This is a genomic window from Variovorax sp. WDL1 (assembly GCF_001541225.1).
Lineage (GTDB): Bacteria > Pseudomonadota > Gammaproteobacteria > Burkholderiales > Burkholderiaceae_C > Variovorax.
Genome location: NZ_LMTS01000110.1, coordinates 32,895 through 74,538, shown reverse-complemented (window position 1 = coordinate 74,538; position 41,644 = coordinate 32,895). Strand labels below are relative to the sequence as shown.

Sequence of the window (41,644 nt, the reverse complement as noted above, 5' to 3'; positions counted from 1 at the left end):
AGAAAGTGACTCGCCCGCCGGGGCGAAATCCCGGCTCCGGCCTCAGACAAGCCGCAACGTACCAACAGACCCCAAGTCACCCCCACCCTCCCCCGAAGGGCGAGGGAGCCAGAACCAGACAAGAGGCTTCCTCATGACCGCCTCCGCCCCAGGCTCCATCGCCAGCCACCACTACTTCGACCGCGACTTCGACCGCATGGCCGTCAAGCTGCTGCCCTCCGAGTACTACGTCACCGCCGCCGACACCGTGATGACCACCGTGCTGGGTTCCTGCGTGGCCGCCTGCCTGGTCGACTGCGACGCCGGCGTCGCGGGCATGAACCACTTCATGCTGCCGGAGGACGCCGAGCCGGGCACCCGGGGCCAGGCCGAGTCGATGCGCTACGGCGCCTACGCGATGGACGTGCTGATCCGCGAGCTGCTGCGCGCCGGTGCGCGGCGCGACCGCCTGCAGGCCAAGGTTTTCGGCGGCGCAGCGGTGCTCGCCAACATGACCACGCTGAACATCGGCGACCGCAACGCCGACTTCGTGCTGCGCTACCTGGAGGCGGAGCGCATCACCGTCGCGGCGCAGGACCTGCGCGGCCCGCACGCGCGCCGCGTTTGCCTGCTGCCGCACAGCGGCAAGGCGGTGGTGCGAAAGCTGCGCGCGCAGGTCGACGTGCAGTCCGTGCAGCGCGAAGAAGGCGAGTTGCTGCGCAAGCTCGCCGCCGCCAACAAACGCCATGGGAGCTGCCTGTCGTGAAGAAGATCAAGGTGCTGTGCGTCGACGATTCGGCGCTGATCCGCAGCGTGATGACGGAGCTCATCAACAGCCAGAGCGACATGACGGTGGTCGGCACCGCCGCCGATCCGCTGGTGGCGCGCGACCTCATCAAGCAGACCAACCCGGACGTGCTGACGCTGGATGTCGAGATGCCGCGCATGGACGGCCTCGAGTTCCTCGAGAAGCTGATGCGCCTGCGGCCGATGCCGGTGGTGATGGTGTCGTCGCTGACCGAGCGCGGGTCCGAGATCGCGCTGCGGGCCCTGGAGCTGGGCGCGATCGACTTCGTCACCAAGCCGCGGCTGGGCGTGCGCGACGGGCTGATCCAGTACACCGAGCACATCGCCGGCAAGATCCGCGCCGCCGCGCAGGCGCGGCTGCTGCCGAGCCGCCAGGCGGCGGCGCGGCCGGCCGCCGAGAGCGCCCAGGAGCCGCTGCTGCAGAGGCCGCTGCTGTCGACCGAGAAGCTGATCATCATCGGTGCCTCCACCGGCGGCACCGAAGCCATCCGCGAGGTGCTGCAGCCGCTGCCGCCCGACGCGCCGGCGGTGCTGATCGCACAGCACATGCCGCCCGGTTTCACCCGCTCCTTCGCGCAGCGCCTCGACGGGCTGTGCCGCATCCATGTGAAGGAGGCCGAGCAGGGCGAACGCGTGCTGCCGGGCTACGCCTACATCGCACCCGGCGGCTGGCACCTCGCCCTGGGCCGCAGCGGCGCCAACTACGTGGCCCAGCTCGACCAGGAGCCGCCGGTGAACAGGCACCGGCCATCGATCGACGTGTTGTTCGATTCGGCGGCCCGGCATGCGGGCAAGAACGCGATCGGGATGATCCTCACCGGCATGGGCCGCGACGGCGCCGAGGGCCTGCTGCGCATGCGGCAGGCGGGCGCCCACACCCTGGCGCAGGACGAGGCGAGCTGCGTCGTCTACGGCATGCCGCGCGAGGCCGTGCTGATCGGCGCGGCGGACGAGGTATCGCCCCTGAACGAGATGACCCGCCGCGTGCTCGCGCACCTGCGCACCTTCGGCGAACGCACCAACCGCGTGTGACGCCTGGCTTGTATCTGAACCATTGAAGCTGGAGAAATCGTGATCGACAAGAGCATCAAGATCCTGGTCGTGGATGACTTCCCGACCATGCGCCGCATCGTGCGCAACCTGTTGAAGGAACTCGACTTCCTCAACGTCGACGAGGCCGAGGACGGTGCCGCCGGCATCGAGAAGCTGCGCGGGGGCGACTTCGGCTTCGTGGTGTCGGACTGGAACATGCCCAACATGGACGGGCTGGCCATGCTGAAGGCCATCCGCGCCGACCCGGAGCTGGCCAAGCTGCCGGTGCTGATGGTTACGGCCGAGGCGAAGAAGGAGAACATCATCGCCGCGGCGCAGGCTGGCGCCAACGGCTATGTGGTCAAGCCCTTCACCGCTGCCACGCTCGAGGAAAAGCTGAACAAGATCTTCGAGAAGCTGCAAAAAGAGGCGGCCTGAGATGAGCTCCAACACACAAGGCAACACGCATGACGAACTGCTGGGCCGCATCGGCCACCTGACGCGCCAGCTGCGCGAGGGCATGCGGGAGCTGGGCCTGGACAAGCAGGTCGAGCGCGCGGCACAGGCCATTCCCGATGCGCGCGACCGCCTCAACTACGTGGCCGCCATGACGGAGCGGGCGGCGCACCGCGCGCTCAACGCCATCGACGTCGCGCAGCCGATGCAGGAGGCGCTGTCCAGCGGCGCCAAGGACCTGAGCGGGCGCTGGGACCAGTGGTTCGCCAACCCGATCGAGCCGGACCAGGCGCGCGGGCTGGTGATGGACACGCGCGGCTACCTGCAGCAGGTGCCGGAGCGCGCCAGCGCCATCAACTCCCAGCTGATGGAGATCATGATGGCGCAGGACTTCCAGGATCTCACGGGCCAGGTCATCAAGAAGATGATGGAAGTGGTCAATGAGGTCGAGACGCAGCTGCTGCAGGTGCTGATCGACAACTCGCCGATGGAGAAGCGGCCCGAGATCGCGATCGGCCAGGCCAACAGCCTGCTCAACGGTCCGCAGATCAATGCCGCGAATCCGGAAGCCGTCACGGACCAGGCACAAGTGGATGATCTGCTGGAGAGCCTGGGGTTCTAGCCGGGCTGATGGTTCCAGGCGTCGCGAGGTGAAGCAGGGGGAACCAGCAACTCGGGATCGTCACTGAAGAGGGGATCAAACACGGCATCTGGTCGAATACAACGAGCGGTTCATCGCATGTCGCATGCCTCGACCTTCGATCGCGGGGGCGCGGCAATCTCGGAGATGATGATCAAGGCCTTCGCCCTTCATCGGCGCTATGCGCTCGCGTTCTCGCCGGCCTGGATGCCGCCGGATCATCCCCAGCCCGATCAACAGGCGCTGTCGGAGCCCGATCGTGACAAGTTCATCCTCGCCGCACGAGGCAACATCATCCTGAGCGCGATCGACGAGGGCAGGCTCTGAGGCCCGGCGCGGCGCCTCGGTCGCCCAGGCCTCAATGTGCAGGGAACCGGGCCAGATCCAGCCTGAGTGCGGCCTGGAGAAGGCGTCGATCGCGCGTCCAAAGCTTCGTACCTGCAGCGAGGCGAGTCGCGGCGAGCAGGTGAAGATCGACATAGCCGATCCCGATGCCGAACAGCCGCTCGTTGCCAAGAAACGCCATCACCTCGACGTGGCGCGCTACCGTGACCTCGGGCAAGGCTTGCAACGCGCCGACCGTCTCGTCCCGCCTGGTCAGGCTGCCCAGAGCAATTTCCGCGACGATGTACGGGTGCATGAGGACTTCACCTTCCTCCAGCAGCGATTGCAGTCCTGAATCGCCTCGGGCGAGGTGGTCTATCCACACCGACGTGTCAACGAGGATCATCTGCGACTTTCCCACGGCGTCGTGGCGCTGGGCGAAGGCCCGGCGCACTGCCTCCCAAGCGCGCCAGCCGACGCGCGGCTTCCCTCTGGACGAGCGCCTTGAGCGCTTGTTGAAGCAGCGCGGAGTTCTCCTGGATGCCCGTGAATGCTCGAGCTTGAGAGAGCAACTCGTCGTCCAGGGTCACGGTGGTGCGCATTGCATTCTCCTTGGGGGCATCGTGTCGGCATCAAATGATGCAGCATTTGATGCAAAGTATCGCACGGTGAGCGCGGCCTAACGCCCGAGTTGGAGGGCATTCCTGCCCCTCATCGAGGGATTGTCCAGCGCCCCCGAATCCAATAATCAGCCACGACTCGGCGATGTTCGCCGATGCTCTCCCGGAGCATGAATGGCTGAAGAAAGCGATCTCGAAAAAACAGAACCGGCCTCGCCGCGGCGCCTCGAGAAGGCGCGCGAAGAAGGCAACGTGGCCCGCTCTCGCGAGCTGGTCACCTTCGTTCTGCTGGCCACTGCGGTCGCCGGCCTGTGGGCACTGTCCGGGCCGCTGGGCCGGCACTTCCAGGCATCGTTCAGCCACGGCCTGCGCTTCGAGCGTGCGGCGGCCTTCGACACCTCCTTCATGCTGACGCAGGCGGGGCTGCTCACGATGCAGGCGTTGCTCGCGACGGCGCCGTTGATGGGCATGCTCGTGCTGGCCGCACTGGTGGCGCCGCTGATGCTCGGCGGCTGGCTGTTCTCGACGCAGGCGCTGGGCCCCAAGTTCGACAAGCTCGATCCCATCGCGGGCATCAAGCGCCTGTTCTCTTCCCAGTCGCTGGCCGAGCTGTTCAAGGCACTGGCCAAGTCGCTGCTGATCGGCGGCGTGGCCTGGCTGGTGATCATGGACGGCATGGACGAGGTCAACGCGCTGATGGCCCAGTCCGAGCGCGCCGCGCTGCCGCAGATGGTGCTGCTGGTGGCACGCAACTGCGCGCTCATCACCGCCGCGCTGCTGCTGATCGCGCTGGTGGACGTGCCCTGGCAGCTGTGGAGCTACTACCGCAAGCTGCGCATGTCGCGCGAGGACCTGCGCCAGGAGCACAAGGAGAGCGAGGGCGACCCGCACATCAAGGCGCAGATCCGCCGCCAGCAGCAGCAGATGGCCAGGCGCCGCATGATGTCCGAGGTGCCCAAGGCCGACATCGTGGTCACCAATCCGACGCACTTCGCGGTCGCCCTCAGGTACGTCGACGGCGACATGCGCGCGCCGCGCGTGGTGGCCAAGGGCACGGACCGCGTGGCCGAGCGCATCCGCGAGATCGCCCGGGAGAACAAGGTCGCGATCCTCGAGGCGCCGCCGCTCACGCGCGCGCTCTACAAGAACACCCGCCTGGGCGACGAGATCCCCGCCGGCCTCTACACCGCGGTGGCCGAGGTGCTGGCCTGGGTGTACCGGCTCAAGCGCTGGCAGGCCGAGGGCGGCGAGGCGCCGCGCACGCCGGGCGATCTGCCCATTCCCCAGGACCTTGAATACAACGTGCAGGCTGCATGAACGCGTTAGCCACTTTCCTGCGGCTGCCGCCGCAGAGCCTCTCCGGCGCGCACATGAAGGGCCTGGCCGGGCCCATCCTCATCATCATGATCCTGAGCATGATGGTGCTGCCGCTGCCGCCCTTCCTGCTGGACCTGCTGTTCACCTTCAACATCGCGATGTCGGTGATGGTGCTGCTGGTGAGCATGTACACCATGAAGGCGCTGGACTTCGCAGCCTTCCCGGCGGTGCTGCTGTTCTCCACGCTGCTGCGCCTGTCGCTCAACGTGGCCTCCACCCGCGTGGTGCTGATGCACGGCCACACCGGCCCCGACGCGGCGGGCAAGGTGATCGAGGCCTTCGGCCACTTCCTGGTAGGCGGCAACTTCGCTGTCGGCGTGATGGTCTTCATCATCCTGGTGCTGATCAACTTCATGGTCATCACCAAGGGCGCGGGTCGCATCGCCGAGGTCGGCGCGCGCTTCATGCTCGACGCCATGCCCGGCAAGCAGATGGCGATCGACGCCGACCTCAATGCGGGGTTGATCGGCGAGGACGTGGCGCGCAAGCGGCGCACCGAGGTCGCGCAGGAAGCCGACTTCTACGGTTCCATGGACGGTGCCAGCAAGTTCGTGCGCGGCGACGCCATCGCGGGCCTGCTGATCATGGTCATCAGCATCATCGGCGGGCTGGTGGTGGGCGTGGTACAGCACGGGTTGGACTTCTCGACCGCCGGCAAGACCTATACGCTGCTGGCCATCGGCGACGGCCTGGTGGCGCAGATCCCGGCTCTGGTGATCTCGACCGCGGCCGGCGTGATCGTCTCGCGCGTGACCACCGACGAGGACGTGGGGCGCCAGCTCACCGGGCAGCTCTTCTCCAACCCGCAGGTGCTGTTCCTCACCGCCGCGATCATCGGGGTGATGGGCATGATCCCGGGCATGCCGAACCTGGCCTTCCTGCTGATCGCGGGGGGGCTGGCCTGGTTCGGGCGCCGCCTGCTGCTGCGCGCGCCGCAGAAGGCGGCCGAGCAGGCGGCTGCCGCCAAGGCCGCAGCCACCGCGCCGGCGACCGAGGCGGCCGAGGCCACCTGGGACGACGTGGCCCTGGTCGACCCGCTGGGCATGGAGGTCGGTTACCGGCTGATCCCGCTGGTGGACCAGTCGCAGCAGGGCGAGCTGCTGGGCCGCATCAAGAGCATCCGCAAGAAGATCGCGCAGGAGCTGGGCTTCCTGGTGCCGGTGGTGCATATCCGCGACAACCTCGAGATCCAGCCCAACAGCTACATCATCCGCCTCAAGGGCGTGGAGATCGGGCGCGGCGAGGCGTATCCGAACCAGTGGATGGCGATCAATCCCGGCCAGGTCACGGGCACGCTGCCCGGCACGCCGACGCAGGACCCGGCCTTCGGCCTGCCCGCGGTGTGGATCGACGCCGGCCAGCGCCAGCAGGCGCAGGTCTTCGGCTACACGGTGGTCGATGCCTGCACGGTGATGGCGACGCATCTCAACCACCTGATCCAGACCCACGCCGCCGAGCTGCTGGGCCGCCAGGAGGTGCAGCAGCTGCTGGACCAGGTCGGCAAGACCGCGCCCAAGCTGACCGAGGACCTGGTGCCCAAGGTGCTTTCGCTGAGCACGCTGCACAAGGTGCTGCAGAACCTGCTCGAGGAGGAGGTGCCGATCCGCGACATGCGCACCATCCTCGACGTGATGGCCGAGCACGCGCCGACCGTCAAGGATGCCACCGAGCTGACCTCGCTCACGCGCCTGGCGCTGGGCCGCGCCATCGTGCAGCAGCTGTTCCCGGGCGATTCGGAGCTGCAGGTGCTCGGCCTCGACGCCGCCCTCGACGGCGTGCTGCAGCAGGCCATGACCAACAACAGCGGCATCGAGCCGGGCCTTGCCGACAACCTGCTCGCGCAGACCCAGGCGGCAATTGCGCGCCAGGAGCAGATGGGGCTGGTGCCGGTCCTGGTCGTGCAGCACTCGCTGCGCGTGCTGCTCTCCCGCTTCCTGCGGCGCAGCCTGCCGCAGCTCAAGGTGCTCTCGCATGCCGAGATCCCTGATTCGCGTCACATCAAGATCACCGCCACCATCGGAGGAAGAGTTTGAACATCATCACCGACGTGCGCAGCGCCGCACGCAAGTTCGTCGCCGCCACCAGCCGCGAGGCCCTGCGGCTGGCCCGCGAAGCCCTCGGCTCGGAGGCGATGGTGCTGACCAACCGCGTCGTCGCCGAGGGCGTCGAGATCGTCGCCATGGCACCGGAGGAAATGGAACAGGTGGCGGAGCACGCGACGACCGTGTCGACCGCTGCAGTGCCGGCACCGGCGCCGGCGCCTGCTGCCGTGCCCGTTGCCGCGGCCGCAGCCGCGGCCCCGTTGCCTGCGCCCATGGCAACCGCCGCAATGCCCGCGCCGATGCCGGTGCCCTCGATGCCGCAGATGCCCTTCGTGCCCTTCGCGCCTGCTCGGCCGGTGGTGCCCGTCACGCCCTTGCTGCAGCAGGCCCTGCCGGCTGCGCACGCCGTGCCCAGCGGGTCCGCCACCGAAGCACCGGCCACTGCCACGCCCCACGCCGACCCGGTGCTCAGCGAGCTGCACTCCATGCGCGGCATGATCGAGGAACAGCTCGCCACCGTCGTCTGGAACGACCGCCAGCGCCGCGACCCGATGCGCGGGCGCCTGCTGCGCACGCTGCTGGGCGCCGGCTTCAGTGCCCGCCTGGCCAAGGCCATGCTGGAGCACCTGCCGGCCAACCAGAGCTATGCCCAGGGCATGGCCTTCGTGCGCTCGGAGCTGGTCCGCACCGTGCCGGTGATGGAGAACGAGGATGCGCTGCTGGCCCAGGGCGGCGTCTACGCGCTGATGGGCCCCACCGGCGTCGGCAAGACCACCACCACCGCCAAGCTCGCGGCGCGCTGCGTGATGCGCTTCGGCGCCGACAAGCTGGCGCTGGTCACCACCGACAGCTACCGCATCGGCGCCTACGAGCAGCTGCGCATCTACGGCCAGATCCTCAACGTGCCGGTCTACGCGGTGAAGGATGCGACCGACCTGCAGCTGGTGCTCAACGACCTGCGCAACAAGCACATGGTCTTGATCGACACCGTGGGCATGAGCCAGCGCGACCGCGCCGTCTCGGAGCAGATCGCCATGCTCGGCAGCAGCCCGCGGCCGGTGAAGCGGCTCCTGCTGCTCAACGCCGCCAGCCACGGCGACACGCTCAACGAGGTCGTGCACGCCTACCGCCACGGCGCGAGCGGCAACGAACTCGCCGGCTGCATCTTCACCAAGGTGGACGAGGCCACGCACCCCGGTGCGCTGATCGACACCGTGATCCGCCACCGGCTGCCGGTGCACTACGTCTCCAGCGGCCAGAAGGTGCCGGAGAACCTGGCGCCGGCCGATCGTGCCGCGCTGGTCGACAGCGTGTTCCAGGCCAAGGCGCCGAGCGCGCTCTTCGTGCCCGGCGAGAGCGACCTGCAGGACAGGCCGGCCGCCGCCGAGGACGCCTCGGAAGTGGCGCAGGCGCAGGCCGAGACCGAGCGCCTGCGGCTGAAGTACCAGCAGCTGATCCATGCCATGGCCCATGACGCGCAGGAGGTGGCCTGGGCCGCCCAGGCGCTGGCCAGTGCCGACCTGGGCTTCGACGCGGCGCGCGAGCTGTGGCGCATGGCGGCCGACGAGAACGTGCTGCACAAGACCGTGCTGCAGTCGCTCAAGGCGCATGCATGGAGCGAGATCGCCACCGGCTGCGACCGCCACGTGCTGGCGCTCGGCGGGCAGCTCGGCCTCAAGTCGAACGAAGGCGGCGATGCCTACGGATGCGAAGGCAGCCTGCTGCTGTCGGACCGCGACGGCCGGCCGTTGGCCGCGCCCAACCAGTGGCTCTCCACCGCCGGTGCGGGCACGGCTGCCGCGGCGGCGCGCAGGGCCGGGCTGCGCCCGCTGCAGTGGGTGGCCCAGCAGGACTTCGGCAAGCCGGTGGTGCATGCGCTGCCGCGCCTGCCCGCCGTCGAATTCATGGGCGAGCTCCAGGCCCGCGGGCTGGCCTGGCTGGCGCGAGCGCCGGGCTCGACTGCCATCGTCGACGAGGTCGGCGGCCGCGGCACGCTGGCGCGGCTGGCACTTGCGTTCGGCGAGGCGCACCCGGTGCGTTTCAAGGGCGCGCCGGCGCTGCAGGCCGAGGCCCACGCCGAGGTGCTGCTGCGCGGCGAGCATGGGCTGCCTGCCCTGCGCTGCGTGGTGACGCGCGTGATGGAGCCCAGGAGCCGCAAGATCCTGGCGCAGGGCTACCTGCTGTCGAACATCGGCAGCGAGGTGGGTACGGCGCAGCTCGCCCAATGGCAGGCCTGGGCCGCGGAGGCCGAGCCCTGCTTCCGGCTGATCCGCCAGGGCCTGCAGCTGGTGGGCGGCATGGGCGAGCTGGGCGACCCGCACATGATGAAGCGCGTGCTGATCGCCGGCCAGGCCAGCACCACTGTGTGGCGCCTGCTGCACGCCGAAGGGGAATGGGCGGGCCGCACCCGGTCACTGTTGAGCCAGCTGACCGGCCGCCGCCTGCGGCCCGACCGCGCGCCCTCGGGCAATGTGCTCTACGAGGGCGTGGCCAAGATGTTCCTGCTGCTGGAGGCGCTGGGTTCGTGAGCAGATTGGTCATGGACCAGGCCGACGGGCTGCGCCGCCTGCTGGCGCAGACGCGCACCCGTGTGTTCGCCTTCGCGAGCATGGGGCGCGGGCTGGGCGTCACCACCGTCGCGATGAACCTGGGCGCTGCCCTGGCGTACCAGGGCAGGGAGGTGCTGCTGCTGGACGAGCATGGCACGCAGGCGGGCACCGTCGCGGCGGCCTGGTCCGTCGATCCGCTGGGCACGCTGGCCGATGTGGCCAACCGCCGCCTCACCCTGCAGGGTGCGGCTGCGCGCGCGCCCTGCGGCGTCTACGTGCTGCCGGCCGTGCCGCGCACGCCGGCGGGAAGTCCTGACCCACGCACGCTGTGGGACGGCGACGTGATCCTGGTCGACGCCGCGCTGGACGGCGAGGGCCGTCTCTCCGCGCTCGCGCAGGCCGCCGATGAGCTGGTGCTGGTGATGCAGCCGCACGCGGCATCCATCACCGCCACCTACGCGGGCATCAAGCGGCTGCACTACGCGCATGCGCTGCGCCAGCTGCGCTTCCTGGTCAACGGCGTGGCCCAGCCCGGGGCGGCGCAGCAGGTGGCGCACAACCTGGCCCAGGCCGGCAGCCGCTACCTCGCGGTCTCGCTGCAGCCGGCCGGGTGGGTGCGTGCCGAGACGCACGCGGCAGATGCCGGGCGGCTGGGTCGCACCGTGGTCGAGGCCTATCCCGCCAGCCCGGCGGCGGAGGACTTCCGCCGCATCGCCGACGAGATGGGGCAATGGCCCTGGCGCCCGGGCGCAAGCCTCGCACCGCAACCTGTGCCCAGGGCGCAGGGCACGAACACCGCCGAGGCCTGCTGAGGCCGCGGCACCCGGAGAAGGAGAAGAACGACCGTGTACACCGCACAGGGAACCATTGAAAAGTCCCATCTGCTCAAGCAGCACCAGCCGATGGTGCGGCGCATGGCGCTGCAGATGCTGGCCAAGCTGCCTGCCAGCGTGGAGCTCGACGACCTCATCCAGGCCGGCATGATCGGCCTGCTCGATGCGTCGACGCGCTACCAGGACAACCGCGGCGCCCAGTTCGAGACCTTCGCCAGCCAGCGCATCCGCGGCGCCATGCTCGACGAGCTGCGCGCCAACGACTGGGGCTCGCGCGGCCTGCGCCAGTCGGCGCGCAAGGTCGAGGCCGCCATCCAGGCGCTGGAGCACCTGCTGGGCCGCGCGCCCACCGAGGGTGAGATCGCCAAGGAACTGAAGATGACCCTGGAGGCCTACCAGGGGCTGCTGCAGGAGATCCAGGGCTGCCAGCTGCTCTATGTCGAGGATTTCGCGCAGGACGGCGAGGGCGACAGTCCCTTCCTGGATCGCCATGCGAGCCAGGCGCGCGGCGAGCGTGGCGGCGCGGGCGACGACCCGCTGGCGCAGTTGATGGAGAGCGGCTTCCGCCACCAGCTGGTGGCCGCCATCGCCGAGCTCCCCGAGCGCGACCGGCTGCTGCTCAACCTCTACTACGAGGAGGAGCTCAACCTGCGCGAGATCGGCGCCATCCTCGAGGTCAGCCAGTCGCGCGTGTGCCAGCTGCACAGCCAGGCCATCGGCCGGCTGAGGGCGAAGCTCAAGGACCTGCTGTAGCGCTCGCCCGGCGCGCGGTCACATGCTGTGACCGATCTTGCTATTTGCCAGTGTGGCCTCCGCCCGCGGACCCTCGGCGCGCCTGCGACTGGTTGCTCGAGCCGACCTGGCTCTCCCGGTCGTTGCGGCTCTCGGGCGTGCGCTTGGGCTCGTTGCGCTGCGTGGCGGCCTGTTGACCGGCCTTGTTGTGCTCGGTCTGGCCCTTGCGGTCATTCTGCGAGTTCGACATGGAGACTCCTTGCCAGTGGGTGGACATGCGTCCATCTAGCGCCGGCCGCTGCGTGCTTTCACCCTGCCGTTGCCGGGTGGGCGTGTAGGAAAACGCCGCCAGCAGTGCGGCAATGGTTGATCTCCGCCGTTCAATCGCACAGCATGGTCCCATGGACACACCCATCTTCAGCGCGCTGCCCGGCGGAGGCCAGACACTCGCCGGTGAAGGGGCCGAGCTCGCCGAGCTCGGCCTCGAAGGGACCGTGGTCGCGCTGACGGCGGACCACCATGCATACGCCAGCGAGCACGAGCGCGCGACCCGCGCGCAGATCGCCTGGCGGCTGGCCCGGCTCAAGAAGTCTCGCTTCGAGGGCGAGTACGACAGCGCGCGCACCTATCCAGCGCCGGTGTACTTCGTGCCCAGCGATACGCTGGTGGGTGATGCGCTGCCCAGTGCGCTCGGCATCGAGGGCCATCACGCCCTGTTCGGCGGCGTGGTGCCTCATCCCTTCGTGCTTACCAAGGCGCTCGTGCACCCGCTGATCGATCCGGCCGCCGCGGCCCCGCCGGGATGGAGCCATGGCTTCTCCGGCCAAGTCGCGCATGCGGTGCTGCGGGGCTTCTCGGTGTTTGCCCGCGAGGACGCGAGCCGAGCCGGCATGCGCCTGCTGGAACAGGGCGCCGTGCGCGTCAAGCCCGTGCGCGCGACCGGCGGCCGTGGGCAGCAGGTGGTGCGCGACCGGCAGGCACTGGAGGCATGCATCGAGGCCATGGATGCACCGGAAATCGCCGAGCACGGGCTGGTGCTCGAAGAGAACCTGGAGCAGCCCGTGACCTACAGCGTCGGCCAGGTGCACGTGGGCCGGGCCATTGCGAGCTACTACGGCTGGCAGCGCATGACGACGGACAACCACGGCCAGAAGGTCTACGGCGGCTCGGACCTCACGGTGGCGCGGGGCGACTTCGATGCACTGCTGGCGCTGAGCTTTCCCGAGGAGATCCGCCTCGCCGTGGAGCAGGCGCGCAGCCTGCACCGCGCGGTCGTCGCGGCATTCCCGGGCTTCTTCGCCTCGCGCATCAACTACGACGTGGCGCAGGGCGAGAGCAGCGCAGGGCGCTGGTGCTCCGGCGTGCTGGAGCAGTCCTGGCGCGTGGGCGGTGCAAGCGGCGCTGAAATAGCGGCGCTCGAGGTGTTCGAGGAGCAGCCGGAGCGCCGTGCGGTCAACGCCTCCTGCTTCGAGATCTACGGCGACGGCGTCGTGCCGCCGCCCAATGCGTGCGTGTACTTCAGCGGCGTGGATGCCAGTGTCGGCCCGATCACGAAGTACACCGTGGTCGAACCCTGACAAGCTGTGAACGAACCCGCCATGCCCGCTCCTCCTGCCCAGGCACGCCCACTCTTCGTTGCAAATGCTCGCCGTAGCGTGAGCTACGGCTGCGCTTTGCGCCTCGATTGGCCGCAGCTGGGCAGGCTGCTCGGGCACGCCGCATTCATTCACAGCTTGTGATGCCCACCCGACATGCACTGATCGACATCCCCGTAGACGGCGTGCACATCGCCGGCACGCTGGTTGCGCCGTCGACCATGGTGCCCGGCGTGCTGCTGGTGCACGGCTGGGACGGCAGTCAGCAGCAGGACATCGCATTGGCCCACGAACTCGCGGCCCTGGGTTGCATCTGCCTGACCTTCGACCTGCGCGGCCACGCCCGCCACGTCTCGCAGCGCGAGGCCGTCACCCGCGAGGACAACCTGCGCGACGTGCTTGCCGCCTATGACACGCTGGTCGGCCATCCCGCGGTGGACCCCCAGGCCGTCGCCGTTATCGGGAGCAGCTACGGCGGCTACCTCGCGGCCGTGCTGACCTCGCTGCGCCCGGTGCGCTGGCTGGGCCTGCGCGTGCCCGCCATCTACCGCGACGAGAACTGGGAACAGCCGAAGCGGCGGCTCAACGGCGACGACCTGACCCTGTACCGCCAGACCACCATCGAACCCGAGAAGAACCGCGCGCTGGCCGCCTGCGAAGACTTCTTCGGCGACGTGCTCATCGTCGAGTCGGAGAACGACACCATCGTGCCGCACCCGGTCATCGAGAACTACCTGGCCGCCTTCAGGTACGCGAGGTCCGTGACCCACCGCCTGATGGCCGGCGTCGACCACGCGATGTCGAAGAAGACCTGGCGGCAGGCCTACGTCCAGATCGTGGTCGCCTGGATGACCGAGAGGCGCTTGGCGGCCAAGGCCGAAGACAAGGAACGCCCGCCCCAGCAGGCGCAGCGCTACGAGACCTGGCCGAGCGCGAGCGCTTGAAAGCGTCGCGCGCAAGTCGCCGACAGGAGTGAGTATTTTTTAATACGCCTGTTTGCTGAACGCCCTTCAAGAAGCGCAGGACTGAGCCGAAAAGCACTCAGTTCCAATCAATCAGCGAGCATCAAAACCATGTCCAGACTCATCATCCTCGCCCGGCACGGCAGCGTGAGGCAAGTCAATATCGAGGGCCGGGTCACCACCATCGGACGGGACCCCGAGTGCGGCGTGCAGATCGACAGCCTGGGCGTGAGCCGGCGCCACGCCACCATCCACTGGAGCGGCGACCGCTTCGTGCTGACCGACCTGGAGAGCTTCAACGGCACCTTCGTCAACAGCGAGCGCATCTGGGAGCATGCGCTGCAAAACGGCGATGCGATCGCCATGGGCGAGTGCCAGCTGCGCTTTCTCTACAGCTCGAAGGCGCTGCCCAGCGCCGATGCGTTGCGGCTGGTGACGCGGGCGGACGACCTGCATGACTGGCAAGTTGCGCGGGAGCGCAGCGACTGGGCGGCATTCTTCCGGCGCAGCAGGACGAGCACCCGCGGCGCGGCAGTGGCGCACCGTCGTTGATTCGAGGGGAGGGCGGGAGCGAGCAGCTTCCGCTGGCGGGGGGGCTGGAACCGCGAAGCGTCGAGCGTTACCCAGGGGAACAACAACCTCAGAGATCGCAGGATGGCTGCATCGAGGCTCCAGCTTCTTCCTGGCCGATCGAGACCCCATGAGCATTCCAAAGAGTAAAGCCGACATCCGCCAGCAGCTATTGGTCTCTGGTCACGACCGCATTCAACCCCTTGAGCAAGGGGAGGTCCGGATCTTCCATCAGAGCCAGAGCCACCATGGCATTGAGGCGCCTGTTGTCAGTCAGGGGCATCTCCGCCCGACCCCTATGCCCAACGTCCGGCAGGTCGTGTCGGTGGGCATCGGATTCCAGCCTGCTCTGCCCGCAGGCAATACCGTTCTTCCGTCGCAGTTGCATGGGGTGCACACCCATGCGGCCGAACCATTCCAGCGAGGCCCACACCACTGGAATACGGCGGGCAGCCATCTTGCAGCAATGCAGCGCGGGCCTGGGCAATGGGTCATGCCGGACCCTTATGGCACCCCGCTTGTCCCTGCCGATTCCGATTCTTCATCAGATGAAGAGGATCGTGTCGATTTCGGTGGATCCAGGACTTTGCGCGCGAACGAAGGCGAGGTCGAGCTGCAGCAACTTCCGCCTCCCAAGCGGGTTCGATTGCCGTACTCCGGAAGTGAAGGGGCGGGAATTCCATTCGCGGGCACCATGTCGCTGGAGGACCTGGCCAACCTGTATCGCTCCACAATGACGCCCCCACTGCCTCTCCCTTGTCCCGAACGCCCATTGCCGCGCCCGCTGCAAGTCCAGACCTTCGATGAGGACCTCATCCGGAAGCGCCTGAGGCGGCAAGTCAACCGCGATGCTGAACACCCGACAAAGGCGACGCCTGCAGGCCTTCCGAGCGCCGTGATCGCGTTGTGGACGAAGACGTCGTTCGAGCACATGGTGGAGTACGTCAAGACCTTGGAGCCCGAGCAAAGTTGCGGTCTGCTGGTGGCATCACGTGCGTGGAAGACAACGAACCCGGTCGCTTCACACCTGATGGCCCTGCTGTATCTGTTCACCTGCCACAGCCCTCCCTGGGAATTCGTCATCGAGCTTTCAGACCTTCTCCCTCGCACCTGGCCGCCGGCGCTGGAACACTTGCGGCAGGGCTGCCTATTGGACTGGAGCCAGGTCGTGCCAACCAGCAGGACCGGTATCGCGATGAGAAAAGAGATGCTTTCAAAGCTGAACGACCGCTATTCGAGACCTGCAGCGCAGCATGGGCGGTTCGCGGGCATGCCCCCGGCCGACCTGGTCGCCGCGATTCGCTCCGCGATGACGCAGTCGTAACCCCGGGGCGCTTCGGCTTCATAACCCAGAGGACGGCAACCGGCCTTGCCGCGTCGTTTCACTGCTTCATGTGTGCTATCGAATCCTTGCTGGGTCGCATTCCCGATGGACACGCCGGCCCGTCGGCCCACTCGCCTCGCACGCTGCTGGTCGGCAGCGATGTCCTGATCCATCTTCAGGAGGACGAGAGCCGCGAGGAGGTCACTCTCTACAGCGTGCCCGGATCGATGCAGGAAGTCGCCTGGCTGTCCGGGCGCATCGAGGCGTGGTCGCATGTGCTGCCCCATCCCGCGCACGAGCAGGCCGTGTGCGCTCTCACCGTCGATCCGCGGACACGCGAAGTCTTTCTATCGGAGACCTGGCCCCGTGCAGCGCTTGATCAGGTCACGTTGGGCCAGGAGCTGAACTCCCATGCCGACCGGCATCGCCTGTGGCGGCGCATGCTCCGGTTGCCACAGGATGGCGGTACCGGGCCCGGGACTTCGGACAGAGTCTCTGCGACTACGCAGCCCTCCTGGGAAGGTAGACCTTGAACGTCGTGCCCTGTCCGGGCGCGGAGTCGACCTCGATTCGTCCGCCGTGCCTGTCGACCACCTTCTTGCAGATCGTCAAGCCGATCCCGGTGCCTTCGTAGAGATCCTGCGCGTGGAGCCTCTGGAAGATGACGAAGATCCGCTCGAAGTGCTCGGGGGCAATGCCGATTCCGTTGTCGCGCACGGAGACGATCCAGTTCGCCTCGTCCTCGGATGCAGACACTCGAATGCGGGGGGCCACGCCTGCGGCGGTGAACTTGATGGCGTTGCCGATGAGGTTCTGGAGCACCTGCGTCAGGCCGGAAGGCTCGCCCGTCACCTCCGGCAGCGGTCCGCGTTCGACCACGGCACCCGAGCGCTCGATCGCGTTGGCGAGATTGGCCAGCGCATCATCAAGGGCGTGATCCAGGCGAACCTGCTCCATCGGAATGGCGGAGCGATCCACCCGCGAGTACAGCAACAGGTCGTCGATCAAGCGCTTCATGCGGTCGGCGCCACCGGCGATGTACCTGATGAAATCCTGCGCGTCGCTGTCGAGCTGGTCGCCATAGCGGCGCCGCAGCAGTTCCGAATAGCTGCTCATCATGCGCAACGGCTCGAAGAGGTCGTGCGAGGTCACGTACGCAAATTGCCTGAGTTCATCGTTGGACCGCGTGAGCTCGGCGACCTTGCGCTCGACGGCATCTTCGCGGATCTCACGGGTGGTGATGACCAGCATCCACCGGCCGTCTACCTGGATGGCCTGCTGCTGTTCCTCCATCACGCCCTGGCTGCCCGCGCGCGACCTGGCGGTGGGTGAGATGCGGCGCCGCGGAAGCGGTGAAACGGCGATCGCATCGTCATACTCGCGCTCAAGGTCATTGCGCGTCCGGCCGTCGGACCAGAGCGTCCATGGCGGAACCTGCAGGAGGTCATGGCGCGTCATGCCGTGATAGCGGCAGACTGCATCGTTGCATTCGACATGGCGCATGTTCTCGCGGTCGACGACGAGCATGCAATCGTGGCTCGCATCGAAAGCCCGGGACAGCAGTGTCGAGCGGGCTTGCTGCATCTTCTGGCTGGTGATGTCGCGCGTTGCCACGACCATCAGCCACCTGTCTCGGATTCGCAAGGCGGTGTGCGTCACTTCCGCATCCATGAAAGAACCATCGGACAGCCGGTAGCGCTGCTCGCTGGACAGCGAACGCGGGAACGCCTTGATGACCTCGTCGAAGAGGGCTTCGTAGGAGGCTCGCGTGCCGCCTTCCATGTGCGACCATGGCGACGTTCCAAGCAGTGCGTCCCGCGAGCGACCGATGCGCTTCGCGGCAGCGGCGTTGAGATCGACCAGGCGCAGCGAGAGGCGATCCACGACCTCGATGCCTTCGCTGCATTGTTCCAGCGAAGCCCTTGCCCAATCGAGCGGTTCGGCTTTGGAGCCTGGAGGCGTTTCTGCGATCTCGGTAGGGTCGTCCATGGGTTGGCGGCCGGGTGCGTGCCGTGGCAGAGGACACGGCCATCATACAGGCGCAGACTGCTGGCGCACTCCGACTTCGGGACTAGGCCGGAGTCGAGCGCTATGCTTGGGCTCTGCCATGAATCCCGACTCCCATCAGCGTTCCAAGCCAGTCGCCGGCCTCGACGCTTCGCACGACCTTGCCGCGCGGCAGCAGGAGCAGGCGCGCATGGAGCGCCTGGCTTCCGCGCTCGACTTGAGCGACGATGCCGTCTTCCTGATCGATCGAGCCTCGATGACGTACCTCGAAGTCAACCAGGGTGCATGCACGCTGCTCGGGGTGACGCGGGAGGCGCTCCTGAAGCAGCGACCCAACCAGACGAGCCAATCGCTCGGAAGCCTGGACGAACTCGGCAAGCTGTACGACCAGGTCATCGCCCAGGCTCCGCTGACGCAGAGGTCGGAGCTGCTCGTGCAGCAGTCGGGCGGCCGCACCTGCATCTGCGAAGTCAGGCGCAAGGCGATCCAGCAGGCGGGCCAATGGGTCATCGTGGCAACGCTGCGCGACATCAGCGAACAGAAGAAGGCGATGGCCAGGATGCTCGAGGCCGAGGCGGAAACCCGGTCGAAGGTCGAGGAGCTGACGCGGTCCAACCAGGAGCTGGAGCAGTTCGCCTACATCACGTCCCACGATCTTTCCGAGCCCTTGCGGACGGTGGCGAGCTACACCCAGCTGCTCGAGCGGCGCTTTGCGCATCAGTTCGACGGCGACGCCCGCGACTTCATGGCGTACATCGTGGGAGGGGTGCAGCGCATGAAGGCGCTGATGGACGCCCTGCTGCTCTATTCGAGGATAGGCCGACGCGAGCTTGCGAAGCAGCCTGTCGCGCTGGACCGCGCGCTGGACGATGCGCTCGCCAATCTGGCGCCGGCCATTCGGGCCTCGAACGCCACGCTGCACCGCGAGCCGCTTCCCACCCTCTTGGTAGACAGGGCGGAAATGACGCAGGTGTTCCAGAACCTGGTCGGCAATGCCTTGAGGTACCGGACGGAAGGCGTGGCGCCGCTTGTGAGCGTGTCGGCAAGAGACGAAGACGCGGAGTGGGTCGTCGAGGTCCGGGACAACGGGATCGGGATCGAGCCGCAGTACTTCCAGAGGATCTTCATGATCTTCCAGAAGCTTCATCCGCGGGACCATTCGGAGGGAACGGGGATCGGCCTGGCGATCTGCAAGAAGGTGGTGGAGCGCCACGGGGGGCGCATCTCCGTGGCCTCGGAGCTCGGGAAAGGCACGACGTTTGCCATTCATTTGCCGAAGCTTCGGGCGGGTCGCGGCGAAAAGGCAACGGCGGCTTGAGCGCGTCGCGCCGTTGAATCGCGCAGGGGAAGGCTGGCCGCGACACAGGCCGCGGCCAGAGCGCCCAGGCCACTCAGTCTTCTGCCATGAGGAGGTCCATTTCCATCTCCATCTCCTTCCTTGTCATGCTCAGGTACACGCGGTTCAGAAGGTCGATGGCATCGAGGTTGGCCTTCACGCGACTGGCAATGGGGCGTTTGTCCCCGACGACCAAGGTCGCGCCTACCGTGAGCTGATACGAGATCTCTTCCTCGAAACTCCTGCAGGCTTCTGCCACCTGCAGCCGGGCCTCGGCAATGCTGGCGGTCCTTTGGAGCCAGCTTTCTACCAGGACATCTGCACGTCCTCCTGCCTCGGCGATCCTGAATCGATACTCATTGTTCGACGGTGTGGCCCGCGGAACGTGGTAGAGCACCGTGAATGTCATGCGCTCCTGGAAATTGGGGTGCTCGGAGCCGATCTCGCCCATGAACCACTTGAGTGCTGCGATCGGATCGTTGAGCAGCGAGTCGACAGGCCTGCTCGATCTGGGGTCGATGACCGAATACTGTTGTCCGTCATAGCAGAGCATGACTGACCCATGGATCGTGGCGCCAACGTCGTCCTGAGCCGCGTACGACACCCCGAAGCTTTTTCCTTGCTGCAGTTCAGGGGGTGGCGTTCCGACGGGCTGGATCCGGTTCCTGGCGTCTGGGGCATACCGCACCGTCGCCGTCGTCAACGGGATCCATTCGGCCTCCGGCTCGTTCAAGGCCATGTGCCGAGTGAATGCGGCAAGATCCTGCATCGGCATTTCCGCCAGACCCGCCGGGCCGTAGGACAGATGCTGGTAGGAAAACCTGGCGAACTCGTCTTCGGTGGTCAGTGTCCCCCAGTTGGTGTTGCCGCTCAGGCTTGCCTGCAGCATGTTGCAGACTGCCAGCGAGGGGTACTTGTAGTCCGAGATGTGCAGGAGACCCTGGCGATTCGGGTCGGGAATGCTGAAAGCCTGAATCGGACTTGCATGCCCGGACGGGTCGGGAGAGAGGTAGAAGACGCTCGGTCCCGTTTGCGCAACATGAATGCCTAGCGGAGACCGCGCCCACGGGAGCTCCTTCATCAGCTGCGAGGGCTTTCTGATCCCCGGCTCTTGACTCGAAAGCCCGCTGAGCAGATCGATCAGCTCGTCGTATGGGTCTTGCTCGTCATCATCGATGCGCGCGAGATGGTCCGGGTCACGGATCACGCTGCGCTCGATCCTGCTCTCTCCGGTGGTGCGAGCCAGGGCGGAGCGTGGCTTCGCCAGCGGGCCTTCCTTCCGTGCCGCCGCTGTCTTGAGCTCGTCGATCCTCTTCGCCCTGAAGCTGCGAGGTGAGAGCGGCTTGCGCTGTTCGTCGTCCGGGTCAGGTCCTGCGTTCGCAATACCCTTCACCGAACCCAGGTCGAGTATCGGAACGATATGGGTGGGCCCGAGGTCGTCGATCTGCATGCGCACGTCATCACTGCCGGTTGCCTCAGGCTTCGCGTCGTCAGCAGGCCCGGTGCCATCCGGGCTCGCGCGCAACTTCCTGATCGCGGCGAGGTTTTCGCTGATGGCCTCCTCGAGCTCGTCCTCGGTCTTGCCCTCCAGCGTTCCGTGCTTCTCGAAGAAGTTCTTGAGCCAGGACGACCTCACGTCCACGGCGAACATCTGGTCCCACATCGCCTCGGTCAGCTTTGCCCGGCGCAAGAATTTGAGCTTGGGCGGCCAGTCCTCCTTGGGAATCGGCTTGCTGACCAACGTCTCATAGCCCGTGATCTCCTCCACCCGTGCGTCCTCGAAGCCGACGGAGACCATGAACTCCTGCCACAACGAGCCACGCAGGCTGGGCGGAGGGGCGTTGACGATGGATACCCCTCCGCCGGCATTCTGGCGCAGCAAGGCCTTCCTCGCGATGTAATCCTGATACCCGTGGTTGAAGCCGAGTTGGAACACCAAGCCGGCCAGCGCAACGGCGTTGCCAAGGATCTTGCCGCCCAGAATGGCGCCCGCAAGTTCTTCAGCGCCTCCTTCGGTCAGCTCCCCACGGAGAATGAGTGCCTGCGCGCCCAGGGTGAAGATCGACTTGAGCACGAGAAAGCCGCTCGTGCCCGCGACAAACCACGCAAATGCCTGGCCGAGCTTCTGTGCGGCCTGGCTTGGCAGTTCGCCGCGCTGCTCGATCTTGCCTGCGAGCTTGAACAACTCCCGGTCGAGCTCATCGTTCTCGCTCGTGGCATCGCCCGAATCTGCAACCTGCTCGAGCGAGCCGCGGAGCACGTTCTGGGCTGCCTGGGGCAAGGTGCTGTCTTCGCCCAGCAGCCTCGACGCATCGCCCTTGTTTGCCGAGTTGGCCGCGCTCTCTTCGTAGAGCTGAAGATTGCGGTCGATCCTTTCCCTGACCCCTTCGGCCAGTTGGCGTTCCACCGCAATCGCGTCGATGAAGGCTGCGCGATCGGCGGGCGTCTTCAGCTTGCTGAATCCGTCAGCCAGGACCGCATACGTGCAGGGTATGTTCTTGCCTCCGAACTTGGCCTTGTCCGCCTCATCGTTGTCTACCGTCCTTGGATCCACCAACCAGCCCAGGACTGCTTGCCCGTAGACCGTTTGATCGAACCTGAGCAGGGAGCCGAAGGCAGCCAGCCTTGTATTCAATTTCCCGGTAACCATCTTGTCCAGTTTCGCCGCGTCGAACTCGCCGTCTTTCCCGATGAGATTGCCGGCACCTGTCATCGCGATGATCTGCCATTGCGTCGCGAACTTGTTCAGGGCGTCCTTGCCGGTGGCATCCGGATACTTCCACGCATAGTAGAGTGTCTGCACGAGGCTGGTGATCACCTGCAACGCGTCTCCCGCCACAGTGCCCTCGTATCCGGTGCAGTACTCCGCCAACTGAAGGCCCAGTTGGGTAACAGTCGCTCCGCCATAGAAGGCCGTTCTGATATCGCGCACGATGGCCTGGTGGCTCAAGACATTCAGCATGACATAACGGGCGACTTTCGCGCGTTCGAAATCCGTGTCTACGACGGCCTTGCGGACTGCGGTGCTCTCGTATGGAGCGCCTGCCTCCAGTGCCTCGATTGCCGTGCTGAGTTCCTCGCTCAGCATTCTCCAATCCGCAAGCTGGCGCAGCAGACGCTTGGCTTCCAGCCTCGCCAGGCCCGACAGCGCAGCGCGGCCGGTCGTGACTTGCGAGAGCTCGTCGATCCTCTCCTCCAGAGTGAACTTCTTCCCCTCGATGATGTTGAGGATCTTCTTCTCTATGTCATTGAGGGGAGGCGAATCGCCCGATTCCTGGGATTTGCCCAGCGCCTTGGTCACGAGTGTGAGCTGTTCCTCCAGCTTGGCTTTTGCCAGCAGCCTCTGCCCAACGAGTTGCTTTCTTTTTTGTTCGAGCTTGGCCGGGTCACGCTCCTTGATGAGAGCGTCCACTTCCCTCAGTTGCCCGAGGTCCTCAAGAACGTGGCGCATGGCTCGCAGTTCGCCAATCGTGCCATCTTCATTGATGATCGTCGAAGACTCCACGTTCGGACACCATTCCGGGTTCGCGCGCTTCTGGAGCTGGACGGCCTCGCTTTGCTCGTAGCCATTGTTCTGCGCTGCCCAGACTGAAATCGGTGCCTGCATGAAGGGATAGGCGAAGTTCGTGGCATGCCTGACCTTCGATGCAATCTCATCACCCAGAAAGATGCGGGTGTACAGATTGACCGTCGACTTGAGGATGGTCGGCGACTGCGTCCACATGAACGCCTTGATTGAAGGCCTCGCGTATTCGGCACCTCCGTTCTTGGCAGCGTTCTTGACCTCCTGCGTCCAATCCTTCGTCTCGGGGTCCACCATGCCGAACGCTTCCGCGAGCTTCGACCCCAGCTGCTGGTAGAGCGGCTCCAGCGGATCTTCGTCCGGATTCTCGGAAGTGACGCCCAGGTCCTTGATTTCCATCACTTGCTTGCGGAACTCGACGTAGGCGTCGATGTTCTTCCTGAACGTTTCGTCGTTCTTGAATTTTGTCGACCAATAGCACATCTCGGTCTTCAGGTCGGCCTGAAGAGACTCCGGCGTGGGAGCGGGTAGAGCGCCGGCACCCAGGATGACTTGAGGGGGAGGCGGAGGAATATGCGAAGGAGGGGGGACGTCCTCGTCGGAGTCGACAGAGTCAAGTTCAAAGTCGCTTTCGATATGCGACTCCTCTTCAGAGTGCGATTCTTCGGGCGCAGCTTTGCCCTTGAAGCAGGATGCGAGGCTTCCGAGTGGGTTCATTGTTGTCGTCTTCCTAGATGTGCAGAGCCAGCGCGGATTTACTCAGTGCGGCGTTCGAATCGGAGGTGAGAGAGAGCTCTTCCCGCCAGGGCGCCGTTTGTCGATCCGCCTCGGTCACCGCGACGACCAGTTTGTCGACATCGAGCGCATCGAGCCGATAGGCCGAACTGTGAATGACAGTCTTCGTCGAGGGTTCGAGCGCGCAGACGCCGGCGGACCTGGCGGCGTTCCGGTGATTCATGGCGAGCAGCCTGCGATAGCAGTCCGTCTTCGATGTCGGCGGCACAGTCCCGCACCGGGATTCCACAACCAGCATTGCGCTGCGCTCGGGCTCCAGCGAGTGCACGAAAGTGAGTTCGCGCGCGCCGACGCGCAGGGTCACCGCCAGGTTCTCCGCGGCGCGCCAGGCAGTCGCATCGGGCCAGTTGGTTCCTTCGGGCGGCCAGCCAACGCCGAGCCGGCCCGGCAGGAAGGTCAGCATTGCAATCAGGTGATCGCGCGCGGCGAGGTCAAGTTCAGGTTCAGGGTTCATTCGTTCTCCGGTTTGTTGTTGGTGTTGGTGCACAGACGGGTCAATGGAGCGTGACGGCATGTGCCGCACGCCATTCGTGCGCGAGACGCGCCAGGTCCCCAAGTGCTTCCGAGATGTTTTCGTGCGTCGCGCCGCGCAGCGAGACGAAGCAGCTGTAGACCAGGTGGTCGAGAGATTCATCGATGCCCAGCACGCCCGAGCCCGAACGTGCCATGCCCAGGTTCAGCGAAAGCGCCTGTTCCAGCGCATCGTCCATCTGGTCCGCCGGCATGGGTCCGAAGTGGCACCGCAACAGGAAGCGGTCGGCTGCGGTGCCGGTCCCGTCCAGGTGCGTCACCTGGAACAGCACGCCGTCGAGGTGGAACTTCATTCCGATGGGCGCGTCGGGTGCATCCTGGAAACTTGCAGCAGGCTTGCCGGCCTGCCGCCGCAACTCGAGTGCGAGGTCGATGAACTGTTCGCGCCAGGGGCTTCTTGCTTCGGACATATGGGGACTCCTTGTGAGAGATGCTGTGTCGCTGTTTGGAGCACATCGCTCCGCCACGGCAAGGCGACCCCGGGTCCCGAGGATCAAATCTTGCGCAATCTTGAGTAACGCGTGTCTTTGCAAGGTTCCCGTCCGACGCACGCTCTTGGTGCGGGGCGGAACCTGGCGTCACGCGGGCGGTGCGAGCGCCTTCAATCGCTTCAGCGTCTCACCGAAGTCGGTGTGCTCGTCCGTCGGTTGGCGCAGGAAGTCCCGGATCGCCTCGTGCCGCTCGATGGCCATGTCCGCGATGCGGTCCGCACCCTTCTTGTATTCACCCACCTTCAGCAGCAGCTCGATGTCCTGGTACTTGGCCATCAGTTCGCGCACCTTGCCGGCCGCAGCCTTGTGTTCGGGTGTGATCAGGGCATTCATCACCCGCGACGCGGAGGCCAGCACGTCGATTGCGGGGTAGTGGTTGGCCGCGCCCAGCTTGCGCGACAGGATGATGTGGCCATCGAGGATCGAGCGCGTCTCGTCGGCCACGGGCTCCGTCATGTCGTCGCCTTCCACGAGCACCGTGTACTACGACCTCGGTGTTGTCTTCCCGGGATTGCAGTTGCGCTTCAACGAGCAGCTGCAGGGCGAGGCCTATGCCATCCTCGTGGGCGAAGTGCCGGTGTCGCAAGGGCGGTTGCGGCCCGAGCATCTGCTGGTGCGCGAGTCGCCCGAGAACCTCACCGCATTGCAGATCCCGTTCGAGAAGGACGCCAAGTTCCTGCCGAACCTGGAGTCGATCTGGGCTCCGGCGAGTCTCGGCGCGACCATGACGAAGGCGGGCATCCCTTTCCTAGAGCCAACGCAGATGCTGAGCTATCACATCGCCTATGTGCTGCGCAAGCATGCGGCCGAGTTCGTGGGTATCCAGGAGACGCGCGCGATTCTCACGGAAATGGAATCGAAGTTTCCCGAACTCGCCAAGGAGGTGGCGCGGGTCATGCCGATCCACAAGATCGCGGAGATTCTCCAGCGCATCGTGTCCGAGGAAATCTCGATCCGGAATGTCCGTGCCGTCATGGAGGCGCTGGTCGACTGGGGGCAGAAGGAGAAGGACCCCGTCCTCCTGGCGGAGTACGTCCGCATGGCTCTGAAGCGGTTCATCAGCCACAAGTTCTCTGCCGGCCAGAACATGCTTCCCGCCTACCTGCTGTCGCCGGCGATCGAGGACCAGGTGCGAACCGCCATCCGCCAGACATCCGGCGGTTCCTATCTTGCGCTGGAGCCCGCGGCCGCAAGAAGATCGTGGCCGCGGTGAAGTCGGTGGTGGGCGATACGTCGACCGCGACACAGAAGCCCGTCCTGCTCACCTCGATGGACATCCGCCGCTACGTGCGCAAGCTGCTCGAACAGGACGCGGGCGATCTGGCGGTGCTGTCCTACCAGGAGCTGACGCAAGACATCAACATCCAGCCATTGGCGAGGATCTCGACATGAAAGTCGCCAACTGCCTTCGAGGGGTGTCCTCGTGAGCGGCGAGAACTTGGAGCTCGCCGGCGCCATCGAACTGCGCGTTCTGCATGGACCTCAGGCAGGCGCGCGCCTTCCGCTGCAGCCCGGGCACGGCTACACGATCGGAACGGGGGACACCTGCGCGATCGTCCTGGGCGGCGCGCAAGTCGCACAGGAACACGCGCGGATCAGCGTCGATGCAGAGGGCATTTCTGTCGAGCCTTTGGAGGGGCGGGTCCTGACCTTGGCTGGGGAGGAGGTCCAACCGGGACTGCTGCCGTTGGGCACGGTGCTGCAGTTCGGTCTCGTCAAGCTTACCGTCGCGTCGCTGGACGACGAATGGCCGGCCGATGAAGCGCTGCAGATGCGCAGCGTGCCGACCGAGTCGGCTGACGAGGTGGAACAAGATGACGTCACTGACGGCGCTGCTGCGGGACTGGAAGCGCTCGCACCCACGCCTTCGCCCAGTGCCGGCGTGCAAGTACTCAAGCACGCCGAAGTGCGTCGGTATGCAGTGTATGGCGCGGTGATCCTGCTCGTTGGAGTGGCTGTGTTTGCGGCCATGCAGCGACCTGCGGAGGCGATTGCCAGCACTGTCGAGACATCACCGGGCTCGCTGGAGCCGGAGGTCAGACCCGTTGCCACGGAGGCGGAAAATGCCTCGGCGTTGGCGGAGGTGCTCAAGAGCTTTCCCAAGAGCTCGCTGGCCGTGAAGCGGACCGAGGGTGGGGCATGGGTGGTGGAGGGCAGGCTGCGCACCGACAAGGAATTGCAGAGGCTGCGCGAGCGCGTGTCGATGCTCGAGGTGCCGGTCGAGGTCAAGGTGATGCTGGACGCCGAGCGGCTCGACCTCGTCAAGCGCTTCGTCCAGGCCCAACGTTCGCCGGGGCGGCTCGAACTGCGCATGGAGCCGGGCGCCGGCGACGTACTGCGGATTCTGGGTTCGGCTTCGAGCGCAGAGGAGGCTGCGGCCTTTCCTGAACGGGCTCGTGGGGAGCTCGCCGGGTTGGAGCCGATCGAGTTCGACATTCTGCGGCCGGAGCAAATCCGGGAGCGCTTCATGGCCCGTTTGCGCGAAGCTGGCCTTGACGGGAAGTTCAGGGTGACCGCGACGGAGCCGGCACTCGAGTTGCGCGCTGTTCTGGGTCCCCAGGACACGCGCATCTGGGAGGCGCTCTTCCTGGATTTCACGCGACGCTACGGCAGCACCCTCACGATCAGTGCACATGTCGACCCGGAACGGGATGCGATCGCAGCCAATGTAGCGGCCGTCGTTGGCGGTGCCTTTCCCTACATCGTGACCACCAGCGGGCAGCGCATTGCGCCAGGCGGCGCGCTTGCGGGCAATACGGTCGTCGCCGTACGGGATGGCGAGATCGTGCTCTCCGACGGCACCCGTTTCCGCTATGGCCCCTGAAAGGTAGACATGACATCTCAAGGACAGCACATCGGCTTCGATGTGGAGCAGCGACTGTGCGATGACGCGAGCGGCCAGTACCGCGCAGAACTGCGGGCCAGGCTGGGCGAAATGCAGAGCGCGTGCGCGCTTGCGAGGCGGCAGCTCCATGACCGCGACACTTACCGGCGGATAGAGGCGGCCATGGCCGCGGTGGCGGCCGCTGCGACCGTGCTGGAGCTGATGCCCCGTGCCGGCGCTGCCCGACGGCAGTAGTGGGCAGGAACCAACGCGCACACCAGGTTACTGAGTACACGGGGTGATTGGCGGTTCAGCCATTCCCCTTGAGCAATATCAACGACGGAGCTAAATATGACGATACCGAAGAGTGGTGACGGGGTCAGTCTCGAGACTCTGGAAACCCTGATGATGCCGGTCATCATCTCATCGGAAAAGGATCTCAAGGCGGTTCTGGCGGAGATCAAGAGCGGCAAGGATGTGGACGCCGCCCAGCTGCTCTACTACACCAATGAAGTCAATCAGAACAACCTGACGGTCAACATGTGCGCCTCCATGGTGAAGGAACGCGGGGACACGCTCAAGACGGCCACCCAGAAGTTCGGCTGATGCGCCCGGGGCGCGGCTACTTGCGTGTCACCTGGTCGGGCGGGGCGTCTACGTGCGCCGCGGGCATCCCACTTGACGGCGGCTCCAGCAGCTGACGAAGGCCCAGCCGGTCCGCGGCGGCAATGGCTTCCGCGCGCGTGTTGACGTTCAGCGCGGACAGCACCGCTGCAACGTGGGCCTTGACGGTTCCCATGGCGAGGTTGAGGTTACGGCAGATCTGCTTGTTGGAGTTGCCCTCGAGAAGTTCGCGAAGGACGTCGATCTGCCGGTTCGTCAGTCCCTTTGCGGCGGCCTTGGTCGAAAAGGCTGCCGTGGCGCGCAAGGAGCCGTCGCCTTCCTGAGGTGAACTGTCTGAGATGAAGGGCTCCGGCGGTACGTAGATCCCACCGTCCAGGATGAAACGCAGCGCACTCAGGACAATCCGCTTGCCCGACATCTTTGGAATGAAACCGAGTGCGCCCTTCTGGATGGCCGTCTGGACGGTCTTCATGTCGTAAGTGCCTGACACGACGACCAGGCGTGCTGCCGGACATTGCATCAGGAACGCGTCCAGGCCCGAGAGGCCTGCGGCACCGGGCATGTTGAGGTCGAGCAGGATCAGGTCGATGTCCGGGCTGGCATGGAACGCGTCGATGGCTTCGGCCAGCGTGCTTGCCTCCAGGACCTGCGTGCGAGCATCGATCTGGAGCAGCGTCAGCTTGAGCCCTTCCCTGACCAGGTGGTGATCATCGGCCACCAGAATCTTGAGCTCGCCGCCCTCCGCGATGTTCTGCGCTTCGGAAGGGGAGATCGACGAACGTTCAATCGTCCTCTTTTCGGAGATCATGCTTTTGGTGATACGAATGCGCCACGCTGGCAAACTGGATGGATCGAGACTCGCACTGCGGTGGCTGAGTTCATGCTAGCACCCTTTGGCATTTTTTCCATCAGACTCAGCCCGCTCCGCCCGCTCGGATGACTCTGGTTTATGTGATGTCGTGCCGCCATAATCAGAATCCGCGGGAGGGCGCACAGCCATGGCGAACAGCGCGAACATGAGAAGGAGTGATTGCCGGTGAGTACGGGGATCGTCCCTGGGATGGCGCATATCCTGCTGGTGGAAGACAGCCCTGCGGACATGCGGTTGACGCTGGAAGCCTTGAAAGAGTGCCAGGTTCATTGCAACCTGCACTGGGTCAAGGATGGCGTCGAAGCGCTCGACTACCTGCATCGCCGCAACGAGCATGCCAATTCGGAAAGGCCCGACCTGATCCTTCTGGATCTCAACCTGCCGCGGCTCGATGGTCGCGAAGTGCTTGCCGGCATCAAGGCGCATCCGAAGTTGCGCCGCATTCCGACGGTAATCCTGAGCACATCGAACGAGGAGGAGGACATCCTTCGTTGCTACGAGCTGCATGCCAACTGCTACATCACAAAGGATCCCCTGAACTTCGACGGTTTCCTGGAGGCGATCCGGTCCATCGATCGCTTGTGGTTGTCGCTCGTCTCGCTGCCGCCGCGCGCTGACGAGCCATAGCAGCACGATTCGCATGCAAGGACTCGCCCAAGACATCCTGCTGGTGGAGGACAATCCCGGCGACGCGCGACTGCTCCGTGAGCTGCTGATCGACGAGGTGGGCCGTGAAGGGTTCCGCATGCGCGACGCGCGGACGCTGGCCGAAGCCTTGCATCGCATCGTCGAGCAGCGGCCGGACATGGTTGTGCTGGACCTGTCTCTGCCCGACAGCTTCGGACTTGAAACGCTCTTCAGGATTCAGAGCCAGGACGCGTTGTTGCCCATCATCGTGTTGACGGGGAACGAGGACCAGGCATTGGCTCTCGCGGCGGTCAAGGCGGGCGCGCAGGACTTCCTGGTCAAGCAGGACCTGTCGGGCCGACTCCTGGTCAAGACGCTGCAGTACGCGCGCGAGCGCAAGCACAACGAAGCCAGGCTCCGGGTGAGCGAAGCGCGCTTTCGCAGCCTCGCCGAACTCTCGTCGGACTGGTACTGGGAGCAGGATGCCGAGCATCGGCTGACCTATCTTTCCGACGGACTGCTGGAGAAGTCGGGCGTCGACCCTGCGGCGTTGCTGGGCCGTCGCTGGTGCGAGGTCTCTCCGGGCGATGGAGACGCCACGTGGGCGCCCCTTCGGAAGGCGCTTGCGAACACGCAACCCTTCCAGGACTTCGTGTTTCCGCATGCGACCGATGGCGCCGAGACTTTGCACATCAGCATCAGCGGGGTGCCCGTTTTCGAGAGCGGCGCCTTTGCGGGATACCGTGGCTTGGGCAAGGACGTCAGCTCGCGCGAGCGCGCGGCGGCACATCTGCGCGGAAGCGAGGAGCGCTTTCGGCGGATGCTGGACACGGGGCGCGACGGGATCCTGATGCTGGATGCCGATGGCTTGATCTCGTTTTGCAATCGGCAAGCCGCCAGCCTGCTCGGGCTGGAGGCGACTGAGCTCTACGGGCTGCGGCTGGACAAAATGCTCGTGCATGAGGCGCCGCCGGGCATGGCGGAGCATGGTGCGCAAGAGGAGCATGGCGTCGCTGTTCGGCGCGCGGACGGGAGCACCATCTTCGTGATGGAGTCGTTGTACCCGGTGCCCGGGCCGGACGGCCTGCACGCCGGGACGCTGGCGATCCTGACCGACCTCACCGTGTACAAGCAACGCGAGGAACGGGTGCGCGAGCTTGCTGCGCTCGCCGCCCAGAAGAGCGAAGCGGAACGCGCGAGCCACGCGAAGTCGCGCTTCATGGCGGCGGTGAGCCATGACCTTCGGCAGCCGATGCATGCGTTGGGATTGTTCATCGACGATCTGAAGAGCGCAGAGCTACCCGAGCACGTGTATCCGGTACTGGACCATATGGAGTCTGCCCTGCATTCCACGCAGACGCTGCTCGATTCGATCCTCATCATGTCGAGACTGGAGACGGGGATGGTCGCCCCGAACTTCATGGTCTTTCCCTTGGAGCCGCTGCTCGCAAGGCTGCGGGCGGCGTTCGGGCCTACTGCACGGCAGAAGAATGTTCGCTTCGTCGTCGCGTCGTCGGCGTTGAACGTCTACAGCGACCCCGCGCTGCTGGAGCGCGTTATGGCCAATCTCGTTTCCAACGCGCTGCGATACACCGACAAAGGCGGCGTGATCGTCGCGTGCCGCCCGGCAGGCCGGGATGTGCGGCTGGAGGTCTGGGACAGCGGGATGGGCATCCCTGTCGAGCACCAGGAAGCAGTCTTTCGAGAGTTCTACCGGATCGAACGGGGCGAGGACGACCGGGGCGGCCTGGGTCTGGGCCTGGCCATCGTCCGTAGCTGCACCCAGTTGCTGGGGTGTCCCGTTCAGCTGCGGTCCGTGCCCGGCCGGGGCTCCAGGTTCTCGTTGCGGATCGCCGTGGGCGAGCCCCGCCTGCAGGCGCCCGCGTCAGCCGAAATCCAGCTGGCAGACGACTCGACGGACGCTCGCTTCGAAGGCCTGCGGGTGCTGTTGATCGATGACGACGCGTTGATCCTCGAAGGGACGCAGAAGCTCCTGGAGCGCTGGGGGTGCCATGTGGTCCCGGCGCAATCGGGTTCCCAGGCCGATGTCCTGCTCGACGGCGCCGTGTTGCCCGACCTGGTCATCTCCGACCTCAGGCTGGAAGCCGGCGAACTGGGCACGGAGATCGTGGCCCGCATACGCCGCCGCTACAGGCCCGGTCTGCCGGCCTTGCTCGTGTCGGGCGACACGTCGTTGCAGACGGCGCGCTTTGTCCGCCAGCACGGCCTGCCTTTGCTCTACAAGCCGGTTGCTCCGGCACGCCTGCGCGCCATCATCGCCAAGATTTGCGGTGGGTAGACGTTGCTGTGCTTCGGACGGAACCCGGTTCGAGCCGCCGTTACCAACAAGTGTTCAGAAGCACTTGGCGAGGACCCTCGATGGACGAGCACGATTTCGGCGATGCCGCCACTTTTCCCGAGAGGGCCCAAGAGCTTGCCATGCAGGCCCAAGAGACTCTCAGCACTTACCACCGTCTTCTCGAGGAACGCGGCGTGACGCCCGATTCCTGCTTGGCCGAGCTGCGGCGGGTGGGGGGCGAAGCGGCGGTCGATAAAGCTCGCCGCGAAGCAGAGGAAACGCTTCGCGCCATGGACGAAAGAATCGAGCGCGAAGTGATGCACGCGCCGGCTTCGAACCGCCCCCTGTCGCGCCATATGGTGCGGCGCGGCGGCGTTTGAGGCGCTTTCCACAACCACAATTCCATTCATTCGAGGAACCATGACGATCGATACCAACTCTCCCGTCTTCACTGCGCCAGTCCTTGCGCCTGCGTCCTTGACTGGCGACGACGCTGATACGACTCGCATGACAAGCGTGCTTGCGCATGCCGTGCTCGTCAGCGGAGCGCTTGAGGAGCGCATGGCTCAGACGCTACGGAACATGAGCGAACGTGGGTTCGACGTGAGCGCGGCGGACCTGCTCAAGCTGCAGTTGCAGCGCACGGACCTGTCAGTCTGGACGAATACGGTGAGCGGGAGCATCGTTGACATCTACGCGCCCTTGAAGGAGGCGGCCAGCAAGATGTCCTGACGCCATGCGGGCGGCGGCACCGGCCGAGCCCCGGCAGTATGCCGTCCCAATATGCCACCCGCTACGCGGCAGTGACATGAAAAAAGGGGTTGACCACGACAGTCAACCCCTTTTGGTTTGGTGCCGGAGAGATGAATCGAACACCCGACCTTCTCATTACGAATGAGCTGCTCTACCGACTGAGCTACACCGGCTAAGCCCGCGATTATAGCGGCTCGTGATAGCCGGTCAGCCGCCCGACCTCGTTCTTCGACCCCAAAACCACAGCCACCCGCTCGTGCAGCTTGGTGGGCTCCAGGTCGAGGATGCGTTGGCGGCCGTTGGTGGCGGCGCCGCCGGCCTGCTCGACCAGCCAGCTCATGGGGTTGGCCTCGTACATCAGGCGCAGCTTCCCGGCCTTCTCGGGTTCGCGCTTGTCCCAGGGGTACAGGAAGACGCCGCCGCGCATCAGGATGCGGTGCACGTCGGCCACCATGCTGGCGATCCAGCGCATGTTGAAATCCTTGCCGCGCGGGCCGTCCTTGCCGGCCAGGCATTCGTCGATGTAGCGCTTCACCGGGGCGTCCCAGTGCCGCATGTTGCTCATGTTGACGGCGAATTCCTTGGTGTCGGCCGGGATCTGGATGTCCTCCTGCGTGAGCATGAAGGAGCCCTGCTCGCGGTCCAGCGTGAACATCGCGACGCCGCTGCCCACGGTCAGCACCAGCGTGGTCTGCGGGCCGTAGATGCAGTAGCCGGCCGCAACCTGCTTGCTGCCGGCCTGCAGGAAGTCGGACTCCTGCACGCCGGGCGAGCCTTCAGGCTTCTTCAGCACGCTGAAGATGGTGCCGATGCTGACGTTGACGTCGATGTTGCTCGACCCGTCCAGGGGATCGAACAGCAGCAGGTACTCGCCCTGCGGGTAGCGGTTGGGCACCACGTAGATGCTGTCCATTTCTTCGCTGGCCATGGCAGCGAGGTGGCCGCCCCATTCGTTGGCCTCGATCAGCACCTCGTTGGCGATGATGTCGAGCTTTTTCTGGACTTCGCCCTGCACGTTCTCGCTCTCGGCGGAGCCGAGCACATTGCCGAGCGCGCCCTTGGTGACGGCCTGGCTGATGCTCTTGCAGGCGCGCGCCACCACTTCGAGCAGGAGGCGCAGCTGGCCGGGGATGAGGCCATCGGCGCGCTGCTGTTCGATGAGGTAGCGGGTGAGCGAAACGTTCTTGGGCATTCAGTGACTCCAGGGAAAGCTGTCGATTCGGGGTGCTTATCCAGCGAGCGCGCGGGTAACGACCTCGTGCGTGTCCTTGCTGAGATCGGGCTTGGCCGCCACGCGCATGATGGCTTCTCGCGCGGCGCTTCGGTAGGGCTCGGCCAGCTTGCTCCAGCGGTCGAGTGCGCGCGCCAGGCGCGCGGCGACTTGCGGGTTGATGGCATCGAGCTCGATCACGCGCTCGCTCCAGAACACGTAGCCCGCGGCATCGGGGCGGTGCAGCGCACCCGGGTTGGCGTTGCAGTAGCTGAAGATCACGCTGCGCGCGCGGTTCGGGTTCTTGAGCGAAAAGTCGGGGTGCTTCATCAACTGCTTGACCAGCGGCAGGATGTCGCCGCCGCGGTCGGGCGCGCCGGCCTGCAGCGAGAACCACTTGTCGATGACCAGCGCCTCGTCCTTGAAGATCGCGTGGAAGCGCGCCAGGGCCTGCGCCGCCAGGGCGTGGCCCGAGGACACCAGTGCCTGGAGCGCATTGAAGCGGTCTGTCATGTTGCCGGCGTCCTTGAAGCGCTGCAGCGTCCTGCCGGGCCAGACCGTGTCGCCGGTCGCGCGCGCGGCCAGGCAGAGGTACGACAGGGCAAGGCCGGCCAGCGCGCGGCGGCCGGAGGAGCGCGGGTCGGGGCTGTAGGGCCCGGTGTCGCGGTTCTCCTCGTAAGCCTGCTCCCAATCGGCGAAGAGTCCGGCGGCGAGCTGGGCGCGCATGGCCTCGCGCACGAGGTGCACGCGCTGCGGATCGACGGTCTCCAGTTGCTCGGCGATGTAGGTTTCCGACGGCAGCGTGAGCACCAGCTCCTTGAAGGCTGCATCGAGCCCGGGGTCGCGCAGCACGCGGCGCATGGCCTCCAGGTAGGCCTCGTCGAGCGGTGCATCGCCTACGCCCGCGACCGGCGCGCGGATCGCCTTGATCGCGGCGCGCAGCGCCAGGCGCTGGGCGGCCTCCCAGCGGTTGAAAGGATCGGCGTCGTGGGCCAGCAGCGCGAGCAGCTGGGCGTCGCTGTACTCGTACTCCAGGATCACCGGCGCGCTGAAGCCGCGCAGGATCGAGGGAACCGGCTCGGCGTCGACGTTGATAAAGGTGAACTGCTCGCCGGCGCGTGTCAGCACCAGGGTGCGCGTGCCCGCGCCCGGGGCTTCGTCGCCGGCCAGCTGCAGCGGGAGCTCGCGCCCGTCGGGGCCGAGCAGGCCGAGGTTGACCGGTATCACGAACGGTTCCTTGAAGGGCTGACCCGGGGTCGGCGGGCAGCTCTGCACGAAGCTGAGGGTGTAGGTGCGCGCCGCGGCGTCGTACACGCCATGGGCGGCCAGGTGCGGCGTGCCGGCCTGGCTGTACCAGCGCTTGAACTGCGGCAGGAGATGCGCCAACTCGGAATCGGGGTTTGCATCCGCGATGGCCTGCGCGAAGTCGTCGCAGGTCACGGCCTGGCCGTCGTGGCGCTCGAAGTACAGCGTCATGCCGCGCGCGAAGCCCTGCCTGCCGACCAGCGTCTGCATCATGCGCACCACCTCGGCACCCTTCTCGTAGATGGTGACCGTGTAGAAGTTGCTGATCTCGATGTAGCTGTCCGGCCGCACGGGGTGTGCCATCGGGCCTGCGTCCTCGGGGAACTGGGCGGTACGCAGCACGCGCACGTCCTCGATGCGCTTGACGGCCCGGGCCGAGGCGTCGGCGCAAAGGTCCTGGCTGAATTCCTGGTCGCGAAAGACCGTGAGGCCTTCCTTGAGCGAGAGCTGGAACCAGTCGCGGCAGGTCACGCGGTCGCCGGTCCAGTTGTGGAAGTACTCATGGCCGACCACGCTCTCGATGTTGCTGTAGTCGGCATCGGTGGCGGTGGCCTGGTTCGCCAGAACGTACTTGGTGTTGAAGATGTTCAGGCCCTTGTTCTCCATCGCGCCCATGTTGAAGTCGCTGGTGGCGACGATCATGAAGCGGTCCAGGTCCAGCGGCAGGCCGAAGCGGGCCTCGTCCCACATCACGGAGTTGACCAGCGAGTTCATCGCATGCTCGGTCTTGTCGAGATCGCCGGCGCGCACGTAGACCTGCAGCAGGTGCTCGTTGCCGTTGCGCGCCTTGATGCGCTGCTCGCGCGCCACCAGCTTGCCGGCCACCAGCGCGAAGAGGTAGCTGGGCTTGCGGAAGGGATCGACCCACTTCGCGAAATGGCGGCCCTCGGGCAGTTCGCCCTGCTCGACCAGGTTGCCGTTCGACAGCAGGACAGGGTAGGCGGCCTTGGCGGCGCGGATGGTCACCGTGAAGCTCGCCATCACGTCCGGGCGGTCGAGGAAGTAGGTGATGCGGCGGAAGCCCTCCGCCTCGCACTGGGTGAAGAAGGTGTCCTCGCTCACGAACAGGCCCATGAGCTTGGTGTTCTTGGCGGGCGCGCAGGTGGTGAAGAGTTCGAGCTCGAAGGCATCGGGCAGGTTGTCGATCACCAGCTGGTCGGCCTCCATGCGAAAGGAGGCGCCCTGGCCGTCGACCAGCACGCGCGCCAGGTTGAGCTCGTCGCCGTCCAGGCGCAGCGGCTCTGGCGCGACGTCCGGGTTGCGCCGCAGGCGCATGCGGTTGAGCACGCGGGTCTTGGCCGGGTCCAGGTCGAAGGTCAGGTCGACGGTGTCGATCCAGTAGGCGGGCGCGCGGTAGTCCTCGCGGCGGATCGCGACGGGCTCGGCTTGGGCATCACGCATGAGCATCGACATCAAAGTGTCTCCAGGATTTTTATACGCCTTGCTTGAGCGAGGCTTCGATGAAGGCATCGAGGTCGCCGTCCAGCACCTTCTGGGTGGCCGAGATCTCGACGTTGGTGCGCAGGTCCTTGATGCGGCTGTTGTCCAGCACGTAGCTGCGGATCTGGTGTCCCCAGCCGACGTCGGTCTTGCTGTCCTCCAGCTTCTGCTGCTCTTCCTGGCGCTTGCGCATCTCGTGGTCGTACAGGCGCGAGCGCAGGCGCTTCCAGGCGACGTCGCGGTTGCTGTGCTGGCTCCGGCCGTCCTGGCACTGCACCACGATACCGGTCGGGATGTGCGTGAGGCGTACGGCCGAGTCGGTCTTGTTGATGTGCTGGCCGCCGGCGCCGCTGGCGCGGTAGGTGTCCACCCGTACGTCGGCGGGATTGATCTCGATCTCGATCGAATCGTCGATCTCCGGGTAGACGAAGATGCTGGCGAAGCTGGTGTGGCGTCCGCCCGAGGAGTCGAAGGGCGACTTGCGCACCAGGCGGTGCACGCCCGTTTCGGTACGCAGCAGGCCGAAGGCGTACTCTCCCTCGACCTTGATGGTGGCGCCCTTGATGCCCGCGGTGTCGCCGGGGGTCTCGTCCTCGATCTGGGTCTTGAAGCCCTTGCGCTCGGCGTACTTCAGGTACTGGCGCAGCAGCATGCTGGCCCAGTCGCAGGCCTCGGTGCCGCCGGCGCCGGCCTGGATGTCGATGAAGGCGTTGAGCGGGTCGGCCGGGTTGTTGAACATCCGGCGGAACTCGAGCTGCTTGATGTCTTCCTCGAGCTTGGCGGCGTCGTCGGCGATGGCCTGCAGGCCATCCATGTCGCCGTCCTCCTTCGACATCTCGTAGAGCTCGGTGTTGTCCGAAAGCCCGCTGGTGAGCCGGTCGAGCGTGACGACCACGTCGTCGAGCGCCTTCTTTTCACGGCCCAGTTCCTGGGCCTTCTTCGGGTCGTTCCAGACGGCGGGATCTTCGAGCGATGCGTTGACGGTCCTCAGACGTTCGGCCTTGGCATCGTAGTCAAAGATACCTCCGTAGGTCGGCCGTCCTGGCGCTCAGGTCTGCGAGGGTTGCGCCGATTTGGTTGATTTGCTCTGCATCCATGGGGTAGTCCTGACGGTGTTCGGGGTAAACCAGGGATTTTCTCACGCCCGTCAAGGCCCCTCGTGCGCCATGAATGCCTCGATGAGTGCCGCGACTCGGGCCGGCTGGTCGTGGTGCAGCATGTGGCCCGCGTCCTCGACCCGTTCCAGGCGCACGTCGCGCACCGATTTCAGGCGCTCCTGGAAGTCCGCCAGGGTGTAGCGGCCCTTCCACCAGTGGCCCAGGCTGTCGTCGGAGGCCACCACGGCCAGCACCGGGGCCTGGATGGCGGCGTAGAGTGCGAGCGCCTCGTCGACGCGAAACAGGTTCGCGTTGATGATCTTGTGCGCCGGGTCGCCCAGGATCTCCCAGCGCTCGCCGCCCTCGGGATGCGCACGGGCCACGGACCAGTGGCCAGCGAGCCAGTCGGCCTTGTCCTGCGACAGGCGCGGGTTGGTCTTCATCAGCCGCCGCGCCACCCCGTGGGGGCCGGTATAGCTGGCCAGCGCCATCTCGCCGCTGTGCAGGCGCTTGAGCTGGTCGATCCACTTGCCGTAGCGGCCGGGCGCCTCGGCTGGCTCCAGGGGAGGCATGCCGAAGCCCTCGAGGTTGACGAGGCGGCGCAGCCGCTGCGGCCGCACGCCGCCATACTGCATCGCAATATTGCCCCCCATGCTGTGGCCGACCAGGTCGACGGGCGTGTCGCCGGCGTAGTGGTCGAGCAGCCAGTCGAGGTCGGCGAGATAGTCGGGCATCCAGTAGTTGTCGACGGTGCCGCCTTCGGTGAGGCCGAAGCCGCGCCAGTCGGGGGCAATCACGTGGCGCGCCTCGGCCAGCGCATCGACCACGAACTGCCAGGACGCGGCCACGTCCATCCAGCCGTGCAGCAGCACCAGGGGAGGGCGCGCCAGAGAAGGTGTGCCCCAGATGCGGACGTGGTAGCGCAGGTTGCGGATGGGGACGAACTCGCTGCGGGACGGGCGGATGACTTGGTACATGGCCGATCGATGATACGGACCGCGCCCGGGCTCCGCAGTCCGGCACCGGACAGCGGGCCCGCGCGTGAGCCGGTAGCATCCATCGCATGCAAAAAGTCCAACTCGGGCAGAGCGATCTGCGCGCCACGCCGATCTGCCTCGGCACCATGACCTTCGGCGAGCAGGTGGACGAGCCCACCGCCCACGCCATCCTCGCCCGTTCGCTCGAACGCGGCATCGACTTCATCGACACGGCCGAGATGTATGCCGTGCCCACTCGCGCGGAGACCTTCGGCGCGACCGAGACCATCATCGGCCGCTGGTTCGAGAAGAATCCCGGCGTGCGCCACAGGATCGTGCTCGCCACCAAGGTGGCCGGCCCATCGCGTGGCATGCCCTGGGTGCGCGAAGGCAGCGGCATGACGGCGGCCGACATCGTGGCCTCCTGCGAAGGCAGCCTCCGCCGCCTGCAGACGGATGTGATCGACCTTTACCAGATCCACTGGCCCGAGCGGCACGTGCCGGCCTTCGGCAACATGTACTACGACCCGGCGCGCGAGACTTCGCGCACCCCCATCCACGAGCAGCTCGAGACCCTCGCCGGCCTCGTGAAGGCGGGCAAGGTGCGCGCCGTCGGCCTGTCGAACGAAACGCCCTATGGCGTGCATGAGTTCGTGCGCCTGGCCGAGCAGCACGGCCTGCCGCGCCCGGCCACGGTGCAGAACGTCTACAACCTGCTGAACCGCTCGGTCGAGAACGGCCTGGACGAGACTATGCACCGGCTCGGTGTCTCGCTGCTGGCCTATTCGCCGCTCGGCGCCGGCTTGCTGACCGGCAAGTACGACGAAAGCGGCATCACCGGGCCCGATGCGCCGCAGGGCGCGCGAATCGCACGCTACGAGTCGGTCCGCAAGCAGCGCTGGGGCCGCCCAGGCTCGCTCGAGGCGGCGCGCCGCTACAACGCCCTGGCACGCGAGATCGGCATGACGCCCACGCAGTTCGCGCTGGCTTTCTGCCACAGCAAGTGGCAGGTGGCGAGCACCATCATCGGCGTCACCTCGCTGGCCCAGCTCGAGGAGAACCTGGACGCCTGGGACAAGCGGCTGCCGCCTGATGTCCTCGCTGAGGTGGACAAGCTGCGCTGGGAGATGCGGGACCCTGCGATCTGAAAGCACTGTCCCGCGCACGCATGAGCAGGAAATCCCATGTCAGCGAAACCCCCGCAACCCAGTTGCTGAGGGCGAACGGCGTCGACTTCACCGAGCATCCCTACGAGTACTTGGAGCACGGCGGCGCCCAGCACAGCGCCGAGGTACTGGGACTGGACCCCTTCACGGTGGTGAAGACGCTGGTGATGCAGGACCAGGATGCGAAGCCGTTGATCGTGCTGATGCACGGCAACCGCACGGTCTCGACCAAGAACCTGGCGCGGCAGATCGGAGCCAAATCGGTGGAGCCCTGCAAGCCCGAGGTTGCCAACCGGCACAGCGGCTACATGGTGGGCGGCACCTCGCCCTTCGCGACACGGCGAGCGATGCCGGTCTATATCGAGTCCACCATCCTCACGCTGCCGAAGATCGTCATCAACGGCGGGCGGCGCGGCTACCTGGTGGGGATCGACCCGCAGATCTGCGTGCGGCTGCTCGGCGCAAGGCCGGTGCAGTGCGCGCTGGCAGAATAGCCGGCCGATCCGGGCGGCACATCGCCCGTCCGGACCGTCTGGAGACACCGTGAGTTCCTATCTGCCTTCGTTGATCGCGATCGTCCTGTCCTACCTGCTGGGCTCGCTGTCCTTTGCCGTCATCATCAGCAAGGCGCTGGGCATGGCCGACCCCCGCAGCTACGGCAGCAAGAACCCGGGCGCGACCAACGTTCTGCGCTCCGGGAACAAGGGCGCGGCACTGGCGACACTGCTGCTGGATGCGGTCAAGGGCTGGCTGCCCGTCTTCCTGATCCATCGCCTGGGTGAGCCCTACGGCATGGGGCAGGGGACCGCGGCGCTGGCGGGGCTGGCGGCCTTTCTCGGGCACCTGTACCCGGTCTTCTTCGGCTTCCAGGGCGGCAAGGGTGTCGCCACGGCGGCCGGGGCGCTGTTGGGCATCGAGTGGCTGCTGGGGCTGGCCACCGGCACCACCTGGCTGATCATCGCTGTCTTCTTCCGCTATTCCTCGCTGGCCTCGATCGTGGCGGCCTTCTTCGCGCCGGCCTACTACCTGATTGGCGGCGGCATCGCGTGGCCGCTTTCGCGCGAGGTGCTGCTTGCGCTGATCGCGATCAGTCTGCTGCTGATCTGGCGGCACCGGGAAAACATTCGCCGCCTCGCGGCCGGCACGGAGTCCCGGCTGGGCTCCAAGGCCAGGACACAGGAGTGATTTCAAGCATGGCAAGCATTCAGCGCTTTCACGTCGGCCCGCGACTGTCCGAGACGGCGGTCCACAACGGCACCATCTATCTCGCGGGCCAGGTGCCGGACGACACCACGCAGGACATCCGCGGCCAGACCGCACAGGTGCTGGCGATGGTGGACCGCCTGCTGGCGGAGGCCGGCAGCGACAAGTCGCGCATCCTGATGACGCAGATCTTTCTCGCCGACATCGGCGACATCACGGCGATGAACGAGGTGTGGGATGCGTGGATTCCCGCCGGAAACACGCCTCCGCGCGCCACCGTGCAGGCTGCGATGGCCAATGCGGCCTACAAGATCGAGATCGTCGTTACCGCTGCCGCGGCGTAGCCCCGAAGCTCAGAATCGCTTTTCGAGGACCATCTGGTCCGCGTCGCGCCGCATCGAGAAACGGCTGATGAAGCTGTTGCCCAGCAGCACGTAGGGCATGGGCTGCTGCGACACGATCGCCTCCACGTCGTAGACCTCGACGTCGCCGACCCGCACGGAATTCAGGCGCACCAGATAACCCTGCGCGGTGCCGTTCGCGGTATTCATGCGCACTGGCCGCCCCTTGCTGAAATCGAGCCCGATGCGCTGCGCGTCCGGCGCCGATAGCGCAACGGTCGTGGCGCCGGTGTCGAGCATGAAGTTGACGCTGCGCCCGTTGATCGCGCCCTGCGCCAGGAAATGCCCCCCGCTCGACGCCGGCAGAACGATGCGCGTGCCG

Annotated in this window: 40 protein-coding genes, 1 tRNA gene and 2 pseudogenes; 28 read left to right on the top strand and 15 right to left on the bottom strand. The window is 66.1% G+C overall.

From position 1 onward, the window contains the following. Positions 1-133: 133 nt before the first annotated feature. From cheD to APY03_RS15630, 5 genes are all read left to right on the top strand, one after another. The gene (gene cheD, locus APY03_RS15650; RefSeq protein WP_068678107.1) at positions 134-745 is read left to right on the top strand and encodes a chemoreceptor glutamine deamidase CheD; all 612 of its coding nucleotides are present in this window, start codon (positions 134-136) and stop codon (positions 743-745) included. Then, positions 742-1,818 (top strand): protein-glutamate methylesterase/protein-glutamine glutaminase, encoded by a 1,077-nt coding sequence (locus tag APY03_RS15645; protein WP_068678106.1) that lies wholly within the window; start codon positions 742-744, stop codon positions 1,816-1,818. The genes cheD and APY03_RS15645 overlap by 4 nt, the downstream gene beginning before the upstream one ends. 39 nt (positions 1,819-1,857) lie before the next feature. After that, complete coding sequence (cheY, locus tag APY03_RS15640) at positions 1,858-2,256, top strand: chemotaxis response regulator CheY (RefSeq protein WP_068678105.1); 399 nt, start codon at positions 1,858-1,860, stop codon at positions 2,254-2,256. Position 2,257: 1 nt separating this feature from the next. After that, complete coding sequence (gene cheZ / locus APY03_RS15635; RefSeq protein WP_068678104.1) at positions 2,258-2,896, top strand: protein phosphatase CheZ; 639 nt, start codon at positions 2,258-2,260, stop codon at positions 2,894-2,896. 168 nt (positions 2,897-3,064) lie between these two features. Next, complete coding sequence (locus APY03_RS15630; protein ID WP_180988677.1) at positions 3,065-3,241, top strand: hypothetical protein; 177 nt, start codon at positions 3,065-3,067, stop codon at positions 3,239-3,241. 31 nt (positions 3,242-3,272) lie between these two features. Here APY03_RS15630 and APY03_RS15625 read toward each other — a convergent pair whose 3' ends face one another. Both APY03_RS15625 and APY03_RS40230 read right to left on the bottom strand, forming a co-directional pair. Further along, positions 3,273-3,644, bottom strand: a complete 372-nt coding sequence (locus APY03_RS15625) for a type II toxin-antitoxin system VapC family toxin (RefSeq protein WP_068678114.1) — start codon at positions 3,642-3,644, stop codon at positions 3,273-3,275. Further along, positions 3,631-3,840 carry a type II toxin-antitoxin system VapB family antitoxin gene (locus APY03_RS40230; protein ID WP_083944382.1) on the bottom strand — a complete coding sequence of 70 codons (210 nt, stop codon included), beginning with the start codon at positions 3,838-3,840 and terminating at the stop codon, positions 3,631-3,633. Before APY03_RS40230 ends, APY03_RS15625 begins: the two co-directional genes overlap by 14 nt. Positions 3,841-4,032: 192 nt before the next feature. Between APY03_RS40230 and flhB the strand changes: the two genes are divergently transcribed. Genes flhB through APY03_RS15600 form a run of 5 tightly spaced genes read left to right on the top strand, consistent with a single transcriptional unit; the run spans position 4,033 to position 11,412 of the window. Next, positions 4,033-5,175, top strand: a complete 1,143-nt coding sequence (gene flhB, locus APY03_RS15620; RefSeq protein WP_068678102.1) for a flagellar biosynthesis protein FlhB — start codon at positions 4,033-4,035, stop codon at positions 5,173-5,175. Further along, entirely contained in the window at positions 5,172-7,268 is a 2,097-nt protein-coding gene (gene flhA / locus APY03_RS15615; protein ID WP_068678101.1) for a flagellar biosynthesis protein FlhA, read from the top strand. The genes flhB and flhA overlap by 4 nt, the downstream gene beginning before the upstream one ends. Further along, positions 7,265-9,805: a flagellar biosynthesis protein FlhF gene (flhF, locus tag APY03_RS15610; RefSeq protein WP_068678100.1), complete on the top strand. Its 2,541-nt coding sequence runs from the start codon at positions 7,265-7,267 to the stop codon at positions 9,803-9,805. Before flhA ends, flhF begins: the two co-directional genes overlap by 4 nt. Continuing rightward, on the top strand, positions 9,802-10,638 hold the full coding sequence (locus APY03_RS15605; RefSeq protein ID WP_180988663.1) for a MinD/ParA family ATP-binding protein: 837 nt from the start codon (positions 9,802-9,804) through the stop codon (positions 10,636-10,638). The genes flhF and APY03_RS15605 overlap by 4 nt, the downstream gene beginning before the upstream one ends. Positions 10,639-10,671: 33 nt before the next feature. Continuing rightward, entirely contained in the window at positions 10,672-11,412 is a 741-nt protein-coding gene (locus APY03_RS15600; RefSeq protein WP_068678098.1) for an RNA polymerase sigma factor FliA, read from the top strand. Positions 11,413-11,452: 40 nt separating this feature from the next. Here APY03_RS15600 and APY03_RS15595 read toward each other — a convergent pair whose 3' ends face one another. Beyond that, positions 11,453-11,641 carry a hypothetical protein gene (locus APY03_RS15595; protein WP_068678097.1) on the bottom strand — a complete coding sequence of 63 codons (189 nt, stop codon included), beginning with the start codon at positions 11,639-11,641 and terminating at the stop codon, positions 11,453-11,455. Positions 11,642-11,792: 151 nt separating this feature from the next. Between APY03_RS15595 and APY03_RS15590 the strand changes: the two genes are divergently transcribed. The 5 genes from APY03_RS15590 (at position 11,793) to APY03_RS15560 (ending at position 16,375) form a co-directional block, all read left to right on the top strand. Next, positions 11,793-12,968, top strand: coding sequence for a DUF3182 family protein (locus APY03_RS15590; RefSeq protein WP_083944381.1), 1,176 nt, complete (start codon positions 11,793-11,795; stop codon positions 12,966-12,968). Between the two features lie 161 nt (positions 12,969-13,129). After that, positions 13,130-13,930: an alpha/beta hydrolase family protein gene (locus APY03_RS15585; RefSeq protein ID WP_068678096.1), complete on the top strand. Its 801-nt coding sequence runs from the start codon at positions 13,130-13,132 to the stop codon at positions 13,928-13,930. A 129-nt stretch (positions 13,931-14,059) separates the two neighbouring features. Then, positions 14,060-14,500 carry an FHA domain-containing protein gene (locus APY03_RS15580; protein ID WP_068678095.1) on the top strand — a complete coding sequence of 147 codons (441 nt, stop codon included), beginning with the start codon at positions 14,060-14,062 and terminating at the stop codon, positions 14,498-14,500. Positions 14,501-14,648: 148 nt separating this feature from the next. Further along, positions 14,649-15,842 carry a hypothetical protein gene (locus APY03_RS41495; protein WP_146039681.1) on the top strand — a complete coding sequence of 398 codons (1,194 nt, stop codon included), beginning with the start codon at positions 14,649-14,651 and terminating at the stop codon, positions 15,840-15,842. A gap of 68 nt (positions 15,843-15,910) precedes the next feature. After that, positions 15,911-16,375 carry a type III secretion system chaperone gene (locus tag APY03_RS15560; RefSeq protein WP_068678091.1) on the top strand — a complete coding sequence of 155 codons (465 nt, stop codon included), beginning with the start codon at positions 15,911-15,913 and terminating at the stop codon, positions 16,373-16,375. On the opposite strand, the gene APY03_RS15555 is transcribed toward APY03_RS15560, so the two are convergent. Continuing rightward, entirely contained in the window at positions 16,344-17,831 is a 1,488-nt protein-coding gene (locus APY03_RS15555; protein WP_068678090.1) for a sensor histidine kinase, read from the bottom strand. The genes APY03_RS15560 and APY03_RS15555 overlap by 32 nt on opposite strands. A 118-nt stretch (positions 17,832-17,949) precedes the next feature. On the opposite strand from APY03_RS15555, the gene APY03_RS41490 reads away from it, so the two are divergent. Further along, entirely contained in the window at positions 17,950-19,167 is a 1,218-nt protein-coding gene (locus tag APY03_RS41490; RefSeq protein WP_068678089.1) for a sensor histidine kinase, read from the top strand. 73 nt (positions 19,168-19,240) lie between these two features. Here APY03_RS41490 and APY03_RS15545 read toward each other — a convergent pair whose 3' ends face one another. The 4 genes and pseudogenes from APY03_RS15545 to APY03_RS15530 all read right to left on the bottom strand — a co-directional run. Further along, the gene (locus APY03_RS15545; protein ID WP_146039683.1) at positions 19,241-23,425 is read right to left on the bottom strand and encodes a hypothetical protein; all 4,185 of its coding nucleotides are present in this window, start codon (positions 23,423-23,425) and stop codon (positions 19,241-19,243) included. A 13-nt stretch (positions 23,426-23,438) separates the two neighbouring features. After that, positions 23,439-24,017 carry a CesT family type III secretion system chaperone gene (locus tag APY03_RS15540; protein ID WP_162487176.1) on the bottom strand — a complete coding sequence of 193 codons (579 nt, stop codon included), beginning with the start codon at positions 24,015-24,017 and terminating at the stop codon, positions 23,439-23,441. Then, positions 23,998-24,444: a CesT family type III secretion system chaperone gene (locus tag APY03_RS15535; RefSeq protein WP_068678086.1), complete on the bottom strand. Its 447-nt coding sequence runs from the start codon at positions 24,442-24,444 to the stop codon at positions 23,998-24,000. The genes APY03_RS15540 and APY03_RS15535 overlap by 20 nt, the downstream gene beginning before the upstream one ends. Positions 24,445-24,612: 168 nt before the next feature. Next, positions 24,613-25,008: pseudogene (locus APY03_RS15530) on the bottom strand (EscN/YscN/HrcN family type III secretion system ATPase); the annotation flags it as partial. On the opposite strand from APY03_RS15530, the pseudogene APY03_RS15525 reads away from it, so the two are divergent. The 4 genes and pseudogenes from APY03_RS15525 to APY03_RS15505 all read left to right on the top strand — a co-directional run bounded on the left by APY03_RS15525 (position 24,929) and on the right by APY03_RS15505 (position 27,955). Further along, positions 24,929-25,917, top strand: a pseudogene (locus APY03_RS15525) (FHIPEP family type III secretion protein). The pseudogenes APY03_RS15530 and APY03_RS15525 overlap by 80 nt on opposite strands. A gap of 46 nt (positions 25,918-25,963) precedes the next feature. Continuing rightward, positions 25,964-27,349: a type III secretion system inner membrane ring subunit SctD gene (sctD, locus tag APY03_RS15515; RefSeq protein WP_162487177.1), complete on the top strand. Its 1,386-nt coding sequence runs from the start codon at positions 25,964-25,966 to the stop codon at positions 27,347-27,349. A 9-nt stretch (positions 27,350-27,358) separates the two neighbouring features. After that, positions 27,359-27,604 carry a hypothetical protein gene (locus APY03_RS15510; protein ID WP_068678081.1) on the top strand — a complete coding sequence of 82 codons (246 nt, stop codon included), beginning with the start codon at positions 27,359-27,361 and terminating at the stop codon, positions 27,602-27,604. 96 nt (positions 27,605-27,700) lie between these two features. Beyond that, entirely contained in the window at positions 27,701-27,955 is a 255-nt protein-coding gene (locus APY03_RS15505) for a hypothetical protein (RefSeq protein ID WP_146039684.1), read from the top strand. Positions 27,956-27,971: 16 nt separating this feature from the next. On the opposite strand, the gene APY03_RS15500 is transcribed toward APY03_RS15505, so the two are convergent. Further along, entirely contained in the window at positions 27,972-28,814 is an 843-nt protein-coding gene (locus tag APY03_RS15500) for a response regulator (protein ID WP_146039685.1), read from the bottom strand. Positions 28,815-29,033: 219 nt separating this feature from the next. Between APY03_RS15500 and APY03_RS15495 the strand changes: the two genes are divergently transcribed. The 4 genes from APY03_RS15495 to APY03_RS15480 all read left to right on the top strand — a co-directional run bounded on the left by APY03_RS15495 (position 29,034) and on the right by APY03_RS15480 (position 32,502). Further along, entirely contained in the window at positions 29,034-29,471 is a 438-nt protein-coding gene (locus tag APY03_RS15495) for a response regulator (protein ID WP_068678079.1), read from the top strand. Positions 29,472-29,484: 13 nt separating this feature from the next. Further along, entirely contained in the window at positions 29,485-31,770 is a 2,286-nt protein-coding gene (locus tag APY03_RS15490) for a response regulator (RefSeq protein WP_068678078.1), read from the top strand. A gap of 80 nt (positions 31,771-31,850) precedes the next feature. After that, a complete protein-coding gene (locus tag APY03_RS15485; RefSeq protein ID WP_068678077.1) occupies positions 31,851-32,150 on the top strand; it encodes a hypothetical protein in 300 nt (99 codons plus the stop codon). Between the two features lie 127 nt (positions 32,151-32,277). After that, the gene (locus APY03_RS15480) at positions 32,278-32,502 is read left to right on the top strand and encodes a hypothetical protein (RefSeq protein ID WP_146039686.1); all 225 of its coding nucleotides are present in this window, start codon (positions 32,278-32,280) and stop codon (positions 32,500-32,502) included. Between the two features lie 118 nt (positions 32,503-32,620). Here APY03_RS15480 and APY03_RS15475 read toward each other — a convergent pair. The 5 genes from APY03_RS15475 to APY03_RS15455 all read right to left on the bottom strand — a co-directional run bounded on the left by APY03_RS15475 (position 32,621) and on the right by APY03_RS15455 (position 38,552). Then, positions 32,621-32,696: transfer RNA gene (locus tag APY03_RS15475), tRNA-Thr, on the bottom strand. 11 nt (positions 32,697-32,707) lie between these two features. Then, entirely contained in the window at positions 32,708-33,715 is a 1,008-nt protein-coding gene (locus APY03_RS15470) for a class 1 fructose-bisphosphatase (protein WP_068678075.1), read from the bottom strand. A 36-nt stretch (positions 33,716-33,751) separates the two neighbouring features. After that, entirely contained in the window at positions 33,752-36,445 is a 2,694-nt protein-coding gene (pepN, locus tag APY03_RS15465; RefSeq protein ID WP_068678111.1) for an aminopeptidase N, read from the bottom strand. Between the two features lie 25 nt (positions 36,446-36,470). After that, a protein-coding gene (prfB, locus tag APY03_RS15460; protein ID WP_102906211.1) for a peptide chain release factor 2 occupies positions 36,471-37,575 on the bottom strand; the annotation gives its coding sequence in 2 pieces (ribosomal slippage) (positions 36,471-37,493 and positions 37,495-37,575; 1,104 coding nt in all). 50 nt (positions 37,576-37,625) lie between these two features. Further along, a complete protein-coding gene (locus tag APY03_RS15455; RefSeq protein ID WP_068678073.1) occupies positions 37,626-38,552 on the bottom strand; it encodes an alpha/beta fold hydrolase in 927 nt (308 codons plus the stop codon). An 86-nt stretch (positions 38,553-38,638) separates the two neighbouring features. Here APY03_RS15455 and APY03_RS15450 point away from each other — a divergent pair, with 86 nt between their 5' ends. The 4 genes from APY03_RS15450 to APY03_RS15435 are packed head-to-tail and all read left to right on the top strand — an operon-like array spanning position 38,639 to position 41,265. Next, the gene (locus APY03_RS15450) at positions 38,639-39,700 is read left to right on the top strand and encodes an aldo/keto reductase (protein ID WP_068678072.1); all 1,062 of its coding nucleotides are present in this window, start codon (positions 38,639-38,641) and stop codon (positions 39,698-39,700) included. Between the two features lie 20 nt (positions 39,701-39,720). Then, positions 39,721-40,212 (top strand): aminoacyl-tRNA deacylase, encoded by a 492-nt coding sequence (locus APY03_RS15445; RefSeq protein WP_068678071.1) that lies wholly within the window; start codon positions 39,721-39,723, stop codon positions 40,210-40,212. 49 nt (positions 40,213-40,261) lie between these two features. Further along, entirely contained in the window at positions 40,262-40,903 is a 642-nt protein-coding gene (gene plsY, locus APY03_RS15440) for a glycerol-3-phosphate 1-O-acyltransferase PlsY (protein WP_068678070.1), read from the top strand. An 8-nt stretch (positions 40,904-40,911) separates the two neighbouring features. Next, positions 40,912-41,265, top strand: a complete 354-nt coding sequence (locus APY03_RS15435) for a RidA family protein (RefSeq protein ID WP_068678069.1) — start codon at positions 40,912-40,914, stop codon at positions 41,263-41,265. 9 nt (positions 41,266-41,274) lie between these two features. On the opposite strand, the gene APY03_RS43850 is transcribed toward APY03_RS15435, so the two are convergent. Continuing rightward, positions 41,275-41,644 (bottom strand): retropepsin-like aspartic protease family protein (locus APY03_RS43850; protein WP_232324288.1); only part of this gene is annotated, 370 nt, incomplete at its 5' end.

Excerpts from the sequence above, each read along its gene's own strand:
- APY03_RS40230 (WP_083944382.1), bottom strand. The coding sequence starts at position 3,840 with ATGCGCACCACCGTGACCCTGGACGACGAGTTGCTCTCTCAAGCTCGA.
- APY03_RS41490 (WP_068678089.1), top strand. The coding sequence starts at position 17,950 with ATGAATCCCGACTCCCATCAGCGTTCCAAGCCAGTCGCCGGCCTCGAC.
- APY03_RS15435 (WP_068678069.1), top strand. The coding sequence starts at position 40,912 with ATGGCAAGCATTCAGCGCTTTCACGTCGGCCCGCGACTGTCCGAGACG.
- APY03_RS15545 (WP_146039683.1), bottom strand. The coding sequence starts at position 23,425 with ATGAACCCACTCGGAAGCCTCGCATCCTGCTTCAAGGGCAAAGCTGCG.
- APY03_RS15555 (WP_068678090.1), bottom strand. The coding sequence starts at position 17,831 with ATGGACGACCCTACCGAGATCGCAGAAACGCCTCCAGGCTCCAAAGCC.
- APY03_RS15560 (WP_068678091.1), top strand. The coding sequence starts at position 15,911 with ATGTGTGCTATCGAATCCTTGCTGGGTCGCATTCCCGATGGACACGCC.
- flhA (WP_068678101.1), top strand. The coding sequence starts at position 5,172 with ATGAACGCGTTAGCCACTTTCCTGCGGCTGCCGCCGCAGAGCCTCTCC.
- APY03_RS15485 (WP_068678077.1), top strand. The coding sequence starts at position 31,851 with ATGGACGAGCACGATTTCGGCGATGCCGCCACTTTTCCCGAGAGGGCC.
- cheD (WP_068678107.1), top strand. The coding sequence starts at position 134 with ATGACCGCCTCCGCCCCAGGCTCCATCGCCAGCCACCACTACTTCGAC.
- APY03_RS15505 (WP_146039684.1), top strand. The coding sequence starts at position 27,701 with ATGACGATACCGAAGAGTGGTGACGGGGTCAGTCTCGAGACTCTGGAA.
- flhB (WP_068678102.1), top strand. The coding sequence starts at position 4,033 with ATGGCTGAAGAAAGCGATCTCGAAAAAACAGAACCGGCCTCGCCGCGG.
- APY03_RS15595 (WP_068678097.1), bottom strand. The coding sequence starts at position 11,641 with ATGTCGAACTCGCAGAATGACCGCAAGGGCCAGACCGAGCACAACAAG.
- APY03_RS15445 (WP_068678071.1), top strand. The coding sequence starts at position 39,721 with ATGAGCAGGAAATCCCATGTCAGCGAAACCCCCGCAACCCAGTTGCTG.
- APY03_RS15470 (WP_068678075.1), bottom strand. The coding sequence starts at position 33,715 with ATGCCCAAGAACGTTTCGCTCACCCGCTACCTCATCGAACAGCAGCGC.
- cheZ (WP_068678104.1), top strand. The coding sequence starts at position 2,258 with ATGAGCTCCAACACACAAGGCAACACGCATGACGAACTGCTGGGCCGC.
- APY03_RS15455 (WP_068678073.1), bottom strand. The coding sequence starts at position 38,552 with ATGTACCAAGTCATCCGCCCGTCCCGCAGCGAGTTCGTCCCCATCCGC.
- APY03_RS15625 (WP_068678114.1), bottom strand. The coding sequence starts at position 3,644 with ATGATCCTCGTTGACACGTCGGTGTGGATAGACCACCTCGCCCGAGGC.
- APY03_RS15580 (WP_068678095.1), top strand. The coding sequence starts at position 14,060 with ATGTCCAGACTCATCATCCTCGCCCGGCACGGCAGCGTGAGGCAAGTC.
- APY03_RS15450 (WP_068678072.1), top strand. The coding sequence starts at position 38,639 with ATGCAAAAAGTCCAACTCGGGCAGAGCGATCTGCGCGCCACGCCGATC.
- APY03_RS15490 (WP_068678078.1), top strand. The coding sequence starts at position 29,485 with ATGCAAGGACTCGCCCAAGACATCCTGCTGGTGGAGGACAATCCCGGC.
- pepN (WP_068678111.1), bottom strand. The coding sequence starts at position 36,445 with ATGCTCATGCGTGATGCCCAAGCCGAGCCCGTCGCGATCCGCCGCGAG.
- APY03_RS15590 (WP_083944381.1), top strand. The coding sequence starts at position 11,793 with ATGGACACACCCATCTTCAGCGCGCTGCCCGGCGGAGGCCAGACACTC.
- APY03_RS15630 (WP_180988677.1), top strand. The coding sequence starts at position 3,065 with ATGATCAAGGCCTTCGCCCTTCATCGGCGCTATGCGCTCGCGTTCTCG.
- APY03_RS15540 (WP_162487176.1), bottom strand. The coding sequence starts at position 24,017 with ATGCCGTCACGCTCCATTGACCCGTCTGTGCACCAACACCAACAACAA.
- APY03_RS15480 (WP_146039686.1), top strand. The coding sequence starts at position 32,278 with ATGACAAGCGTGCTTGCGCATGCCGTGCTCGTCAGCGGAGCGCTTGAG.
- APY03_RS15510 (WP_068678081.1), top strand. The coding sequence starts at position 27,359 with ATGACATCTCAAGGACAGCACATCGGCTTCGATGTGGAGCAGCGACTG.
- APY03_RS41495 (WP_146039681.1), top strand. The coding sequence starts at position 14,649 with ATGAGCATTCCAAAGAGTAAAGCCGACATCCGCCAGCAGCTATTGGTC.
- APY03_RS15535 (WP_068678086.1), bottom strand. The coding sequence starts at position 24,444 with ATGTCCGAAGCAAGAAGCCCCTGGCGCGAACAGTTCATCGACCTCGCA.
- APY03_RS15585 (WP_068678096.1), top strand. The coding sequence starts at position 13,130 with ATGCCCACCCGACATGCACTGATCGACATCCCCGTAGACGGCGTGCAC.
- APY03_RS15495 (WP_068678079.1), top strand. The coding sequence starts at position 29,034 with ATGGCGCATATCCTGCTGGTGGAAGACAGCCCTGCGGACATGCGGTTG.